The 57,671-nt window shown below is 57.4% G+C and carries 41 protein-coding genes and 1 pseudogene (1 of these 42 running past the window's edge); 27 read left to right on the forward strand and 15 right to left on the reverse strand.

Going from position 1 to position 57,671, the window contains the following annotated elements:
- Positions 1 to 71: 71 nt before the first annotated feature.
- The 9 genes and pseudogenes from AC1Q6I_RS06570 to AC1Q6I_RS06610 form a co-directional block, all read left to right on the forward strand.
- Positions 72 to 467: pseudogene (locus tag AC1Q6I_RS06570) on the forward strand (CopD family protein); the annotation flags it as partial.
- 74 nt (positions 468 to 541) lie between these two features.
- Positions 542 to 883, forward strand: coding sequence for a hypothetical protein (locus tag AC1Q6I_RS06575; RefSeq protein WP_019821287.1), 342 nt, complete (start codon positions 542 to 544; stop codon positions 881 to 883).
- A gap of 99 nt (positions 884 to 982) precedes the next feature.
- Positions 983 to 2,239: a TolC family protein gene (locus tag AC1Q6I_RS06580; RefSeq protein WP_019821285.1), complete on the forward strand. Its 1,257-nt coding sequence runs from the start codon at positions 983 to 985 to the stop codon at positions 2,237 to 2,239.
- Entirely contained in the window at positions 2,236 to 3,720 is a 1,485-nt protein-coding gene (locus tag AC1Q6I_RS06585) for an efflux RND transporter periplasmic adaptor subunit (protein WP_019821283.1), read from the forward strand. Before AC1Q6I_RS06580 ends, AC1Q6I_RS06585 begins: the two co-directional genes overlap by 4 nt.
- Positions 3,717 to 6,860, forward strand: coding sequence for an efflux RND transporter permease subunit (locus AC1Q6I_RS06590; protein WP_019821281.1), 3,144 nt, complete (start codon positions 3,717 to 3,719; stop codon positions 6,858 to 6,860). The genes AC1Q6I_RS06585 and AC1Q6I_RS06590 overlap by 4 nt, the downstream gene beginning before the upstream one ends.
- 355 nt (positions 6,861 to 7,215) lie before the next feature.
- Positions 7,216 to 8,382: an SAVED domain-containing protein gene (locus AC1Q6I_RS06595; protein ID WP_019821280.1), complete on the forward strand. Its 1,167-nt coding sequence runs from the start codon at positions 7,216 to 7,218 to the stop codon at positions 8,380 to 8,382.
- Entirely contained in the window at positions 8,382 to 9,632 is a 1,251-nt protein-coding gene (locus AC1Q6I_RS06600; RefSeq protein WP_019821279.1) for a nucleotidyltransferase domain-containing protein, read from the forward strand. The genes AC1Q6I_RS06595 and AC1Q6I_RS06600 overlap by 1 nt, the downstream gene beginning before the upstream one ends.
- Positions 9,616 to 11,400, forward strand: a complete 1,785-nt coding sequence (locus tag AC1Q6I_RS06605; protein WP_031319187.1) for a HesA/MoeB/ThiF family protein — start codon at positions 9,616 to 9,618, stop codon at positions 11,398 to 11,400. Before AC1Q6I_RS06600 ends, AC1Q6I_RS06605 begins: the two co-directional genes overlap by 17 nt.
- The gene (locus tag AC1Q6I_RS06610; protein ID WP_017341627.1) at positions 11,397 to 11,879 is read left to right on the forward strand and encodes a Mov34/MPN/PAD-1 family protein; all 483 of its coding nucleotides are present in this window, start codon (positions 11,397 to 11,399) and stop codon (positions 11,877 to 11,879) included. Before AC1Q6I_RS06605 ends, AC1Q6I_RS06610 begins: the two co-directional genes overlap by 4 nt.
- Before the next feature lie 28 nt (positions 11,880 to 11,907).
- Here AC1Q6I_RS06610 and AC1Q6I_RS06615 read toward each other — a convergent pair whose 3' ends face one another.
- On the reverse strand, positions 11,908 to 12,456 hold the full coding sequence (locus AC1Q6I_RS06615; RefSeq protein WP_017341626.1) for a 3'-5' exonuclease: 549 nt from the start codon (positions 12,454 to 12,456) through the stop codon (positions 11,908 to 11,910).
- Positions 12,457 to 12,683: 227 nt separating this feature from the next.
- Here AC1Q6I_RS06615 and AC1Q6I_RS06620 point away from each other — a divergent pair, with 227 nt between their 5' ends.
- The 3 genes from AC1Q6I_RS06620 to AC1Q6I_RS06630 all read left to right on the forward strand — a co-directional run bounded on the left by AC1Q6I_RS06620 (position 12,684) and on the right by AC1Q6I_RS06630 (position 15,325).
- Positions 12,684 to 13,322, forward strand: coding sequence for an antitoxin Xre/MbcA/ParS toxin-binding domain-containing protein (locus AC1Q6I_RS06620; protein ID WP_228758830.1), 639 nt, complete (start codon positions 12,684 to 12,686; stop codon positions 13,320 to 13,322).
- A 362-nt stretch (positions 13,323 to 13,684) separates the two neighbouring features.
- On the forward strand, positions 13,685 to 14,077 hold the full coding sequence (locus AC1Q6I_RS06625; RefSeq protein WP_074059250.1) for a DUF6957 family protein: 393 nt from the start codon (positions 13,685 to 13,687) through the stop codon (positions 14,075 to 14,077).
- 357 nt (positions 14,078 to 14,434) lie between these two features.
- The gene (locus AC1Q6I_RS06630; protein ID WP_146015731.1) at positions 14,435 to 15,325 is read left to right on the forward strand and encodes a TniQ family protein; all 891 of its coding nucleotides are present in this window, start codon (positions 14,435 to 14,437) and stop codon (positions 15,323 to 15,325) included.
- A 2-nt stretch (positions 15,326 to 15,327) separates the two neighbouring features.
- Here AC1Q6I_RS06630 and AC1Q6I_RS06635 read toward each other — a convergent pair whose 3' ends face one another.
- The 3 genes from AC1Q6I_RS06635 to AC1Q6I_RS06645 all read right to left on the reverse strand — a co-directional run bounded on the left by AC1Q6I_RS06635 (position 15,328) and on the right by AC1Q6I_RS06645 (position 19,594).
- Positions 15,328 to 16,530 (reverse strand): ATP-binding protein, encoded by a 1,203-nt coding sequence (locus tag AC1Q6I_RS06635; RefSeq protein WP_158244421.1) that lies wholly within the window; start codon positions 16,528 to 16,530, stop codon positions 15,328 to 15,330.
- A gap of 107 nt (positions 16,531 to 16,637) precedes the next feature.
- On the reverse strand, positions 16,638 to 18,635 hold the full coding sequence (locus tag AC1Q6I_RS06640; RefSeq protein WP_102623549.1) for a TnsB C-terminal domain-containing protein: 1,998 nt from the start codon (positions 18,633 to 18,635) through the stop codon (positions 16,638 to 16,640).
- A complete protein-coding gene (locus AC1Q6I_RS06645) occupies positions 18,632 to 19,594 on the reverse strand; it encodes a PDDEXK family nuclease (RefSeq protein ID WP_102623550.1) in 963 nt (320 codons plus the stop codon). The genes AC1Q6I_RS06640 and AC1Q6I_RS06645 overlap by 4 nt, the downstream gene beginning before the upstream one ends.
- Before the next feature lie 715 nt (positions 19,595 to 20,309).
- Between AC1Q6I_RS06645 and AC1Q6I_RS06650 the strand changes: the two genes are divergently transcribed.
- From AC1Q6I_RS06650 to AC1Q6I_RS06685, 8 genes are all read left to right on the forward strand, one after another.
- Positions 20,310 to 21,872, forward strand: a complete 1,563-nt coding sequence (locus AC1Q6I_RS06650) for a TnsD family Tn7-like transposition protein (protein ID WP_102623551.1) — start codon at positions 20,310 to 20,312, stop codon at positions 21,870 to 21,872.
- 158 nt (positions 21,873 to 22,030) lie between these two features.
- On the forward strand, positions 22,031 to 22,501 hold the full coding sequence (locus tag AC1Q6I_RS06655; RefSeq protein WP_102623552.1) for an antitoxin Xre/MbcA/ParS toxin-binding domain-containing protein: 471 nt from the start codon (positions 22,031 to 22,033) through the stop codon (positions 22,499 to 22,501).
- A 72-nt stretch (positions 22,502 to 22,573) separates the two neighbouring features.
- Positions 22,574 to 22,879, forward strand: a complete 306-nt coding sequence (locus AC1Q6I_RS06660; RefSeq protein ID WP_102623553.1) for a hypothetical protein — start codon at positions 22,574 to 22,576, stop codon at positions 22,877 to 22,879.
- A 563-nt stretch (positions 22,880 to 23,442) separates the two neighbouring features.
- Positions 23,443 to 24,078 carry a DUF6088 family protein gene (locus AC1Q6I_RS06665; protein ID WP_102623554.1) on the forward strand — a complete coding sequence of 212 codons (636 nt, stop codon included), beginning with the start codon at positions 23,443 to 23,445 and terminating at the stop codon, positions 24,076 to 24,078.
- A gap of 72 nt (positions 24,079 to 24,150) precedes the next feature.
- Positions 24,151 to 25,140 carry an AAA family ATPase gene (locus AC1Q6I_RS06670; RefSeq protein ID WP_102623555.1) on the forward strand — a complete coding sequence of 330 codons (990 nt, stop codon included), beginning with the start codon at positions 24,151 to 24,153 and terminating at the stop codon, positions 25,138 to 25,140.
- A 17-nt stretch (positions 25,141 to 25,157) separates the two neighbouring features.
- Complete coding sequence (locus AC1Q6I_RS06675) at positions 25,158 to 27,653, forward strand: S8 family peptidase (protein ID WP_492618396.1); 2,496 nt, start codon at positions 25,158 to 25,160, stop codon at positions 27,651 to 27,653.
- Between the two features lie 46 nt (positions 27,654 to 27,699).
- On the forward strand, positions 27,700 to 28,752 hold the full coding sequence (locus AC1Q6I_RS06680) for a hypothetical protein (RefSeq protein ID WP_102623557.1): 1,053 nt from the start codon (positions 27,700 to 27,702) through the stop codon (positions 28,750 to 28,752).
- 121 nt (positions 28,753 to 28,873) lie between these two features.
- Positions 28,874 to 29,257, forward strand: a complete 384-nt coding sequence (locus AC1Q6I_RS06685; protein ID WP_102623558.1) for a hypothetical protein — start codon at positions 28,874 to 28,876, stop codon at positions 29,255 to 29,257.
- A gap of 334 nt (positions 29,258 to 29,591) precedes the next feature.
- On the opposite strand, the gene AC1Q6I_RS06690 is transcribed toward AC1Q6I_RS06685, so the two are convergent.
- Positions 29,592 to 31,304, reverse strand: coding sequence for an ATP-dependent helicase (locus AC1Q6I_RS06690; protein ID WP_102623560.1), 1,713 nt, complete (start codon positions 31,302 to 31,304; stop codon positions 29,592 to 29,594).
- The gene (locus tag AC1Q6I_RS06695) at positions 31,301 to 33,193 is read right to left on the reverse strand and encodes an ATP-dependent nuclease (RefSeq protein ID WP_102623561.1); all 1,893 of its coding nucleotides are present in this window, start codon (positions 33,191 to 33,193) and stop codon (positions 31,301 to 31,303) included. The genes AC1Q6I_RS06690 and AC1Q6I_RS06695 overlap by 4 nt, the downstream gene beginning before the upstream one ends.
- Positions 33,194 to 33,514: 321 nt before the next feature.
- Between AC1Q6I_RS06695 and AC1Q6I_RS06700 the strand changes: the two genes are divergently transcribed.
- Both AC1Q6I_RS06700 and AC1Q6I_RS06705 read left to right on the forward strand, forming a co-directional pair.
- Positions 33,515 to 33,874, forward strand: coding sequence for a hypothetical protein (locus AC1Q6I_RS06700; protein ID WP_102623562.1), 360 nt, complete (start codon positions 33,515 to 33,517; stop codon positions 33,872 to 33,874).
- 366 nt (positions 33,875 to 34,240) lie between these two features.
- Positions 34,241 to 35,908: a hypothetical protein gene (locus tag AC1Q6I_RS06705; protein ID WP_102623564.1), complete on the forward strand. Its 1,668-nt coding sequence runs from the start codon at positions 34,241 to 34,243 to the stop codon at positions 35,906 to 35,908.
- A 320-nt stretch (positions 35,909 to 36,228) separates the two neighbouring features.
- Here the strand turns inward: AC1Q6I_RS06705 and AC1Q6I_RS06710 are convergent, their stop codons facing one another.
- Positions 36,229 to 37,104: a TIR domain-containing protein gene (locus tag AC1Q6I_RS06710; protein WP_102623565.1), complete on the reverse strand. Its 876-nt coding sequence runs from the start codon at positions 37,102 to 37,104 to the stop codon at positions 36,229 to 36,231.
- Between the two features lie 269 nt (positions 37,105 to 37,373).
- Between AC1Q6I_RS06710 and AC1Q6I_RS06715 the strand changes: the two genes are divergently transcribed.
- Positions 37,374 to 37,751: an avidin-fold protein gene (locus AC1Q6I_RS06715; RefSeq protein WP_102623566.1), complete on the forward strand. Its 378-nt coding sequence runs from the start codon at positions 37,374 to 37,376 to the stop codon at positions 37,749 to 37,751.
- Here the strand turns inward: AC1Q6I_RS06715 and pbpC are convergent.
- From pbpC to AC1Q6I_RS06755, 8 genes are all read right to left on the reverse strand, one after another.
- Positions 37,748 to 40,045, reverse strand: a complete 2,298-nt coding sequence (gene pbpC / locus AC1Q6I_RS06720; RefSeq protein WP_102623567.1) for a penicillin-binding protein 1C — start codon at positions 40,043 to 40,045, stop codon at positions 37,748 to 37,750. The genes AC1Q6I_RS06715 and pbpC overlap by 4 nt on opposite strands.
- Positions 40,026 to 45,833, reverse strand: a complete 5,808-nt coding sequence (locus AC1Q6I_RS06725; protein WP_102623568.1) for an alpha-2-macroglobulin — start codon at positions 45,831 to 45,833, stop codon at positions 40,026 to 40,028. The genes pbpC and AC1Q6I_RS06725 overlap by 20 nt, the downstream gene beginning before the upstream one ends.
- A gap of 149 nt (positions 45,834 to 45,982) precedes the next feature.
- Entirely contained in the window at positions 45,983 to 46,915 is a 933-nt protein-coding gene (locus AC1Q6I_RS06730) for a phosphatidate cytidylyltransferase (RefSeq protein WP_024078218.1), read from the reverse strand.
- Position 46,916: 1 nt separating this feature from the next.
- On the reverse strand, positions 46,917 to 47,537 hold the full coding sequence (locus AC1Q6I_RS06735; protein ID WP_024078217.1) for a lysophospholipid acyltransferase family protein: 621 nt from the start codon (positions 47,535 to 47,537) through the stop codon (positions 46,917 to 46,919).
- Between the two features lie 9 nt (positions 47,538 to 47,546).
- Positions 47,547 to 47,990, reverse strand: a complete 444-nt coding sequence (locus AC1Q6I_RS06740; protein ID WP_024078216.1) for a hypothetical protein — start codon at positions 47,988 to 47,990, stop codon at positions 47,547 to 47,549.
- On the reverse strand, positions 47,980 to 49,275 hold the full coding sequence (locus AC1Q6I_RS06745) for a phosphatase PAP2/dual specificity phosphatase family protein (RefSeq protein WP_024078215.1): 1,296 nt from the start codon (positions 49,273 to 49,275) through the stop codon (positions 47,980 to 47,982). The genes AC1Q6I_RS06740 and AC1Q6I_RS06745 overlap by 11 nt, the downstream gene beginning before the upstream one ends.
- A 2-nt stretch (positions 49,276 to 49,277) precedes the next feature.
- Complete coding sequence (locus tag AC1Q6I_RS06750; RefSeq protein WP_102623569.1) at positions 49,278 to 51,032, reverse strand: bifunctional alpha/beta hydrolase/class I SAM-dependent methyltransferase; 1,755 nt, start codon at positions 51,030 to 51,032, stop codon at positions 49,278 to 49,280.
- 10 nt (positions 51,033 to 51,042) lie between these two features.
- Positions 51,043 to 51,666, reverse strand: a complete 624-nt coding sequence (locus AC1Q6I_RS06755) for a CDP-alcohol phosphatidyltransferase family protein (RefSeq protein WP_102623570.1) — start codon at positions 51,664 to 51,666, stop codon at positions 51,043 to 51,045.
- A gap of 321 nt (positions 51,667 to 51,987) precedes the next feature.
- On the opposite strand from AC1Q6I_RS06755, the gene hflK (AC1Q6I_RS06760) reads away from it, so the two are divergent.
- The 4 genes in view from hflK (AC1Q6I_RS06760) to AC1Q6I_RS06775 are tightly spaced (at most 9 nt apart) and all read left to right on the forward strand, a layout consistent with a single transcriptional unit that may run on beyond the window.
- Positions 51,988 to 53,913: a protease modulator HflK gene (gene hflK, locus AC1Q6I_RS06760; RefSeq protein WP_102623571.1), complete on the forward strand. Its 1,926-nt coding sequence runs from the start codon at positions 51,988 to 51,990 to the stop codon at positions 53,911 to 53,913.
- 9 nt (positions 53,914 to 53,922) lie between these two features.
- Complete coding sequence (gene hflC, locus AC1Q6I_RS06765) at positions 53,923 to 54,912, forward strand: protease modulator HflC (protein WP_162163627.1); 990 nt, start codon at positions 53,923 to 53,925, stop codon at positions 54,910 to 54,912.
- Positions 54,909 to 55,943, forward strand: a complete 1,035-nt coding sequence (hflK, locus tag AC1Q6I_RS06770; RefSeq protein ID WP_024078210.1) for a protease modulator HflK — start codon at positions 54,909 to 54,911, stop codon at positions 55,941 to 55,943. The genes hflC and hflK (AC1Q6I_RS06770) overlap by 4 nt, the downstream gene beginning before the upstream one ends.
- Positions 55,940 to 57,671: the 5' portion of a cation-translocating P-type ATPase gene (locus tag AC1Q6I_RS06775; protein ID WP_102623572.1), read on the forward strand. 155 nt of this gene lie beyond the right edge of the window; the window shows 1,732 of its 1,887 coding nt (coding positions 1-1,732); its start codon is at positions 55,940 to 55,942; its stop codon lies off the right edge, out of view. The genes hflK (AC1Q6I_RS06770) and AC1Q6I_RS06775 overlap by 4 nt, the downstream gene beginning before the upstream one ends.

The following is a 57,671-nucleotide window of genomic DNA, read 5'->3' on the forward strand; positions in this document are numbered from 1 at the left end:
TTTGATCATTTGGCGAGTTTAAAAGTTGCGCTAGGTGGTATGCCGGGGAAATACATGGCTACTTCAGACCATCCCTAAAGGGCGAACAAGAAGCTCAAATTCTTGCACGGGTACTGACTGGTTTTGAGTCGGCCGGCGGAGTGATTGTTGCGATCATAAGCGTTACGGGCGTAGTAAATTACCTGTTTATCGTTGGCCCACACCTCGATGAAGTGATGCTCAGTACTTATGGCCAGCTGCTGTTTTTGAAAATATTGCTCTTTGCTGGGATGATCGTTTTAGCCACGCTGAACCGCTTTCACCTAAGTCCGGTATTGGAGCGGTCAGTTCGAAATGGAGAATACTCTGCCGCAGTCAATGCCTTGCGCCGCAGCATGACACTCGAGTTTTTAATGGCAGTCGTCATAATTTGTCTTGTCGCATGGTTAGGCACTTTAAGTCCGGAAATGGAAATGAGCGCGGAATAGAGGTTGGTGACAGCCGACTAAGGAGTCTAGAAGGTGAATTGTAAGGGCCATTTCCACCGGCTACACTCCAGCCCATGAAACGCTACCTACGGTTTTGCCTGATTTTCCTGATTAGCCTGGCGCTCCCCCTCAGCGGGATGGCGGGTGTTCAGGCGCCGACTGAGCCCTGCCCCATGAAAACCATGGGCATGGCGATGATGGACGGCATGGGTCAAGACTGCTGCCATGACATGAAAAGTCCCACCGAGCACGGCAAACCCTGTAAGCCAGGCCAGGAGTGCAAGACTGGTGGCATGCTGCAAGTCTCCATCATCAAGCCTCCTATCACCTTATCCAGCCCCCTCGTACTGTCCTTCTCCCTAGATTCCCATCCAGTACAAACCCCGTCAGGGGTATGGCGACCGCCCCGCACTTGATTCCTGTACCACACTCAGCCTCATTCCGCGTTAGCGGGATGGCATATCTGCGTGCATGTCTGATGAAGCGCGCAGTGGATCATCACAGGAATCGTGAACATGAACTCCAAGTGCTATTGCACAGGGTGGTCCCTCGTGGCCGGCCTGGCGGCAAGCGTACTGGCATTGCCGAGTCTCGCTGCCGCATTGACACTCGATGAAGCTTTGCAGCTGGCTGAAAACAATGCGCCGTCGCTGACTGCACAAGACGCGAAAATTCAGGCTGCCAGTAGTGCGGCCATCCCCGCTGGTGAACTACCCGATCCCAAGTTGCTGCTAGGCGTACAGAACTACCCCATTGGCGGTCCGGATCGCTGGAGCATCGATCAGGACTTCATGACTATGCAAATGGTCGGAGTCAGTCAGGAGATGCCCAACAGTGCCAAGCGCAAAGCCCGCATCGAGGTCGCTGATGCAGCCATTAACCGCGCCGCAGCTGAGCGCCGGGTCGAACGTCTAAAGGTTCGTCAGGCCACGGCGCTGGCCTGGATCAACAGCTTCTCCGTTGAGCGTAAAGACGCGCTGTTCCAGGATTTCTACAAAGAAAACCGTCTGCTGGCCGATACCGTCCGTGCACAAATTGCCGGCGGCCGCGCTCAACCTGCTGATGCAGTAACGCCCAAACAGGAAGCGGCACAACTGGAAGAGCAGCAGGACGATCTGATTCGCCAGAGAGCGCAGGCCCGAGCGGCTCTGAAGCGCTGGATTGGCCCGGCCGCCAACGACAAACCTGTGGGCAGCTTGCCTGAATGGCCTGTCGAAGCCTCTGGCTACTCTCATAAGCTGCAACATCACCCAGAATTGGCAGCGTTTGAGCCTATGACCCGCGAAGCGCAAGCCAAGGTCCGTGAAGCCGAGGCGGAAAAACAGTCGGATTGGAGCTGGGAAGTCGACTATCAGCATCGTGGTCGACAGTTCGGCGACATGGTCAGCGTGCAACTTTCCTGGGATCTACCACTGTTTCCTGATTCTCGGCAAAACCCCAAGATTGCGGCCAAACACGCTGAACTCAACCAGCTTGAGGCTGAGCGCGAAGCGCTGTCACGCGAGCATACCCAGCAACTGGAGGACGAGCTGGCCGACTATGAACGCCTGAATCGTGCCGTGCATCGAACCCAGGACAGCCTATTGCCCTTGGCCAAGGAAAAGGTCGAGCTCAGCATGGCCAGCTATCGGTCCGGCAAAGGCGATTTGAGCTCCGTTGTCGCCGCCCGCCGCGAGCTCATCGAAGCCCGTCTCAAGCAGATTGATGTGGAAGAGCAGCGAGCGCTGACCAGCGCGCGCCTGTATTTCGCCTACGGGGAGTCCAGCCAATGAACCTTAGAAAGTGGAACGGGGCATTGCTGGTAGGCCTCTCGCTGGTATTGGGTGTTGCCGGTGGTTACTGGTTCGCTCAGCAGGGCATGAGCGAAGTACCTGGTGCAGCCCCAGAGCAGAGCCTCCCCTCTCTGGACGAACGCAAAGTACTGTATTGGTACGACCCTATGTCCCCGCAGCAAAAGTTCGATAAGCCGGGTAAGTCGCCCTTCATGGACATGCAGTTGGTCCCTCAGTACGCCGACATCAAAGGGGACAGCGCATCCGTTCGCATTGATCCAAGCCTGACTCAGAATCTCGGTGTGCGACTGGCTACCGTCAGTCGAGGTGTGTTTGCTTCGAGTCTGGAGGTTGTCGGTGTGTTGGCTTTCAACGAGCGGGACGTCGCCGTCATTCAAGCCCGTACGGCGGGTTTCGTCGAGCGCGTGTATGCCCATGCTCCTGGCGACGTGATCAAAGCCAATGCCGCCATGGCGGATATCCTTGTACCTGAGTGGGCTGCGGCTCAGGAGGAGTTTCTCGCACTCAAGCGCAGTGGCGATGCGGGCTTGCTGGCAGCGGCTCGCCAGCGCTTGCGGCTCACCGGGATGCCGGCGGCATCAATTGCTCAAGTAGAGCGCAGTGGCAAAGTCCAACCAAACCTGACCCTCACCAGCCCTATTAGTGGTGTGCTGCAAGAGCTCAATGTGCGCGAGGGTATGACGGTGGCCGCCGGCGAGACACTGGCACGCGTTAATGGTTTGAGTAGCGTCTGGCTGGCCCTGGCCGTTCCGGAGACTGAATCTGGATCGATCCTCATGGGGCAAGCGGCAGAGGCGCGTTTGCCCGCGTTCCCTGGGGTTGTGCTCAAGGGCGTCGTCAGCGCGATTCTTCCGGAAACCAATCCGGATAGCCGCACCCTTCGCGTCCGCGTCGAGTTACCTAACCCAGAAGGCCGTCTCAGGCCGGGTATGACCGCACGAGTGAGCCTCAATCGTTCAACGGAGCAAAGTGTGTTGTGGGTGCCGAGCGAGGCCGTCATTCGCACCGGTCGACGTGCCCTGGTGATGCTCGCTGAAGACGCTGGCCGCTATCGTCCTGTTGAAGTGTTGATCGGGCAGGAAAACGATGGCAAGACGGCGATCTTGAAAGGTCTGGAAGAGGGCCAGAAGGTGGTTACCTCTGGCCAGTTCCTGCTCGACTCGGAGGCCAGTCTCAAGGGTATCGTTGCAAACTCAGAGGAACAGTCACCACCCAGCGCAGCAGCCTCCAGTTTTCATGAGGCGGATGGGCAGATCGTTGAGATCAACGACAAAGAAGTCACACTCGCCCATGGCCCCTTCAAAACGCTGGGCATGCCTGGCATGACGATGACGTTCCCGCTCGCCAATCCGGCGCTGATGCAGGGCCTCAAAACGGGCGACAAGGTCCGGATTGCAGTGAGTCAAACCGACGATGGCTTGCGTGTTGAGCGTCTAGGGAAATCAGGGGGCCAGCTATGATTGCTGCCCTGATTCGTTGGTCAGTGGCCAACCGATTCCTGGTGCTACTGGCGACACTGTTCGTCACGGCTTGGGGCATTTGGTCGGTGCAGAGCACGCCCATCGATGCGCTGCCGGATCTCTCCGATGTTCAGGTGATCATCCGCACCCCGTATCCGGGACAGGCACCGCAGATCGTCGAGAACCAGGTGACCTATCCGTTGGCCACCACCATGCTTTCGGTGCCTGGCGCCAAGACCGTGCGCGGCTACTCCTTCTTTGGTGACAGCTTTGTCTATGTGCTGTTCGAAGACGGTACTGACTTGTATTGGGCCCGCTCGCGGGTGTTGGAGTACCTGAGCCAAATACAAAGTCGCTTGCCGGCCAGCGCCAAACCGGCGTTGGGGCCGGATGCGACAGGAGTGGGCTGGATTTTCCAGTACGCGCTGGTAGATCGCAATGGCGGACACGATCTGGCGCAACTTCGTGCACTTCAGGACTGGTTCCTCAAGTTCGAACTCAAGACTCTGCCCAACGTTGCCGAGGTGGCCACCGTGGGTGGCATGGTCAAGCAGTACCAGGTGCAGCTTGATCCGCTCAAACTGGCCAGCTTCGGTATCACGCAGGCCGAGGTGGCCGACGCGATCGGCAAGGCCAATCAGGAAACCGGTGGTGCCGTCCTGGAGATGGCAGAGACCGAGTTCATTGTGCGGGCTTCCGGCTACTTGAAAACGCTCAATGATTTTCGGGCGATCCCACTCAAGCTGGGATCGGGCGGTGTGCCGGTGACCCTTGGCGATGTCGCCACCATTCAGTTGGGACCGGAAATGCGGCGTGGCATTACTGAACTCGACGGTGAAGGCGAGACCGTCGGTGGCGTGGTGATTTTGCGCAGCGGCAAGAATGCTCGGGAGACCATTGCGGCGGTCAAAGCCAAACTCGACGAACTGAAAAGCAGCTTGCCGGCGGGGGTGGAAATCGTCACCACCTACGACCGCAGCAAACTAATCGACCGCGCGGTGGAAAATCTCAGCCACAAACTGCTCGAAGAGTTCATCGTCGTCGCGTTGGTGTGTGGCATCTTCCTCTGGCACCTGCGTTCATCTCTGGTGGCAATCATCTCCCTGCCGGTGGGGGTGCTGATCGCCTTCATCGTGATGCGCTATCAAGGGATCAACGCCAACATCATGTCCCTAGGCGGAATTGCCATCGCCATCGGTGCCATGGTCGACGCTGCCGTGGTGATGATTGAAAACGCGCACAAGAAGGTTGAGGCCTGGCACGTGGCCAATCCGGGGGAGGAACTGAAGGGTGAACGTCATTGGCACGTGATGACCGAAGCGGCGGCTGAAGTTGGACCAGCACTGTTCTTCTGTTTGTTGATCATTACCCTATCGTTCATTCCGGTGTTCACCCTGCAAGCGCAAGAGGGGCGGCTATTCGGCCCGCTGGCTTTCACCAAGACCTACGCCATGGCCGCAGCGGCGGGATTGTCAGTGACCTTGGTGCCGGTGTTGATGGGCTACTGGATTCGGGGACGAATTCCCAGTGAACAACAGAACCCGTTGAACCGGTGGCTGATCCGGATCTACCAGCCGGCTCTGGATGCAGTCTTACGACGACCGAAGATCACGCTGCTGGTCGCGTTGCTGGTTTTTATCAGCGCACTATGGCCAATGTCGCGCTTGGGTGGCGAGTTTCTTCCGCCTTTGGACGAGGGCGACCTGCTCTATATGCCTTCGGCTCTGCCGGGATTGTCGGCGCAGAAAGCGGCGCAACTGCTGCAACAGACCGACCGCCTGATCAAGACCGTGCCGGAGGTCGAACATGTCTTTGGTAAAGCCGGTCGTGCTGAAACTGCCACCGACCCGGCGCCGTTGGAGATGTTCGAAACCACCATCCAGTTCAAGCCACAGGAGCAATGGCGCCCAGGTATGACTCAGGAAAAACTGGTGGAAGAGCTGGATCGAGTGGTGCGAGTTCCTGGGCTGACCAATATCTGGATACCACCGATACGCAACCGAATCGACATGCTGGCCACGGGGATCAAGAGTCCTATTGGGGTGAAAGTTGCCGGCACCAACCTGACCGAGATTGATGCCGCTACCCAGGCGGTCGAGCGGGTGGCCAAGGATGTGCCCGGCGTCAGTTCTGCGCTGGCCGAGCGACTGACGGGTGGTCGCTATATCGATGTGGATATCGACCGCAAAGCCGCCGCCCGCTACGGGCTGAATATCGACGATGTGCAGTCCATCGTGGCCGGCGCTATCGGCGGTGAAAATGTCGGCGAGACCATTGAAGGGCTCGCACGCTTCCCGATCAACGTGCGTTATCCACGGGAGTGGCGTGACTCGCTCGGTGCCTTGGAGCAATTGCCGATCTACACCCCGCTAGGGAGCCAGATCACCCTCGGCACGGTGGCGAAGGTCAAGGTCAGCGACGGCCCGCCGATGCTCAAGAGCGAGAATGCACGGCCCTCTGGTTGGGTATACATCGACGTGCGTGGCCGGGACATTGCCTCGGTAGTCGCCGATCTACGCCGGGTCGTCAGCGAGCAGGTCAAGTTGCAGCCCGGCATGAGCCTGAGTTACTCAGGACAGTTCGAATTTCTCGAAAGGGCCAACGCACGACTCAAACTGGTGGTGCCTGCCACGCTGTTGATCATCTTCGTGCTGCTTTACCTGACATTTGCACGCTTTGACGAGGCCCTGCTGATTATGGCCACTTTGCCATTCGCACTGTCTGGCGGGGCATGGTTTCTCTATCTGTTGGGATTCAACCTGTCGGTTGCCACCGGGGTCGGCTTCATCGCCCTGGCCGGCGTTTCTGCCGAATTTGGCGTGATCATGCTGCTCTACCTGAAAAATGCCTGGGCCGAGCGTGAAGACGTCGGCGACCGCACTGAGCGCGGTCTGGTTGCGGCGATTCGTGAAGGCGCTGTGCAGCGCGTTCGACCCAAGGCCATGACCGTTGCGGTGGTTATCGCTGGTTTGTTACCAATACTTTTGGGAAGCGGTACCGGCAGCGAGGTGATGAGCCGCATTGCCGCCCCGATGATTGGAGGTATGGTTACGGCGCCCTTGCTATCGCTGTTTGTGATCCCGGCGGCCTATCACCTCATGCGTCGTCGACACTTGTCCGTTGAGCCTGGCAAGCACTGACGCGTAAAAATGCATACAAAAGGGGCTGCGCTTGCAGCCTCGTTTGAGCTGCACAGCCCGTTCTCATCAGTCCTACGCGCGGTATGTATCGAAATTAGCAAGTTTATGTCTTTTGCATAAACTCGCTAATTTCGATACATACGCTGTGGTCAGTGCCATTACCCACCAGCACTTGCCAGAAAAACGAACGCTGCGAACACTCCGTTTCGATGAGCCACAAACAGCATCCTGCTTATAGCCGACTCAGCATTCGTCACCCTTAGATCTCTCTTGAAATCGAGGCAAATGACCCTAATATGATCTTATCTTGCCATCATCGTTTTCAATCATGGATGTTTCTCGGGGGTAGGTCGGAATGGCAGAACAAGAAGACGCTAAGCCCGCAAGCGGGCGCTTCAACACAAATGATGAGACGAAGCGGATCGTATGGACACAGACCGCTGGTCATTGTGAACTGTGCGGCACGGATCTGACGTTCGATTATCGTGCCGGCAAGCCAATGAAATGGGGCGAAGTGGCGCATATCCTGCCCGCCAGTCCCAAAGGCCCTCGGGGACGCGCGGATCATGATGCTGAGGCGCACACAAACGATACCGCTAATCTGATGCTCCTGTGCCCAGGTTGTCATGACAAAATTGATCGTGACGCAGATGGGTATCCTGAAAATGATTTGAGTGGTTTACACCAAGCGTACCTGGAACGCATCCGACTCGCCGCAACGACCCCCGATGGTGGCAGAGCTATTCCTCTCATCGTCCAGAGTCAGCATTTTCAGACGATCAACGATATCCCCGTTCGCGATCTGTTGACTGCGATGTCCGCCGAGGGATTAACCGCCTTCGATCAAGGCATCAAAATCGCCTTCGCTGCACCCGGACCACGTGGCAGGGACACTACCTATTGGCAGAACGTCAAAGACAGCGTCCAGTATGAGCTGGAGCAGCAACTCAAGCGTCGCGGCGGCACTTATGGCGATTCGCCCGCGCTAGCAGTAGTCGGCTTGGCCGACATTCCGGCCTTGATGATGTTGGGCCAGAGTATCGGCGACCGTTCCAAACGCTTGATCTTCTCTTTTCACCGCGAGCATCTTTTGCGCTGGCCCGATCAGTCTGCTGAGCCGCCTAGTTTTCTGTTTACGCCTCCACCCAACGGCGATGGCCCACTGGCGTTGGTGCTCTCCATTTCTGCGCAAGTTCCAGTTCGCGACGTGACCGACGCTCTACCCGGTGCACGTATTGCAGAGCTGTCGATCCCAGAACCAAGCTACGCGATGGTACAGAACCGTCGGGTGATTCATGCCTTTCGCGACGCACTTCAAATACGACTGAGCCAGCTTGAGGCTCTGACTCCTGACCCTATCCACGTCTTCGCCGCCATTCCTGCGGCATTAGCCATCGAGTTTGGCGCGTTGCTCACAACACAGCATCAACATACATACCTGATCTTCGATCGGGACAAAGAAAACCAAGATCGGTTTACGCAAACACTGCAATTGGGTCCAGTGGCCCAGGAGGCTATGTAATGCTTTTGAGCAACGAACAGACCAAGCGCAGCAGTTGGGAATATTTTCTGCTTCGCGCCGCGCGGGAAATCTCGCTGTCGGAAGCGCAGTACGAAAAAATCAATGACCGCTACTCCCAACTGGAAAAAATCCTCTCGGCTTCCGACAACCCGCTGCTCGCTGAGGCCCATATTTTCGTTCAAGGCTCGATGCGGCTGAAGACGACCATCAAGCCAATCCCCGGCGCGCCTGCGGATCTGGACACCATTGATGCGGACGCGATTATTTGGCTTCCTCACGCTCAGGGCGCTGGTGCAAAGGAAGTTCTAGAAGCGATTGAGCAGCGTTTTAGGGAAGGCTCCCGCGTTCAAGAAGAAGTTAAGCAATTACGTCGTGGCATCCGGATCGTTTATGCCGACGAAAATCCAGGTTTCCACATCGATGTCACGCCTGCCCGCGCGATCAACGGAAATGGCGAAGCAAACGGCGAAGGTAAGCTGGAGGTTCCGGATCGGGTCACAGGGTGGAAAGCAAGCAGCCCTATCCCTTACTCGAATTGGTTGCAGGTTGCTTCTGCCCAAGAAATCTCTCTGGAAAGCTTGGTAGTTGCCAAAAGCCAGCGGATGCTTGATGCCGCGACACAAGATCCTTTACCGCATTATCAGGATTACATCGATCAAGATCCCCTGCGTGCGACCATTAAGCTGCTCAAGCGGCATCGCGATGAATGGGCCATCAAGACAAGGAGCGCTGATACTCGCCCAATATCTGCGGTCATCACCACCCTGGCCACGCACGCATACCTGGATGTCGTAAAGGAGTCGCAGTCGAAGCCTCTGGCTCCGCTCGATGCAATTTTGGAAATCGTTCGCAGGATGCCGCAGCACATCGCGCAGAGAGGTAGCGACTGCTATGTCTACAATCCTGCCGATAACGGCGAAAACTTTGCAGAGAAGTGGAATCGACCGGGCGAGGGGCAAGGCTATCGCCAAGCATTTGCCAAATGGCATGCGGACGCCAGTGCATCTGTTTCATTGGGTTTGGAAAGTTTTGAATCCAACGATTCCTTTGCCGAGGCAGTGAAAAAGAATTTCGGTATTGCACCGGCATTCATTACGGCAGTGAACAATGAGATCCCTGCGAACTGGACGATGCCCGGCCGACCGGATGGCACTACTCGAAACTCTGCTTCGATGGGTTCGCTCTTCGGAGGGGCCAGCGGTGGCGGAACCTCTCAGTCGAGCGTAAAGCCAGTTGGACGCCTTGGCTGATCCTATTAAGACGCCATTGCAGCGCGGAATCGCCGCACTGCGAAACACCCTAGGTCAGGATGCTGCCGATGCATTGCTCCAGCCCGCACCCACGCGGGCTGACGAAGCGGCGTGCTTTCACTTCCCCTTGCCCACCGATTACACGGGGCAGGAGCGCCGACTGCGTATAGGTTTCCCCTCCAACTTTCCCCGTGGACTCTTGCGGCTGAACGTCGAACCCTCTCCATGGCTGGTTTGGCCGCATGCCACCAAGTCGGGGCTTTGCCTTCATGGCTTTCAGGAGCGCCCCATTATGGGCTCCCCGGAGGTCGTGGTAGAGGACAGCCTTGCTCGCTTGGCCCAGATCGTTTCGTTGTCCAAGATGGGATCAAACCAGGCAACGCGCGATATCGAATTTCAGAATGAGATCACTACCTACTGGTCTTTTCAGCACGGTCAGTCATTCCAGAACCTCTTACTGTTGGATCGCCCTCAGGCCGCCTCGCAGTTGTTTGCTCTCAGCGATCCGCGCCGGGTTATGCCATCCGGTCAGGAAACGGTTTGGTTAGCATCGAACGTAGCTGCACTCAAAGGGCATTACCGACGGGTTGTCGGGCGCTCCGCTGTCATTCGCGCGGCCGAAACTCCCGGTTTTTACGTCAAGCTTCAGACTTATCCGGATATCCGCACCCCGGATCCGGAAGATTTATTGCTGTGGCTCACGCCACACCTTCAACCAGACGATGCCGAGCAATTGCTGGCATGGTTTGAGCTGCATGGAACGTTGGCGAGTCGATGGATTGTTCTGGAGCTTCCAGGAGGGGCAGATGCTCCAACATATTGCCTCAATGTGCGCTCGCTCGGCGTACAGCAGGAGCGGGGGGCAAAGTTTGGCTTGCGTACAGCGCGCCGTCGGCCAGCTATCGCAAATGCACATCCTCCGGCGCTCGTCCGAGCAACTGCCCTGGACGTGCTTGATCGAGCGTCCATTCTGTCCCGCGATATAAGCGGTACTGCACAGCACCTTGAAAATGCTCGAGTCGTTTGTGTTGGCGTTGGCTCGTTAGGCAGTGCGGTGGCAATACAATTGGCACGATCCGGTGTCGGCCACCTTACCCTCATCGATCCTGACACTTTGGTGTCAGCCAATCTGGGGAGGCACGTTCTGGGAGCGGATAGCCTAGGTAGACTGAAAGCCTCCGCGTTGAGGGACAAGATTCTGTTAGATCTTCCGACGACAGAATGCACCGCTTATGCGACTTTTGCCGAAGTGGTGATGAGCAGCAAACCAGAAGTGTTTGATAACGCAGATCTGGTGGTGATCACGACAGCAGACTGGCAGTCGGAGGTCACTGTATGGCGAGCCAAATCAAGCGGCGCTCCTTGGGGGCTTTTACAAGCCTGGAGCGAACCGTATACCCAGGTAGGCCATGCGCTATTCGCACCAGCCGGCACCTTTGATGGCCGTCAGTTGTTCACGGACGTCGGCGATTTTCTGCATAGATTTACAGAGTGGCCGGGAGGCGGTGTTGTTCCACTGCCCGCGTGTGGCGAGAGCTTTATCCCAGGCGGCTCGCTGGGAATGACCAATATCGCCTCTATGGTGTCGCACACGGCCTTACGCGCATTGACCGGCAACATCGCCACTGCATCTTGGGTCAGCAGTATCTACAGGCCTGAAGATGTTCTGAGCCTAGGAGGCCAATACCATGGTCCCAAACTGCCAGAGGGAGCGCAGCAAATCTTACTCGAGCGCGGATGGCCGGAAGATAAGGACGAAACGGTATGACGGATATCGCATGGCGCTGGCGATGGCCGGAGGTGAATTCCGAGCTATTGGTGTCCCAAGCTGTCGCGGACATCTTGGATAGTCATCGGCAGGGCCTTTTTGGCGTGGAGCGAGGGGGACAGTTATTTGTCAACCCGGTTGATCCGAAAGGGTTGCTGCTGGCCTTGGCCACGTTGCCTCATCGCGCCGATCGGTCAGGCTGGTCTTGGCTAGAGTTGGATGCGGAGCGGTGCCGTCAGGAAATCCAGGCTGCCAACGAACAAGGGTTACGTCTGGTGGGCTATTGGCATACGCATCCCCAATCCGTTCCGGTGATCTCTCCGGCAGACATCGGAAGTTTCTCCAAATTTGCTGCACGTTACACGCAGGATCTGCCGCACCCAATAGCCGTTATTGTCGGCAAGTCCGAAAAACCAGAAGGTATCAAGGCGTGGTCGTTCAGGGACGGCAGATATGTTGAGGCAACCTGTATCAGATGAGCTTCGAGTCAGTGCGGTGGAAGGTAGGTCAGCGTTTACCTTTACCCGCTAGCATTAGTGCGAAGAGCTCTGCCTGAAAGCGGGCATCATCCAATGCGTTATGGTTCGGTTCGCTGAGTGGCTTCAGCGCAGCGGTCATTTTGGATGATTTTGTTTCCTGCCAGCTGCAACCTACAGCGCCCATAAAGTAGGCCTTCATGTCGATAGCGGTAAAACCAAAGGGGTTGGTTTCCAGGTATTTGTGGAAGTAGTAATTGACGAATGACCAGTCAAACGGTGCATTGAGTCCTACGAAAATGACCTTTTGCCCCGGTTGGCAGGACGATTTCAGCCATTGATCAAATGTCAGCATCGCCTGTTGCGGAGCGAGGCCCTCGCGCTCCAGCTTCTCCAGACTCAGCCCCGATACTGCCAGTGCTTCCGGGTCGTGTTTTGGACTGTCAGGTCGTAGTTCAAGATAGATGGACGTTACAGGTTGGGCTACAAGACAGGCTCCAATGGAAAGCAGACTGTATTCGCCTGGTATAGGCCCAGAAGTCTCGACGTCGACGGAAACATAAAGCTCATCAGGGTGCATGTCATATCCTTTCGTGTAGTTACCTGATCACGCTCAGGCTCTTAGCCATGTGAAGGTGGAAAGGCAGGTATAGCCATTGCCCCATTTTTTGCTGTTTCACTCGCTATCCGGCGTTCGAGCAGCGGCAGTGCCTGTCTACCAGCGGATTGCGCGTTCCTTTGGTCAGCTCTGGGCCCAAGCATAATGATGTGTGTCATTCTCTGATGGCGGATGAGGGCCGGACGATCATGAGTGAAACTGAGCGCTGGATAGTAAAATGCCAGAAAACTGAGGACGGTACTGGCGACATCATCATTGATCTGCCTCAAGAGTTGCTTGACCAAATGAGGTTAGGTGTTGGGGACGACCTGGAGCTAACGGTAGTGAATGGCACATTAGTCCTGACGCCCGTGTGCAACGCAACATCAGTGCGGCCCATGTTTGCTGGCGTCCTGCGTCAGGATGTCTATCATGCTTACCGCATGCGTCTGGAGACGCTTCTTCATATCTCTGTCAATGCTTCGGATCTGGACATTCACGACATGATAGTAGCTGGCTTCTCGGTCAGCCTGATCAAAATGCTTTGTGATGATGGAACCCTCAGCGACGAAGAACGCGACAGAATCATTCAACCCAAAACGCTCAAAACAAAACTGTCAGCCAATCAGCTTTTAACGTTGCATGAGAGCGATCGCCTGTTCCGGTTTGCACATATTACCGCCATGGCCGAGGTGATCTTCGGTGACAAAGGGAAGGCCAAACAATGGCTTTCCAAACCCAAAGCCCGTTTTTTGGGAGAAAGCCCATCGGCGATGGTCACTACAACCTTTGGCACACATCTAGTCGAAGAAATGCTGATTCAAGTGTCTGAGGGCATGTCATTTTGATTCAGCCGCAGCCAAACGGCTTCTACCGCTCCTTGAGTAACATGGATTTCATGCGCCTATACCGGCGTCGCCTTGCCGAATACGACATGCACGGGCATCCATGAAGCACTAGGTTTCACCCACATCGGCACCTACCGCTAGGTAGGGTTCACGCACGGCAATGGCATAGCTGGGTACTGGCGAAAACCCACTTTATCCGGTGACAGCTAGATAGAAATCATCCCGTTCAGTGGGATGAGGGGAGAAGACGGACCAGCTGTGAAATGGCCCAGTCTTCGGCATCGGAACCTCGTGTGTCGATGGGAGCTAAGCTGATTGATGCTTCTCGTTCGAATCGTTTTTTTGATCGGCCGGAGGTACAGATGAATCTGGCAGATTTTGTCTCAGTGCTTTCTGCGGGTGAGAAAATAGATGGGTGCCAACTCACCACCTCAGATGCTGTGGCCCTCGCCAGTCTGCATTTTCCTTCCCATGCCTATTGTCTTGTTGCTGATTGGGCAATATTGGATCTCGACATTCCAACACGTCAGCGAAAAGCCATTACGGATAGACAGCTAATTCCTGCTCTCGTTTACGCTTTGACCGTTATCCAAGACAGTAAAGGCCGCTTCCCGCCTGGTGATTGGGTCCGAACAACGCTGGGTGTTTCCTTCACCCATGACTGCTTATTTCGAACAAAAAACACAGTTTATGTGCTGATGGGGACTGGTCGAAGGTTGCACACGGATTTAGACATCGCACTGAGCCTGTGCTGAAAAAAGACTATTTCCGCACAGGTGAGTGACCGGTCGCGCTCACATAATATTTCGGCCTGAATGAACGCTCTCGCTGTTGTGTCAATCTATGTTGTTACCAATCGAGCCCCGTATTTGAAGTGCGACCCGTCTGTGTCAGTCTATGTTGCTGTCGTGTGGATCCCGGATCATCCTACAGGCCCCGATTTACGAGAGGGGCTGTGTCAAACTATGTTGTTGGTAACCACCCGTCTGATCGTAAATATTAAAGTCTGTCTCTGAGTATTAAAGTCTGTCTCGCTTGGAGCCTTTGGGGGCTCCGAGCAGAGATCCCCTCTACTGCCCCCTCTGGTGCCTCGAAATATTGGGTACTCCTCCTTGCTGCTCACCATCCAACCGCACGAATCTCTTCGCTCCTTCATCGAAAGGCATTTTTACCTGGCTCCTCGATCACCCGAGTCGATAAAGCTCAAAGAAATATCTAGGTACTACATGCGAGGATGGTCTATCGGGGTTATCGCTGACCTGCTAGGCAGATCTGATACATATGAATTCAATCGTCTGCTGCATGAACACACGAGTTATTCGCAGGTGGGGGTTTTTCCAGTTTCCGGCCAGGCCAGCTATACCAGAGGAAGTTATCAGGATTGCGGAACGAGGTTTGAAACCGAAAGTCAACTAGCTAAAATTTGCATTGACTGTGTAAAAGATGACATTGAGTCGCTTGGTTTCCCTTACTGGAGACGTGACCACAGATATGTGGAGGTATGTGCGAAGCACAATACAATCCTGCTCAGACACTGCCCTATATGTGGGTGGGATATCCGAAATCATCGCCAAGGATATGGTCATGATCTCCTTTGGGGCGGCTGTAAAGGGAGCTATGTCCATCAGTGCGAACCCACGAAAAATCCACACGAATATAAACTGACATTCGCAAGAATTTTCGCGGAAATCGGAGAATCAAAATTTGCCGTTGATTTGGAGTCTGCTATAGAACATCTTGCGGGTCAGGCAAATAAAATGGCACTGGAGGGAAGTATCAGTGAGGAGGAGTTAATGGCGATAAATTGGAGGCTTAAAAACTCTAAAGGAATTTCCGACACATGGTTGAAATATCGCCCTGACGATAGGTGTTCTCATAATATTATTGAAGTTATAGCAATGTTGTATGGCAGCTTTGCTGCTTTAGTAGACAGTCTGCGTGAAACAGATAAGCTGGTTCGCAACATAGATGACCTGATGCGTGTTGAGTACCAAGACAGGTAGGATTAATTATCCTCCTTGTCGCCGAAATAATCGTTGAATGCATTCCCCAAATCATCATTTGTAGGTTTTTTTAAAGGCGGTCGCTTAGGGCGCTTCGGGTTTTGAGCCTTCATGTCGGTATCCAGCTTCAAGCTTTTATGAGCTTCACGCTCTTCAGCCGTCAGCGCACCTTTGAAAGCAGCTTGAGCGACACGATGGTCGCGCTCCTTCCTAACGAACTGCACCACATTCGAGCGTATGGGAGAGCCAAATGGGCAATTGAGGTCATCACGTTTGGAGTTCTTTTGAATAGCAATCCGCTCCAGTTCCTCAACGTCCACCCGGTACGAATAATATGAGCTTGAGGCATAAGCCCTTTGCACATCCTCAATTTCAACCCATGCGCGATTTGAGGAACGAGCCTGGATATATGCTTGTACCATTAGGTGAATGGCTGCACGCTTTAGCCCATAGCTCCCGCGATAGATTTCGTAAGAAAAATCTTTGGGATTGGCCCGAATTCGACCATCACTCACGGTAATACATTCATCTATGAATTCAGCCCAGATTTTTGACTCTAGGGCGTCTGGCCACATGATTCTCGGCTCTGCGACTAGGCGTTGGGTGTCTTCCTGATTACGTTTAAGCAGCTTATGTCCCAAACTGAAATTAGATACGTACACCATGGGTAAGCCAAGGCCGGACATAGTAAGCAGTATGTCGGTTGTAAGGGCTGCCCCTTTCCCAGGTGTTAAATGCTGCATTTCCTCAAGAATTGCCAGCGAGATACCGCGTTGATGTGCTTGCTGCTGCGCTCTTAATCTGAGGATTGCAGTGTTCTCTCGTGTAGTCGCTTCAATGCCAAGAAAATCCGTGAGCAGCTGCTTACCAGACGCTTTACCTTTAGCGCTGGCGTACCAGTAAGACTCGGCTGTTTGAGGTTTCATGTAATGATTTAGCTTGAACTCAGTAGGGCCTGGCATAGCGCGAAGTAGCGCTTCGATGGTTGCCGATTTACCCACACCCGCTAAGCCAGTAAGGCAGATTGGGAAAGTTTCGGCTGTTATAGGGTAGTACATGCCTTTGACAAACGTTTGTTCTGTTTCGGAACGTATTGCCGAATGGACTGCTGCTTTGCCCACTAACTCTGCAATAAGCTCTAAACTGAATTGATTTGGCAGGTAAATTTGTCTTAGTGACATATCAAGGATGTGTGCAGCTAACATAGGTGGTAGTCGATCTATGTCGCCGACGGGTTTTGGTCGGACTGTTACCTTTTTCCGTATGTGCTCGATGTCAATCAAACCATCGAATCTGGTTCGCAGTCTTTCAATCATGGCTTATTACCCACCAGTCGTCTTTGATCATCTAAGTCTCGCTGTGTTTCAAGACTCTTAGCCGGACGCCCTGACTTTCTCACTCCAGCATGCCAAGGCTTGCCCGTCTCGTTTTCAAACTCTTGATAGTGATGCTGATCAATGGCAATTTTTTCGTTTCTGCGTTTTGCTTGAGCCCGGAGACGTGATTCGTTGATGTACTGAAGGTCTTCGAGCGAGATATCCGCGCTGCCACGTCTTGTGCTTGCGGTGAAAATGCAGTTGAGTTCGTAAAGCCTTCCCTCAACCTCTATCCATATGTGCCGAACGCACATTGTCATGGTATATGCTGTTGCATGAATCACGCGACCACGAGCAACTCGGTCAAATATACCTGTATCGGTCAATTCTTTTGAGTTGTACTTTCTCCCGAATAAATAGACACCTTTTTCCCTGATCACCGCAGGCATAGGCGTCAAAAATTCCCTTACAGCTTCTTCTAGCGACATCTTGATGCCATGATTGCGGCCAAGCGCATCGTGATAGTTCCATACGTTCAGAGGGGTCGGCGAGAAGCCTTCCAGCCACATATCCTCATCCATACGGTCGCTAGCGTCGGATGTTTCATTGTCCTTGATAACCCGACGTATCTCTCGGCGTGACATTTCAACAAGATTGAGGCCGCTATGAACATGCGCCGGCTGATCTTTGAACTTTTTATCTCTAGGATGAGAGGATTCAACTGTGGCTTTAGATTGCCCAGAATGCGTAGGGGTAATTTCCAAGCGGCCTAACCATTCTTTTGCACCAGAGACATCTATATGCACTCCTGGGCCTCTATCGAATATCATCTGGCTTGAGAGTCCTTCGCAGGGCCATTCCTCAGGTTTGATATTCATACCAAATAGCTTGCAGTATTTGACCTTGCCGATTGCAATGCAAAATAGGGCCATCCGGTATGCCTCCAAGCTTTCCCTGCCTCTGGCAAAGCCTATACCTACAACGGCTCCTGAAAGTGCACACACTGCTCTCACCACACAAAATGAATCCAGTGGCGATCCTTCGATTAACCCAGATAACTTTTCCTCTGGGTAATAACCATCAAATTCTAATCGCTGATTGAGGTTACCTATCATCTGCGCAAAGCTCCCAATGTCACCAGATTTTGCACGCGCAGCGCTTGGCCCTTTCATCGCTTGCGCAAGGGCAGAGGGGTTTGTTAGCCGTTTTACCCAATTCCAGAACTGATTGAAGCTTGGATAAGGCTCACCGTCGGGATGGTAGAATTCTTTCCCCGCTGAGCCTTGGCGAGTACGGCAACCAAATGTCTTTCGCAGTGAATCCCCGTAGATGTCGTCCTTGGTCTTGTCTACCCGTGAGTGCTTCGAGAAGGCAGTTAGGATTTTCTCCTTCATGTCAGGAGTTATGGGATACCCATGATTCTGGCCTTGGCCGGAGGGGCGACCCAGTTTCTTATCGGTTTTCTCACTTCTGTCCCACTTTCCACATGCATCCAAGCGGGGCATCAATGCCCATTTTGTTTGCCCAAATACAAGATAAGTGAAGAACCATAGCCGGATACGTGCGGGGTGCTGCCTCGGCTTTGAAGTCCTAGCGTGAGCATTAATAACTGCCTCCGGGTCGTCCGAGGCCAGTATCTCTGCTCTCTTGGGAATAAGTTCTACGATCCTCAGTAGGCGGCCGTCAACTATCTCCTCGTACGACCGTTTCGAGCTAACGCGGCGGCTTTCGCGCCATTTGGTTTCGATGCCTGCTGCCGCTGTCAGCCATGGCGGATAATCATGGCTCCCTGTCTCTACGATCTCACCAGCCTCCAGCGCCGCTTCGAAGCGCAGCCGGGTCATCGTGTGCAGCTTCGCAGATGACCCTTTGTCATCGAATTCGACCAAGCGGACACGGTTACACCCGCCATCACTGATGAGAAAGTGGTATTCCTTTCCTTTGACGAGTTCACCGCAGCCTTGTGGTGCAATCAGTCGAGATCCCGCCATCATAGAGCGGCTTCCGAGAAAAAATGGCGATAGTGCTCAATCACTTCGCACCTGGCCTGCCCAAGTGGTTGGTCGATCTGTATGTATTGAAATAAGTCTACTGGTAGCGATCTATTCCAAATATCTTGATATATGCGGGCGATGAACTGGTCGCGATGCCCCCACTTGTTGCCATAGGTGATGGCCGCCAGTGCCGGAGGGCGGCCAATATTAAAATCTTCTTGTAATTGGTGGCTGAAGTCCTCCAGTAAATTTTGGTCAAGGCTGAGAGGACGGTCATGTAAACCAAAAATCTGATCTAGATTGGCTACAACAATAGGGTCAATATCCTCGAGCGAGAGATTTACTGTTCTGATGCCGGCGCTTGCATAATAAGTTTCTTCAAGGTGAAGGCGTAACTCTGCGCGTTCACGATCTTTTCTTCGCGCTTCTAATGATTTAACCGCTGAACGCCGTTTCTCCATAAAATCAAACTTGGAAAGTTTGATGTTCCAGTTTAGAGCATAGGGCGCCGTGCCCGGCTCGCGGAGGTAGATCAGTAGGTCACCCACGTATGGGTAGGCGGACCACTGGCGTTCGCCGCACGGCGTTTCTATCACCACCTTGGCATGGTCCATCCCTATATCTTTTGCTGCGGCGAGAGTTCCGACTAGAGGACTGAGACTCAAGCCAAGGGCGAAAGGGTGGCCATGCAGGGGATGTACATGCGGCACCGGGTGCAGCATTTTTTGCTCATGAATTTCAAACACTGCTGGATTGAACAACGCTAGTTGTGTGAACACTCGTTCAGGAATGGATAGCAGGTGAAGTGTGCGGCCGAGCTTTCGGCTGTTAAGGCGGCAGATCCTCGAAGTCTTCGGGGCTTCACCTGGTACAGCACAAATGGCGGGAACGTAATCGTCCCCCCACCGGAAATTGCCCTGGCGGTCTCTAATCCGCTTCAGCGTTTTTTCAGAAATCATTATTGTCCATACCCATACCACTTGTTCTGCCAGCGGTGGCCAAGTGGAGTACATGCGTACGAAAGGCGTACGCACACGACCCGGTGCTGTTGGGGCACCCGGATTTACGTTTCAAAGGACGAAGGGGGACCGCAGGACTTGACGCCCCGCGCATGCGGATAGACAATGGCTGTGTCAGGGCACTAATCTTGACACAGGGGCTTGGGGTAAAACTCAGGCCTTTGTCTATTCTGGCTCCCCGAAAAGCTAACCAGAATTCTTCATACCGCTTACCTCTTTATATTCTATAACTTGGCTATTTAATTGGCAGCGAACTTTTTGCTCTTGGCGCAGAGCGAAGTTTGGAGACTTAGCATACGCTGCTATGTATGCTTTTTTAGATCGGTTTGCAGTTAAGCCTATAGCGATTACTGCGCATGGTAACGCTATGAAAGCTGTGTTGACAACCTTAAAAGATTTTTGCACAGCGCACACAAGATTCCGGTCCCTTCCCTAGCTGCTTGATATAGCGTAAGTTTGTATAGTTAATGTGTGCAAAAGGTTTCAATTGCTCTTCTTTGGATAACTTAAAAGTTATCCACATTGCTAAGGCGTAGCTGAATATCTACGCTATCTGATAGTTCCAAACAAACTATCCACATCTGCCATCCGGCTACAATAAGTTATCCACAGCACGTTTGCGTGCCCGAGAAACCTCTCGCATGGAGAGGTGCCTATGGCTACCTCTTGTTTTGGACTTTCCCTCGCTTGGCTACCGGGAGAGACGTTCTTCAGTCTTTGCAGTCGTCTGCATTTCCTGTCTGGTCACCTCCGCCCAGCTGCGACTACCGAGCAGCTGTTCAGCCTCTCAGAGCGGTGCATCAAGCACGATGTGCCTTGTGGTCTGGATGCTTTCGAGCGGAACACCTCGGGCCTTTGGGGAGAAGCCATCTCCATCATCGAACAGCGCACCATTTTCCCGTTCTTCTCCCCTTTTCAGTCGGATAGCTCAGTCGCCGGCGCCCTTGTTCAAATCAGAGGCCCATCGCTTGGACCGCTGAAGTACCAACTCGGCCTCGTTTGTGGAGGATTCGGTGCTGATCATCCTTTGCGAGCATGCCGGTCCTGCATGGCTCGGGATCTGGACTCGTGTGGGGTCTCATATTGGCATCTATCCCATCAGTACCCAGGCGTGGTGGTATGCCCTGAGCACAGTGAAGTGCTTTGCGAATGCAGCCAAAATCGCCGTTGGTGTGGGCGCTTCACTTGGACGATGCCCTGCGCTGGCACATTACGCGATTCGGATTATGGCGCGATCACCTCCCTGGAACGGGAGCGCCTCGCTCAACTGGCCTCGGTGTGCCGCGAGTTGGGGTCTCTAGGCTTGGCAAAGCACTTTGATCCAGTAGTGGTCGCCCAGCTCTACCGCAAGTGGCTACCAACAAAAAGCGCGGCACAGAGCCTGTTGACGCATATCAGCCCTTTGCGAAGGTTTCGTCCATATGGTGGGCTACCATCCACTGAGACCGCCGCCACCAGCTTCATCAGTCAAATGGTGCGGTCACCACGGCGGCACATTCATCCACTCAAACACCTGATGATGATTACTTGGCTATTCGGCGAGGTTTCGTCCTTTGCGGTATGCCACGATGTCGCTTGTGCTCAGCGGAAAGCACTTTCGGCACTGCCGACGTCACCCCCAGTACTTGAGGTTTCAGTATCACCGGCAAACAGAAAGGGCCACCCTCGGCCGAAGCGGCTCAAGCCTGAATTCAGAGCACATTTACTGAGCCGACTTGCTGAAGGAACGGCAAAGAATGAAATTTGCCGGGAGTTTCAACTCACCATATCCACGGTAAACAAGCTGCTCCGCGCGGAGCGTGGCGTTCAAGCGTCATGGGAGGCTCGACGAATGGCTCTCGATCAGGCTGATCATCGCTTACGATGGGCTGAGCTTCAGTCGCGGTTTCCATTGCATTCTCTCACTGAGCTTCGCCGCGAATGCCAATCGCTTTACACCTGGCTGCATCGTCACGACAGAGAGTGGTTGTATGCGCAGGCTAGTCAAGTGCCCAAACCTGCTAGAAACCCTAATCCGCGAGTCGATTGGGAGAGCAGGGACGATGGACTGCAACGTGAGTTGGAAGCTGAGATTATTCGGCGGTTCGGATCGGATCAGAATCTGTGTCTCAAGCAGTCACAGATCTTCTCCCTGCTCCCACGCCTTGCACAGCGTCTGGAACGTCGAGATCGATATCCGCGAACTCGGGCCTACATGAAGCTGCTGTTCAAACGATAGGGCCATACTGATCGCCCAGGTGTGCATCAGAGTGAAGTAGTGATCTTTAGCGATCCTGCGAGCCGAGGTGGGATTAACTCACTTTCGAAGCGGCTGATCACTACAATGAGAGAGAAACGGATTAAATCTGGCATCCAGAGCATTGGGAGGTCAGTCCAATGAGTTCTTCAATCTTGAGACCTCAAACAGGAGCCGCAGCTCAACCACCGACGTTCCAGTTGACCCATGCTGAGACGGGAAGCTTGAGTCATCTGGACATCCTGCGCCTCGTCCAAGCTGGTTTTGCCCTCAGTGATGTTCAGGCTATGGTCCGCTCATCACGCCTATTCAAATCTTACAAGCTCCTGGAGCGAATCATGGGGAAGTCCGCTCGGACCATCCAACGGCTGAGTAACCCCCAGAACGAAGTCCGATTGAATCCCCAGCAGAGCGCTGTAGCGCTCCAATACGCCCAGGGACTTGAGCTTGCAGTGATGGTCTTCGGCTCTCAAACGCTCGCCGAGAATTGGCTCGGACGGTCGTGTAAGCACCTGTCAGGGATTGTCCCTTTCGAGATGCTCAATACCTCGGTGGGTTTCAAGGTTGTGGTGGACTACCTAGAGCGCGCTCGCTTGGGTGTTTACCAATAGCGGTGTGCCCCTCCACGCGATACGGTCACTCGGGGCTGCTTTCATATGCTCGCTGGCGTGAGGAGATAGGAGATGAAAGTTATCGGTAAGGTCGAAGTTGATGGTGTCGAAGACGTTGTTTGCGATGTCTGTCGGCTCACCACCAAGGTACACAACGGTGGGCTTCAATTTGCAACGTTGCAGGCACATTGGGGCTATGGAACGAAGCATGACGGTGAACGGTACGAGATACACCTGTGTGAAGGCTGTTTTTTCCAAGCTGTTGCCGGCCTTAAGGAAGAGCGGCGTACTCAAGGGCTCTTCGACGATGATGGCGGAATGCCGGATGACGATTTCGGTTTGATTACGAAGGATGATTTCTTCAAGGACAGAGGTTGATACAGCGTGGCCGCAACGGCTGTTTCCGCAGAAGAAAATAGCAGTTCAAGTCGATTACAGATTCTTGTGGGTAATTACACTGACTTGACCAGCACGCTTCGTAGTCTTGACTGTCAGAGAACGACCCAGGTTTTGTGAAAACGCATGCCCCGTTTTGATGCCTGCGTTGCTACGATCATGGTTACGAAGCGTGCTGGTCAAGTCCAATGCAATCGTGGGTCAGGTCGGATGCAAATGACTGGTCATGCAGGCTTTATCAAGCAGGGCTCGGCCAAGCTGCGAAGCCGAAATCTTTGAGTCTCCGCGCCCGTGTTCAGCCCGACTCCAAACAATCTGCCATTCTCAGGCGATGATGTAGCAACGGCCAGTTCACTGGCCGTTGGCGTTTCTGGCTTCAAGAAATTGATGCCATTTTCGCGTTACTGTCCTGATTCCGCTTGCATTGCGTAGCACATTCCCAACCTCCCCCGACCGTCGTGAAAATCGCCTGCCACACAAAGCGGTTTGAGTAAATGTCAGATATCATATTCAATATCTGACATTGCCCTTAAGTGACTTTGCCGATGCCATCTCTACCAGCAGCGATTCTGGAAAAAAGCCTGACCGTTCCAAAAGGCCACGTTCTAAGCCCAAAGGAGTTTCTGCATCTGGGTAGCCGTGCCGCTGTGGATCAAGCTTTTTCGCGATTAGCCAAAGCTGGAAGTCTCCTGCGCGTCGCTCGCGGTATCTACGTTGCTTGCGCACAGGGGGAAACCGGAACGCCCGTTGTCAGGACAGAGGTCATAGCACTTTCGATTGCAGCCAAGGGCAAGGCAGCAATCACCAGCAGTGGCGCTGAGGCTGCAAAATCATTTGGGCTTATCGCGCAAACGCCGGATGAGGTGGTGTTCCTAACCTCGGGTCGCAGTAAGCAGCTGACAGTCGGTGCGACAAAAGCCTCACTGCAACATGCGCCTTACTGGATGGTGGCTCTGGGGAATTCTTTGGCTGGCGATGCGATTCGAGCACTGGCCTGGATGGGAGCAGAGTGCGCCGAAGGTGCGGCATCCCAGCTTCACAACCAACTTTCAGTCTCTCAATGGGAAGCTCTTTCGTCTGTTCGGGCTAGTCTACCCAGCTGGATGGCCGCTGCTATCGGTAAAGCCGGCTTCTACGGTGGATTAAGCAAAGGAAGCGGCGCTACTGACCAACGGCCGTGAAATTAATGGCGCACTGAAAGGTATCAGCAGGTCTTAGCGATTAAACTAACGGGATGAAAAAGGTAGAAAAACATGGCTAGCGGCGAGCACTTGAAGGCGTTATTGCGATCACACATTAAAGGTGATGACAGTCATTTCCTTGCCGTTGCCATGCAAATGGCTGCACACGAGGCCAAGCAAGGGCATGGAAAGCTTGCTGAGGATTTGCGCACGCTGATCGATTCTGCGCAGTCCAAGCGCAAGCAAATGCCCTCCGCCCAACCTGTTCCCATCGGCCAGCCGCGAGGCGAGCTGAGCAATCTGTTGTCTGTTGCCCTTCCACAGACTCGCTTCTCTGAGATGATCCTGGACGATGCCACTCATGGCCGGCTTGCTCGCATCATCAATGAGCAGCGCAACTTCGAAAAAATACGTGCACACGGTCTGTCTCCTCGCCGCAAATTGCTTTTGGTCGGCCCGCCGGGCACGGGCAAGACAATGACGGCATCGGCTCTCGCCGGCGAATTGGGAATTCCGCTGTACATCGTTCGCCTCGATAGCCTGATCACCAAGTTCATGGGTGAGACAGCGGCCAAGCTTCGGCAAGTGTTCGACGCCATCCGAGATACTCGTGGGATCTACTTTTTCGACGAGTTTGACGCCATCGGATCGCAGCGTGGGCTGGCCAATGATGTTGGCGAAATCCGTCGAGTGCTCAACAGCTTCTTGCAGATGATTGAGCAGGATCAGTCAAACAGCCTGATCATTGCCGCCACGAACCATCCGGAAATTCTCGACTACGCCTTGTTCCGGCGCTTTGATGATGTTATCGAGTATGGGTTGCCCAACCCGGAGCAAATTCACGCAGTGTTGAAAAATCGGCTCGTGAACTTTTCGAAGTCGATTAAATGCTGGGACGACCTCATGGAGGCCGCCCAAGGCCTCAGCTATGCTGAACTGGCGCGAGCGGCAGATGACTCGATTAAAGATGCGATCATTCATGATCGCGGCGATGTAGACGCTAGGGACGTGGCAAAGCATCTCGCAGAACGTAAGGCTTTCCACGGAAGACAACGACAATAAGCCAGTAGAGCTTTTCGATGACGGAACCGAACGCAGGGCAGCGACGACACTTTCACTTACAGCGTACAGGGCGGCCGGAACGGTATCAGTCAACAGCCTCCCCGACCCGTGAGCCCGTCTACCCCCGACGTGATCGTGTAGGCCATGGGGAAAGGTTGCTCAGACAGCTGGAGCACTTCGGAACACGGATGGCACAAGCCGTCCAACTGCAACGCTCCGAAGGCCAGCAAGATGGCTTTGGCTTGCAGCTTGAGTTTGTAAGTGAGCCAGGCTTTGAACTGGCATTCGAGGGATTGGCCAGAGGCCAGCAGCAAATCGAGTTGTTGAATCTGCGATACGACGGAGCGACCCAAACACATTTCGCGACCGTCTTCGTTCCTGATGGAAAGCTGAGCGCATTCGAAGCCTTGGTAACTCAGTACCTGCGCGCCACAACCAGCAAAGGCATTCCGCGCAATACCCCTCTTTTGAATCCTATTCTTGAAATCCGGACTGCAACATTCAGTGCACTTTGGACTGACAGTTCAGACGCTCTACCAAGCTCTCCCGATGAGCCGATCTGGTGGGAGTTTTGGTTGCCCGCTCGCGATAACCAGGCCGCTGTTCTTCAGCGATTCCGCACGATTGCGGAGGTGCTTGAGTTCCAGATTTCAAGTGAAGCGCTGATCTTCCCGGAGCGGACGGTCGTCAACGTCTATGGCACACAAGAGGCCATTAGCGCATCGATGGCATTGCTCAATGAGGTCGCTGAAATTCGACGGGCCAAGGAAACGGCAGAGTTCTTCGATGCATTGAGTCCAGGCGAACAGCGTGAATGGATTGATGAACTGCTAGGGCGCACCTCAGGTGGCGACGACGACAGCGTCCGTATCTGCCTGATTGATACCGGCGTTAACCCCGGCCACCCGCTATTGAGCAACTATATCGGGATGGCAGATCTGCACACGGTCGATGTCGACTGGGGGGTTCAGGATGATGTTGGCCATGGTACCGGTCTCGCCGGTGTTGCTCTCTACGGTGACCTAGTCGACCCGCTATCGGCGCATGGTCCGGTATCCATTTCCCATCGTATCGAGTCCGTGAAGCTGTTACCTGCCGCCCGTGGCGACCAACGTGAGTCTTACGGTGCGTTGACCATGAATGCAGTGGCACGACCCGAGATTACTCAACCCGACAAACAGCGCGTGTTCAGCATGGCCATCACCAGCCTTGATGATCGTGACCGAGGCCGCCCTTCAGCGTGGTCGTCTGCTGTGGATCTACTGACCTCCGATGCGCTGGGTGGACGATCCCAACCACGTTTGATGATCGTCTCCGCCGGCAATGCCAACACCGAACATTACGTCCGTTACCCCTTCAGCAACCAAACCGACGGCATTCATGACCCTGGCCAATCATGGAACGCCATATGCGTGGGTGCGTACACCCAGAAGGTCACGCTGGATCCGGTGGTCGCAGGAGAATCAGTCCTTGCGGCCAATGGTAGCCTTAGCCCCTACAGCACCACGTCCTGTACCTGGACGAGAACCCCTTGGCCTCTGAAACCGGATGTCGTGTTCGAAGGCGGCAATCTGGTTTGCGATGCTTATGGCATTTTCAGCCATACCTCTCTTTCGCTCCTGACAACGTCACATCTCCCAGAGAGCCGCCTGTTCTCAACCACTTGGGCCACCAGCGCTGCTTCCGCGCTGGCCTCGCGCATGGCTGCGCAAATTGCTTCCGCTTATCCTGAGCTTTGGCCAGAGACCGTTCGTGCTTTGGTTGTGCACTCCGCCGAGTGGACGGAGCGAATGAAAGCCGAGTTTCTGGAAGGCGAAGCGAAGTCAGACTACGAAAAACTGGTTCGTACCTGTGGTTTTGGCGTCCCGGATATCGGTCGAGCATTGTGGAGTGCGTCCAATTCGTTGACTTTGGTGGTGGAAGACTCACTACGGCCTTTCACGCGACAGGGCTCTAAACCGGCAACGGCTCGTGACATGCACCTTCACCTACTTCCTTGGCCTCAGCAGGAGCTACTCCACTTGGGCAACGAGGAGGTCGAGATGCGTGTAACCCTGTCCTACTTTGTGGAACCCAATCCGGGTGTTGCACAGCGCGGTCTTAAAGGGCGCTATCGATACGAATCTCATGGATTGCGCTTTGAGGTCAGTCGATCTGGCGAGGATGCGACACTGTTCCGTCAGCGCATCAACAAACGCGCCCGAGAAGAAGATGATGACGCCCCATACCTGAGCAGTGCTTCAGATTCTCGGTGGCTGGTGGGTACACGGGGTCGCCATAAGGGGTCGTTACACTCTGACATCTGGCGAGGGCCTGCCTCCGATTTGGCAGGATTGGGGATGATCGGCATTTATCCTGCGCCGGGATGGTGGAAGACATTGGTTAAGCAGAAACGCTACAACGACGACGTGAGGTACAGCCTAGTCGTATCGATCAAGACACAGCAGACGGAAGTCGATCTGTACAACGCTGTGGGTGTTGCGATTACCAACGCTACGGCGATCGTTATCTGAGGAAGACGGCGCCATATGATTGGTTGGGCCTTCGGAAGGGTGTCTCATGCAGCTATGCGAATTGCCAGGCTACGGAAAAGTGACATTGGCATTGTTCCCGTTCCGCTGGTACGAGACGGGGCGGTGGATAATCCACGCGCTGAAGTACGTTTCACCGGGCGATGTCAAATGGATGCCTCATTACATCGAAGCGAATGGCCATGCTAAAGCACAAACGTTCGTCACCTATGAGGAGGCCCGAGCGTTTTCCACGCGGTTCAATGCGAATATCGCGGATAGAGCGGCCTCACTCGATATCGATGAGGTTCTGCGCGCGTCTCTAACGCTGAAGGCAGAAAAAGAAATCACCGTGCAGGAACGCCTAGCGGATGAAGAATGCATGATGTTCGCAGAGGCCCTACGCCGAAACGCCTTTGCCGAACGTCCTCAACGATCCGATCTGATCTTGCCACCCGACCTTGAAATCTTAGGTGACGCGCTATTTGAGCAGTTGCAGGAAGCGCCCTATCTTCAGATCGCGTTTTTTCCCAGATACAAGGTTGCATTGGCCAGAAGTGGCGAATATGACTGGTCGCATCGATTAAACCCGACTAAAAAATGCGCGATGCACTGTGCGCGCGAAAAAATTGCTCGAGGCTTTGGCCTGTGCGGTACCGCGCATTGGGGAAAAACCAAAGTTGAAATCCGCTCCGAGCTGCTCCCCAGAGCTAACAAGCTTTTACAGTTGGCCAGCGTTCAGAAATTGCTGATCGAAGCCAAAGCCCGTGGTCAACGGGTGGTAGTCGTTGCGGGCTTTGTGTTCTGGTATGAGGAAACTGGTACACCTGGCTGGACTGTCAAAACTGTCAGTGGTGATTCAGCCAGCAAGAGCGGTGAAACGCTATGGCACGAAGGTACGATCATCTCCAAGAACCACGGCCGCATCGTGGTGCTGCCGTACATCAAGGAGAACGGGCAGAAAGTACAAGGTCATACCAAGAATTCGAGCCATGAGAAAAAAGCATTGCCCCGGCATCCGGATGAGTATGTCGAAGTACCGTTCGAGGTACTGCGAGGCGATCTGATGATTGAGCTGTTCGGCGGGCTTCCTTACGAGTGAAATGCTGCAGCCGAATCAGCCCAGGGCCCTTCATATCCAACGCAAATTGACGTCAGTCACCCACCATGGGAATGTCGGTGCGCAGCCTCTATAGGCAGACCAATCACGGAGGAATAAGACAATGGACGAAACGTACGACATACCCGCCGAAAGTTCGCTGCGAGGTTGGAGCTACAAAGGTGCGCTGGAAGCGGGTTTTGAGCTTAAGTCCTATTCTTGGGAAGATGTTCCCACAGGCACATGGCTTGCTCGGTTGGACTTCAAGGTCTGGTCAAATAAGACAGCTGCTGGAAGTCTTGGGTGTTATTTCACATCACTGGTCGATGGCCGACAGTATCTGCTTTCCGCATTCCGTCCGTACCGGTCGACAGCAAGAATCTACACACCGACAGATGGCTCTATCGACTTCTCATCGCGTGGACTCGATGGTCAGATCTTTTTGTTGGAGATCGGCAAAGGTGCAAACGGGAAGACGAAATGGCTCTCGGCAAAGCTCAACGAGTAACACTGGTCGGTTCGGATGAGTAACGGCCAAGTTATCACGTCAGTTTCCCCGGCGTTCATCATCTCCAATCGTCTGTTCTGGCCACGGCCATGAGCTCTTCTGACGACTGCTTTGTTCAACACAAGGAAACAAGCTGTCTGTAAAGGATTTGCCCACTGCGTTCCGCAATTTCACTTAAATATCGGTGGTTTGGGTCAAGCCTAACCAATATTGGCGAATGCGGGTGCAGGAAGACGAGGCGGGACGGGATGCCAGAGGCTTCCTGTCGGATAGAAGGCTCTGGTCGCTCCGCCAGCTGCATGATGGGATGAGCCTGGTTGGCTCATCGTCACCATTACGAGGCCTCTGTGAAGCCAGCCTTGATCAATTCGGCGCGCATTGCGCCCAGGCAACTGTTTGGGACGGCCAGCCAAAATAGGTTTTTCGCTCTCGTCAGTGCCACATAGCCGATGCGGCCTTCCTCCGTAGCGGTACCGGCCAGCAGCGCGCTGATGTTGGCCTTGGTCGCGATGTAGAGCACCGCGTCGATGGATTCGCCTTTAACCTGGTGAACAGTTTCAACTCGTAGGCCAGGTCCTTCTTTATCATTGGCGTTGGCACCGCTAAGCGCGATATCGTCCAAGCGCCTCTTGGCCATTTTATTTCCGAACGTAGCGACTGTGGTCAGTCCGAACTGTTGGTCGATTTGGGCAAGCAAAGTGCGCAGATTTGTGACGAGCTTCGGATGCCATTCTGCTTTGGCTTGCAGCGAAGAAGACGGTAGCCCGGCCTCCGCATTGCGAGTAAATGCCCACAGCAATCTCCTGAGTCTCAGCATCCAGCCATCATGAGGCGAACCCAGCAGCGCCGAACTGAGCCCAGGCGGGGCATCTTCGAGGAGACTCACAACCGCGTTGCAAACCAGACGGAAAGCATCCTGATAACGATGCAACTGATCGCGGGCCAATGACGCTTCTGCAAAAAGGTTCACAACCCCCTGTCCTGGGGCCACTGACTTACCCGCAAGCTTGGCGGCGCGATCAGTGTTCCTGCTGAGAATGACTGCATCTGCTGCCTTTATGCCCAGTTCACCGAGGCGAACTCTGAAAGAGCTGAACAGCTTAGGGAGTTCGGCGTCTTTGTACCCTACGAAAAATGCTCCACCTTGCTCGGGTTGCCTGTCTGGCTCATCGTTACGGCCGCAGAGGCGGTTGGCAATATCAATGATGGGAGGGAGGGAGCGGTAGTTGCGGGTAAGCTTGTAGCCTTTGACTTCCTCGCGGTCGGCATAGGTTTTCAAAAACATGCCATCGGCGCCGGCGAAGGCGAATATGCCTTGGTTAACGTCACCGATCAGTGAAACCTGCACGCCCGCCTTGATGAGTAATTCCAAGGTCACTTTGTGCATCGTGCCCAGATCCTGGGACTCATCGACCAGGATCTGCGGATATCGAGTGGCCAACGCCCGCAGAATGGCGGGTTGATTAAGCAGTGTTCGAACTACCCAGTAGCGTCCTAGGTCATGGGTATATGCACCAGTGCGTCCCAGCTTTTCGATGAGCGTCTTGGCCTTTGCGCGATCAAGATGTTCTGGAGCCCCATGGATGTCGATGAAAAATATCGACTTCCCATTTTCTACGCCTACCTGCACATCTTTGATCGGGATTGGGCGCTCGGTTTCGCTCTTCCAGTACTGGAAGCTACTTAAGAAGGGCTCTGAACCCGATACAAGATAGGGGGTTTGCATGGCGCCCATGGTGCGGTAGGCATGAGGACGCAGAACATGCTGGGTGAAGAAACCATCGAGCGTGTCCACCTCTACACGCTTACGATTGGCGTCATCTGGCAGAGCCGAGGCCAGCTCTGCATACCCCTTGTTGAATGTATTGACGGCGACATTGGAAAACGACAACAGCACGACCCGGCCTCGGGGGTGGGCCAGCTTTTGCCGAATGGAGATCAGTCGCCGAATAGCTGTGGCTGTTTTACCACTGCCGGCGCAAGCCGTAACCGACATCGGTTCTAAGGGGGCTTCGATTACAGCTTTCTGTTCATCGGATAGCTTCATGGCTTGTCCGTGCCTCGGCAAACGTGTCGGATCGCTTGCTCGAGGTACTCTGGAACCTTGCATCCGGGCGTTATAGTAATCTGTTCAGCAAGCGCTTGGCCGAAACGGCCCTTCTGCACATTGCTACTGGTGTCTTTGCGCTCGAACATCCCGCAGAACAGCGCCTTGGCTTTGGCAGTGTTGTCCGGCGCGCCGTCCACGATTTTGCGCAGCGCCACAGAGATCCTGGGATGAAGTTCGGCCAATGCTTTCAGCATGGCTTCTCGATTTTCCGCCAGTAGCGCCAAGTCGTATTCAAGGGTCTTTACCCCGTGGTGCACCTTAACAAACAGATCTTCGGATTCCTTCATTTTCAGCGTGTTGCTCGATATTCGGACAGCATCGCCTAGGCCCGGATATGCAGCTTTTAGCTTCTTCTTTTTCTTTGGCTCGTCACCTATGTCAGCCAACTGTTCAGCTTCATCTCCGTCTTCCGCATCTGCTTCGTCGAGGTAGGCTGCCTCCGCGAGCAGATCCTCCTGAATCTCCTCGTCAGGTCGCTCAGCCCCAGCGGGTTCAGATAACTCTTCTTCGTCGAACGGGTCAGCATCGGTTATGACCGAGACCGGGATGCGCAGCCCGTTCTCTCCAAACAGCGGCAGGAACGAGTCGAAATTCAGCCCCTCTACACTGATCAAACTGACCCCATATTCCCTCAAATCGAATCCCAAAATCTTTGCGAGCGCATCGACCAGCATGAGTTCTGCGGCGCCCTCTACGAAAATCACGCGGCGGGCGAAAAACAGCTCAGCTCGGGTCACGTCCAAGTAGCGCTCCAGTTTCTCCCGTTTGCCTTTCGCGAACTGGACATCACGTGGAAAGAAGGTCTCCACGCCGGCTTCGTTCTCAATTAAGCACACCAAGGACTCGAGCTTTGAATTGCTGGCGAAATTCGGCGAGTGGCTGGTGACGAACAACTGCACCGGTTTTTCACCTTCTTTGGTGGGGATGCCAGCTAGGTAGCTCAAGAGTACGCGCTGCAGTTGGGGGTGAAGGTGAGCCTCCGGCTCTTCCACAATCAAGCTTCGGTACGCTGCATCAGGATTTTTGGCCAGTTCGCTTAGCACCACTGCCATGAAAATCAGGTTGTTGAAGCCAAGACCGTTTTGCTCAATCTCCATAGATTGAGCAGTCAGGGAGAGGCGGGCGGAAAGGCGTTGGAAATCGGTTGCGCTGAGTCCGACGGCCAGTACCTGCGCCAATTGCTCACCCATCATGGAGCCGTGCCGGGTTGAGATCGCCGCATGGGTACTTTTGATCGCCTCGTTCTGCTGCAACTGATCATCTAATTCTTTCAACGCAGCGTTGATCGCCTCACGACCCTCATCATCGGTCAGAAGGTGAAGTAGGCGAGCCAGCTGGCTGTTTCGGCTGGGACGCAGCCCTTGGGCAGCATCACGCAGAGGTTGTAGGTAGACGCCACGCAGGTTTTCCATCATGTCCGAGGTGAGCGGGATGTCCTGGTGATCTCCACACCACCGTTTCACCCGGAAGCGGCCAGACTTATCGGCATCGGTGTACTTGAGGTGGATGTGCGCTTCCATGGTGTTGTCAACCCTGGGCTGCAGAGCCGCGATGAAGTCGGCTTCGTCGTCGTGACTGAGATCCTTGAAGACAAAGTGGAAGCTAATATCTCCCTCTGGTTCCCCGTTTTTGGGCCGATGACGGTCGGCGATATCGAGACGAGGGTATGGCTCCTCATGCCCGGCCAAGAGGGTCCGGAGCGCATCTACAACGGCACTCTTGCCCACATTATTGGGGCCGACGAGAACATTTAGTCCGGGCTGGAATTTCAGCCTAGCGTCACGCAGCTTGCGGAAGTTTTTTATGGTGAGTTCAGCCAGGTACATAGGGGGCTCCATCCTTGATCTGGGGATGGAATCCTATTCCGGTGACATACACAATAGCGGCGGATGATCGCATAGCGTCTTGTAGAGCAGCGTGGTTGGGATGGGTTGAACGGTTGGCCTCGGATGGAGCCTTTGAAAAAGCGGAAGCGCTAAAAGCTTAGGGGCAGGCGCTATCTACAACGACGCGTAGCTGAGCTAGATTCGCTGTACCACCAACCGCTTTTGCGGGTTCCGCATGCGACCTTCGGACCTATCCGAAAGCGATATTTTCAAGATCGAAGTGGCCTGCATCGAGCACCACACCATTTAAGGAGAATGATCATGATCGAACCGTGGGAAAAAAGCCGAACCCCTGAACTGAAGAAGCTGTTGAAGGAGTTCACAAAACACTCACCTTCGAATCCGGACGACGACCGTGATCTGACCGGTGAAGAGTTCCTCTCCGCAACAGATGAAAAATCTCGTGAGCTGATTGGAAAAATCGTTGAAGTCAGTCGTGTCGTCCTGTTCGATCATGCGGGCCGAAAACAGGGACAATCCCGTGCTGCAATCGGTCGTGCAGGAAACCGTGTTTCAGTGGTTGGCGACCCTTACGACGAGGACGATAAATACAAAACCACTCTTCAGATCGAAACTGAACATGGTGTACTGACGGTTGATGCGCCGCTGGTTGGCCGTTAAGGAGCAGCGAAAAGTCTACAGCTCAACGGAAAACTTATTCCTCGTCGAAGGTTCCAGGACCGACAACCTGCCGGTATCAATGAACGTACCGGTGCCGACATTGCGGCAAGGCCCATGGCTCAAGATCGGTTCGCGTCCATCTTGATGAGGCCATGGAGGTCACTACGGTTCTGGCCAGCGCGGTACCCCACGCCATGGCGATACAGGGGCGAAAAAAGCCCTTTGTGACATTTTTACCAAAAAATGAAGCAATACCCTCTGAGAGCCCCATATTCTCTATGTCCAACAACAGGCGCCGCAACGAAGCGTTGACCCTTGTTTACAAGGAGTATAAATAGCGCTGTGTGACATCCCTCGAGAACGAACATGGCTGACAATGCGCTCATCGATCTGTTGAAGCAAACTGGACCCTTGCTGAGCAGTGACTTGTCCAAGCTCCTTGAGACCAAGTACGGCATTAACCCCGAAGCGGCGAGAAAGCGGGTGGAGCGTGGGTGTGCTGGTATGACCCGACTCAATCACATCATCTTTCCCCATCGGGCACGCTTCTGCTATCTCCAAGAGGACTACGGCTCTCCGTTTTTCTTCGATAATTTGATGGAGGCCCTGAAGAAAACACGGAGCGCCTATTTTGCGGCACTCCAGGCTCTCTCACTTCGAGACAACGTGATGCCCCGCCGGCATTTTCTTATTGCCTGCGGTGCGCCTGTTGCTCAAAAGAAACACATTTCAGCAGAAACCCTGCTGGAGCGACTGGTGAAAGCGACTCTTGTAAAGGAGGTGGTGCTCCCAGGGGGCGAACCCTGTGTGGTGCGATGCGATCACCACCAGATGCTCGAAGTGACCTCCGCGTGGGCAAAGATGAAAGGGCGTCTCATCGCAGAAAAGGTAACCCTGTTGGCGGTGAAGGATTGGGCGCGCAACTTGGGAATGGTGAGCTACGATTCCGTTGAAACCCGCGAGGATGAGGGCTTAGAGGCATTACCCAAGGTAGGGACGTTCAATTGGGACCTGGCCGGACCCTCCTACTTATTTCCCATGCGAGAGTACGTCAACACAGGTCTCAAACCAGGTTTCTTCGTTTGCGACCTTGCCCTAAATGGGTGGGTGACCGCTGCCCATCTGGCAGGGTTCGTCAACAAATGCGTCACGCTGCGCAGTCTCAGGAAGGTGAGCAAATGCCTTCAGATTTTTGTCGCCGAAAGTTACCACACTGAGGCTTTCGCGCTTCTCAAGGAACAGGGCATCATTCCGGCGACAACCGAGAGCCTTTTTGGCCGCGATGTGGCATTAGCATTGAAGAATCTTTGTGCGGTTTTGACCGACACAGCGAAGCTCACACAAAACCCTGAAGCGCTGGACAAAATTTTCAACGATTTGTCCCGAATCGAAGGCGCAGCTTCGACGCTACGCGGCAGCCTTTTCGAATTCGCGGTAGCCCAGATCGCGCGATCCACCTTTTTGGGATATCCCCAGGAGATGAACCGGATCGTCAAGGACAGTATCGGAGCGGAAGCGGAGATCGACGTGCTGGCCTACCGTCCCAGCCATGAAGTCGTTTTCATCGAATGCAAAGGGATACACCCCATCAGCATTTTGGATGATGCCGAAGTGGAGAAATGGCTTGATAAACGTATCCCCGTGATCAGGGGATTTGTTAAAGCGCACTCCGAGTGGGCTAGCATTCGCCAAAGGTTCGAACTGTGGACGAGCGGCAAGTTTTCCGATAACGCGATTGCGATGGTGAACGCTGCACAGGCGAAACACCCAAAATTGGACATCCAGCTGCGTGACGCCGACTACGTGCTTGGCCAGGCTATGAGCAGCAATGATCAAGGACTGCTCAAAACATATCGCCAGCATTTCGTGACGCATCCGATGCAGGAATTTGAAGAGTCCCGGAAACGCGAGCAGCGTAAAGCCGACAAAGCCAAGGCAAGGTTGAAAGCGCCATCAATAGAGGCATCGGCCCCTCCACCCATGAGCCCGCCAGCACCCAGTGCCGTGGCCTTGACCCCCCAATCAAACCTGTAGCTTATTTGGCTAAGAGTCATCGATCCAAAGAATCGACCCAAAGCTGCCCTTCGTGGAGGGCAGCAGACGGCCAAAAGTGGACTGATATGCCCGATTGCACAGGCCTCACAACCTAGATCTATTGCAATAGAAGGGCTATGGCGCGCTCAGATCGACCTGATCGGTGCTACCGCTGGCTGATACGAAAAAGCCCGCTTTCGGGGCGGGCTCTCACGCGTCTCCAAGGGGAGGCAATTTGCCAACGAAGTCTCGGAGCCAACCACCATAGGCTACACGCCACGGCCACCTTTGTCAGCAAGGCTCAGACCAAGGCGTCCTGCCTAGCTGCGCATCACCTTATTCCAATCAATTTCGTACCCAGCGTCCTGGAGCTCCCGGCTCAGGGCTTGCTTCCAGCCCTCATCGTTCATCGAAGTCCAAACTACGCCTGCGAAGTCGCTTGGAATTTCGACTTGACCACGCTTCAGTGCACAGACCCTGTCACGACCTAGGTAGCCTAGGAAATAGCCAAGCTCCAACAGGACGTTCTGCCTGGCACGAGGCTCCAATTGTCCACCCTCCACGCAGCCTTGGTCGTCAGGTGTGAGCAGCACCACTGCAAATCCTACGTCTCGATGCCCTTCAATTTTCTCGATTACGGTCCGACCACGATTCGCCTGTTCGTGGAGAATGATGGGCTCAAGACCAAGCTTCTCAAGGAATCGAGCCACCGACTCTCTAGCTCCCTCATCATGGCCGTGAACCACAAATACTCGGTCCGAATGAACAGCTTTATTTTCCAGGGCCGAGGTGGTCTCAATACCCTCCAAGGCTGGGAGATCTGCCAAGTCCTCTTTCAAGCTTTTCTGTGCTTGTTCAAGCAGAGCAATAGAATGCAGCACCCTCCGTTGAATCGGCGTGTGGTAATCGATTACTTGCCCTGTGGTGAACACCATCGGGGAATACGTGAGGTCTGTGGCGGCAGCGTAGGTGCGATACGCACTGGTGTCCTCCCCGAAGCATCTGGTCAGACTGTCCTTGATGGCAACCTCCATGGCCTTTAGCTCCGGTGTATTCCCACTGCGGACGGTACCGAGATCAAAAGCGCGAAGTTCTGCAATTCGTTCAGATAGCCGAGCTAGACCACGCTCGATCTCTTGAGGTGTCAGTTTCAGCTTCGGCTGTGGAGGTACAACTGAGGAGGTTTTTCGAGCCATGGTCTACACATTCCTTGGTAGCGGTAGGCGATTATTGCTGATTTTGAAGTGTCTGTTCAGCCTCTGGTCCCACGGACGCCTTTTCTTCAAGCGAGACTGACTTAATTATTTTTGCGAGGCGCACACCTAGGTTGGCGGCCTCTCGAGACTGACTTTAAAAACCCAAAGTGGCAGCCTACAGACGCCAATTTACGCTAGCCGACGAGACTGACTTAATTGTTTAAGATCACGTCCGGGTCTCCAGGCTCCCGCGAAAGGACGCGCCCTCGATGCAAACCCCCTCCCAGATCCACCAACGTTTGAACAACCGCCGCTTCACCGTCGCCAACAACGCCCAGGGGCTTTCCGGCTCGGGTACGGTGTTTCATTACCTTGTCGAGGGGGATGCCATCTCCGGCACATACCAGGGCGGGCGCATTCGCCTGGGTACGCAAGTGGGGCGAGTGACAGGCCCGGACACTATCGAATTGCTGTTTCAGTGCCTGACCTTGGACGGTGAGCTGCTGTCCGGCTGGTCGCGCGGCACGGTCGGTTTGGATGTTGTCGGGGTTACCACGCTGAGCTTTGTCTGGGGTTGGTTGTCGGGGGCGGCGGGAGGCGGTGAGTCAAGCTACGTTGAGCTTGCTGAGCGCGACAACCACTCCTAAGGCACAAACTCCACCCTCAACCCCCGGCTCACACTCCGTCCCTGATCATCACTGACCCGCAACCGATACTCGCCCGACTTGCCCGGCCGCCAGTTCAAGGTGGCTTGTGGCGGGCCCTGGCCGATCAGGCTTTGGTCGGCGAACCAGTAAAGCGTCGTCGCATCGCTGGCCGCATTCGCGTTCAGCGGAATGCTTTCCTGGGGTTGGGACAGGCGCAACTGATAACTCACTTGCGTCAGGGGCGAGCGGATCTGTGGGGCTTCGCTCTGGTCGCTGATGCGGTTGGGCTGGCAGTTTTTCATCACGCTGGGCGGCGTGCGGCGGGGCAGGCCGGCGGCGCGGTACAGGCGCTGTACGTCGCTGGGCCAGAATTCGAAGACTTCTTCGCGGGTGTACTGCGGATCGAACGGCGGGCAGGCGGCCTTGCCGGTGCGGGTGTCGATCAGCACCGGGCGATGCAGGTTGGACACGCGAATCGGCGAGACGCCGGGGATGTACCAGGTCTTGCGGGTTTGCGGGCACCAGCGGTTGGGCAACTCGCCGGATGCGGCGCAAACGTCGATGCGCACCAGCCCGGCGGGCGGCTTGTCGGGCTTGATGATGGTGTTGGGCAAGGCCAGGGGCAGGGCGTCGGCGATGCGGAAAAACAGCGGCGCGGCGGTCTTGGCGCCGATAAACGCCGGGTTCGGGCGACCGTCGAAGTTGCCCACCCACACCACCAGCACATAGGGGCCCACCAGGCCGGCGCTCCAGGCATCGTGAAACCCCCACGAGGTACCGGTCTTCCAGGCAGTGCGCCAGTGGCGGCCGGGCAGGCCATCCGGGCGCGGGTTGCGTCGCAGCATGTCGCGCACCATAAAGGCGGCCTGGGGCGTGAGCAGCGCCGCTCCGGTGGTTTGCGGCTGTTCCTGTAAATAGCGCAAGGGCCGCAAATGACCGTCACCGGCCAGCATCACGTACAGCCGCGCCAGTTCCTCCGGGGTCATCTCACCCCCACCCAGCGCCAGCGCCAGGCCGTAATGGCTCTCGTTGCGCAGGCCCTTGATGCCCGCCTGTTGCAGTAATCCGTAGAGCGAGGGCGATTTCACCTGGCTGGCCAGCCACACGGCCGGGATATTACGGCTACGGATCAACGCATCGCGCGCCGTCAGTGGCCCGACAAAACTGCCGTCGAAATTTTCCGGTTGGAAGTAGCCGAAACTACTGGGCAGGTCCTTGAGGATGCTCATGGGGTGGATCACCCCTTGGTCCAGCGCCAGCCCATACAGAAACGGCTTCAGGGTCGACCCAGGCGAGCGGCGCGACAACACGCCGTTAACTTGGCCGTGGATGCCTGTGGATAAATAATCCGCCGAACCCACCAGCGCCTTGACGCTCTGGTCGCGACTGTCGATCAGGATGGCGGTGGCGTTTTCCACACCGGTGCTGCGCCGCTCGGCGATAAACCCGCTGATCAGGCGCTCGAGCAATTGCTGCAAGGGCAGGTTGAGGGTGCTGTTGAGTTCGTTACCCGGTTGGGACGCGAGCAGTTGTTCGCTCAGGTGCGGTGCCAGGAACGGAATCTGCTGGCGGTTGCGTGCTTCCAGGGGCAAGTCCAGCAAACTGTCGTTACGCACGTCCTGTGGATAAGTACTCCGCCAGTCATTCATCAAGCGCAGCCGTGCGTTTTGCAGCGAGGGGCCGAAGCGCGCACGCCTTCCCGGCTGTTGCGGGATCACTGCCAGCGCCAGGGCCTCGGATAACGAAAGCTGCGCCGCTGACTTGCCAAAATAGATGCGACTGGCCGCCTCCGCGCCTTCGATATTGCCGCCCATGGGGGCCAGGTTCAGGTAGGCCTCCAGGATGTCGTGCTTGCTGTAGCGCGCTTCCAGCCACAACGCCAAGGCCATCTGCTGCAATTTGCCCGGCACCTGGCGCGTATTGAGGTCCCATAGGCGCCGCGCCAGTTGCATGCTCAAGGTCGAGCCACCCTGGCGCTGCCCGCCGCTGTAGGTGGCCATGGCCGCACGCAGCAGCGCCGGGGGATTGATCCCCGGGTGCCAATAGAAATTGCGGTCTTCCTTGAGCAGCAAGGCTTCGACCAATGACGGCGAGATCCGCTCCAGCGGCAGCCAGAGGCGGTATTGCCCATCATCCGCCAGGGTCATGCGCAGCAGCGAGCCATCATCCGCCAGCACGACCCTGGAGGACGTTACCGCCTGTTCCAGCGGGGCATGGGGCCAAAGCCGCAACCCCGCCAGTACCACCGCCGCTGCGAGCAGCGGCGTCAGGCGCTTAAGGCTTGGTAATTTCAAGCTGGCCTACTTTGCCACGCCCTTGCAGGGTGGTTTCGTACATACCTTCGGCGTAGGCCGGTGGTGTATTGAAGGTGCCGGCGTTGGTGGCGCGCACGCGGTAGACGAAGGTGCCGGCATCGCGCAACGCGGTACCGTACAACACCACCCGATCATCGCGTACATCCACATAATCCGGCTGCCAGTTGCTCAACTCGGTCTCGCCGATCGGCGCTTGCCAGGTGTCGGCTTCCTGGTTGTCTTCGACGTATTCAGACTCTTCGCCTTCACCTTCGCTGTCCCCGCCGCTGGCGGTTTCCGGCTCCGGCGGCAAGTTATACACAGGCTCGACGCCACCGGGCAGCAGGTCAACCACGGCCACTTGCTGCACCTGATCGCGATCCGTTGCACGCAGGCGCAGGCGTACGAGGAATTCGTCGCCCACCGCGACCTTGCTCACCGGCTCGCCTTTGAGGTCAAGGTACTCGTGGATGATTTCCAGGCCGTTGTTGATGGGCTTGAGCTTGGCGCCCTTATCGAAACCGGCTTCGCTGAGCATGTAGAACGCTGCCGGGCCTTCGGTTTTTTCCATCAGCAGTTTTTGCGTACCCACGGGCACGGCGGCACGCGGTGGCTGGCCGGCCATCTCCAGCAATTGTTGCTGTTTGTCACCCAGCCACGCGGTGGCCTTGAGGGTCATATCGCTTTGCGCGCGCTGGCCATAGTTGTCCAAGGCCCGCAGGAGCAGGGCGGCCGACAGTGAGTTGTAGCGCTGTTCGTTCAGGCGCTTGCCGAGTTTATCCAGCAACGCCGTGGGTACCTCGTCAAGCAGCTCGGGGAAGTGCCGAGCCAGCAGGTGCAAGTGTTCGGCATCGTGCACCAGCGGGTCGTAATAAAGGCCGTCGCTGTCCCACTTATCCACAAGCGAACGCCATGGGATTTTGCGCAACAACGTATCGGCCTGGCGATCCTGCTTGAGCAGCTTGTAGCTGGCGGCCAGGTAGGCGGCACCGAGGTCGTTCTGCCAGCTGTCCTTGAAGGTGCTTTCGTAGCGTTCGCGGATATCGCTCAAGGCGCCACTGACGAGAATCCCCTGACGGCTCAGCAGGTAACTGGCGTAGGCACGGTTGCGCAATTCCGACAGGCCTTCGCTCGGGCCGTTGGCCAGGTCCGTCAGATAGGCGTTGGCCCGCACCAACAGGTCTTCCGGTACTGGCAGCCCACGTTCCTTGGCTTCGATCAGGAAGTCGGTGGCGTACAGGCTGGCGTAGGGCGCTACATCCGGGTTGGCCGCCCATAAACCAAAGCCGCCGGCCTGGTTCTGGCGTTGGCGCAGCATGCGCACCGCGCTGCCGAAGGCTTGCTCGGCCTCTGGCGCCGTACCGCCCCAGATCAACGCTGGCATGGCCTTGGACACCAGTTGTTCGGTGCAGGCATAGCCATAATCATCCAGGTAGTGCTTGAGGCCATTGGCCCACACTAACGGGGAGGCCGCCACACCCACCTGTACATCGCGCAGTTGGTTGAACAGTTCGCGGGTGGGCTTGAGCTCTTTGCTGGCGCTGTCGAAACGTCCTAGGCTCAGGGCCACGCGATGCTCACTCAGGGGGCGGATCGACGTGGTTTCCGCCACTTGGATACGCTTGCCGTCCGGCAGCACCGCGACAAAGCGCAGATCCGCCGAGCCGAGGTGCTCGCCGACCTTGATCTTGAACTCGGCGGTACCCTCCTTGCGCGGTTGCAGTGACAAGGTTGTGCCCTTGCCGCCCTGGACTACCAGTCCGTCGCTGGTCTGCACTTCAAACTTCACATCCGCCGCGGCATCCAGGTTGCTGAACACCCCGGCACTCACGTTGAACACATCCCCCGGCGCGACAAAGGCCGGTACGTTGGGGGTAATGACGATCGGCCCGCGTACTTCGGTGTTGGCCTCGCTGACACCGACGCTGTCAGCATCCACGGCCACCGCAAACAGGTGCAGCTTGCCATTGAAGCTGTCTGGCACCTGGTAATGCAGCACGCTTTCACCGGCGGGCAGGTCCACCAGCCCGGACCACCAGGCCACAGGCGGCTGATGTTTGCGCTTGAACGGGTTGAGGTGATTGGCCAGGGCGCCTTCGGTATCGCCACCGGGCGCGGCCCCACTGAGCAGGCGGCTGAATTCCGGCAGGATCAGGTCAAGGATCTGACTGGTGCCGACCTCCAGTGCACGCTTCTGGAAGAAGAAGCCCAACGGGTCCGGCGTCTGGTAGCGCGCTACTTGCAGGATCCCTTCGTCCACCGCGTAGACCACCGCCCGGCCCGGGCGGTCGGCGGTGACCTTGATATCCAGGGTCTGCCCCGGCTCGATCTTCGCCGGGCCTTCCACCTTCAGCGCCATGCGCCGTGCGTCGAGGTTGATGCTGAACGGCACCACGCCATAGGACAGCGGGCTCATGTACACCTCGGCCGAACCCAAGTCGCGTACAAACTGCACGTTGACGTAGGCATTGCCCTCAAGCCCTGCGGGAACGCGGATATGTTGCACGCTGTTGGTGCTGTCGGCCTTGAACCATTGCTGGGTATAGACCTTGTCGCGTTCGATGGTGATCAGGCCCGCACCGGTATACGGCGCACGAATGCTGATCGCGATCTCATCCCCGGTGGCGTAGCTGCGTTTATCCAGGCGCAGTTGCAGCTCGGCGTTGCGTTCCAGGGAGCGCGAAGTGTTGCCACGCCCGGCCACGCTGTAGTCGATCTGGTTGAGCAGGTTGCCGTTGGCATCCTTGAGTTGCAGGGTGAAATCGCCCGGCGTGGCGGTGTTCAGTGTCTGCTTGGCGCCTTCCTGGGTCATGACCACCGGCGAGGCCGGCTGGCTGATGTTCTTGATGCGCGACTCGTATTTGTAGGTGCCGTTGGACTGCTTGACCAGTACCGAGACGTAGCGGTGCTCGACCACTTCGCTGGTCAGGCCATCCACCGCCAGCGGCGTGAGGTCCGGCGCCACGGCCAGCCAGTGCACCTGGCGGGGAGCGTCCTTGGCGACATACGACAGTGAGTCCTGACTTTTCACACCGACCAGATAGGGCGCGGACGACACCAGCAACGCACTTTGCGCCGCCACGTTACGTCCACCTTCGGCTTCAAATACCTGGGTCATCACTTGCAGGCGGTAGGTGCTGTTGGCAAAGCGTTGCAGGTTGAGGTCCAGCAGCGCCTGGCCGTTATCGTCGACGGTGGTCTCGGCCAGGTCTTCGGTGCTGGCCTCGTCCAGCGAGTTGTTGAGGCGGAAGCGATAATCGGGGTAGCGATCGAAGGCTGCCAGCGTCGGGCTCAGGGACATTTTCGCGGTGACGCGACGGCCGGACGCCGGGGCCCCGAACAGGTGCATCGCGGTGACTTTGGCCACCACCTGGTCCGGTGGAATCCAGCCCAGCACCGGGGTGTCATGCAGGCTGAGGCTGACCTTCATACGGTCCGGCTCGAAATCGCGAACCTTGAAGCTGACGCTGCCCAGGTCTGTGCGGGTCTGCTTCTGGCCGATCAACTGCAAGGTGGCGGTGTAATCCCCGGCGGGGGCGGTCTCGCTGCTGGGGAAATCAAAGGCTTCAAAGCCGCTGGTGGACAGCTTCAGCGGTTGGCGAATCACTTCCAGGCCGCGTGGGTCGGTGATCTGCAGTTCCACCGGCAGGCCCTGCAGGGCGCCTTTCCAGTTGCCGCTGCGTACGATCATGCCCAGGTGCGCGGTTTCACCGGGCCGGTACAGGCCACGGTCGGTGAACAAGTAGGCGCTGAGACGATCGATCGCACCGTCCTCTTCCAGGCCGCCGACATCGAAGCGCGATAGATCCAGCTGCTGGGACTGACGGGCAATCGGCAGGAAGGATTGGTCATTGCCACGGCTGACCACATACATCAGCGGCGTTTTCTCACGGCGCAGTTCATCGAGCTTGGCGAAATGCGCGTGGCCTTCGTTATCGGTGTGGCCGCTGGCGACCGGCAAACCGTTACGCCCGATGATATCGACCTGGGCGTCGGCGACCGGCGAGCCATTGCCGATGGACTGTACATACACATCATGGCTGCCGTCGCTGGAGCGTTTGGCGATGATCCCCAGGTCCGTGACCACGATAAAGCGCAGGTCGCTGGTACTGCTGCGCGAATAATCGAAGGTGCGTTCGGCCGGTTCATCCTGCGGGCTGAGCTTGAGCACGAAGATGCCGCGACGACCGCCGTTGGCGGTGAGGTAATGGCTGAGGTCGACGTTGTCATAGACGGTTTTCGCCGGGTCATTGGACGACAGCGGAATATCCAGCGCCTGACGCTCGACCATGCGATCGAAATACTCGTTGCCGAAGTTAGGCCGGGCGAAGCTGCCGCTGCTTTGGTCGACCAGATGCTGCAATTGGTTGGGCAGCAGGCGCGCGATTTCCACATGGGCACCCGGCACGCCACGGGCCATGAAACCCAGGCGTTTTTCGCCGTTGAGGCTGAGCAGGGCGCCGTCGGAGAGGAACTGCAAGGTGCGCGGATACGCCGGCATGCTGATCAGGGACGCTGTGGGGTTTTTCGCCAGGTAGCCGCCGATGGCTTCCAGGTTGGCGGGCACTCGCACATACAGCGCTCGACCGGCCGGGGCCTTGAACTTGAAGGCGTGCAGGGTGTTGAGCGGCTCGACGCTGGGCACGTGGGTCAGGTTGACCTTGGTGCTGCGGGCGAGCAGGGCATCGTCGATATCGTTGCTGTTATAGGGGCGGGTGTCGTCCTGGGCTTTTTCCGGCAACAGCCAGGCCTGGACCTTATTGGCGATGGTGTCATCGGCTACGGCACTGGAACTGCTGAACATCAGCACCGGCTCCGGTTCGCCGCGTTCGTTGTCCACAAAGCTGACTTCGGCGCCGGTAAAGGTCAGGCGATAACGACCCGGTACGGTGACTTCCGCCACCAGCGGTGCGGTGCTGGCGTTACCGCCGTCGCGGGCCTTGATGCCTTCATCGAGCTTGGCGCTGACAGGCGTGCTTTCCAGCGGGGTAGCCAAGGCGGCAGAGCGCACGAAGGCGTTGAGCTTGGTGTCGTCGAAGGTTATTTCCGGGCGGTTGGGCAGCTGTGCATCGCGGTAGGCCAAGCCTTTTCCTAGGGCGACCGATACGCGCTTGCGCACGCTTTCTTCATCAACCGGGTGGGAAAAACGGAAGGTCGCTACCAGTTGTTTCAGGGTTGGGTTGGATGGGTCCTGGTACAGCTCGTTTTGCGCCAGGCTGGCGCGGAACGGCTGGGTGGAGAATTGGCTACTGTACTGGCTGAGCAACACGCCGTCGGCCAGCAGGCTTTTCTTCGCCAGGTCGAGGGTGTAGTGGGCGTCAACGGGCCAGTCTTTTTCCGGCACAAACACCAGGCTGCGATCATCCGACCAACGCCACGTGCCTGCTATCGCAGGTTTGAGGCTGATGCCCTCGTTCACGGGTTTGCCGATGGCGGCCAACGGTGCCACGGATTCGGCAAAGCGCACCTGCAGGTTATCCACAACCGGTGGCTGCTGGGTGTAGTCGGTCAGGTTGGGTTTATGCAGCGAATAGCCCACGGTGTGGGGCTGCGGCAGGTGGGTGTACCAGTGCCAGCCATAGAAAGCCGCGGCGGCCAGCAGCACCAGGCCCAATACGCCGGCACCGGCCTGGCGCGGATAAGCGCGGGCTTTGTTGCCCAGGTTCGCCAGGCCGCGGCCAATGGCACGCAGCCATAGCGGCGGATGCCATTGACCGAAAACGGCCCCCACCACAGTCAGAAACACACCGACAACACGACGGCTGATGGCTTTGAGCGAATCGAACATGGTGAGCATCCCTGGCTAAGTGCGGCGTATCTTACACGCGTCTTTGATACAAAAGATGACACCGATACGCCGCACGGCGGGGATGTTTACCGGGTCAGCGGGGCCCCTCCCACATTTTGATCGTCATTGGGCTTGAGAGGGGTGTGGGGTCAGGTCCACCAGTAGCGTACGAGGTGAAAGAAGATGGGGGCGGCGAAACACACCGAATCCAGCCGATCCAGCATGCCGCCGTGCCCTTCGATCATATGGCCCCAGTCCTTGACCCCGCGGTCGCGCTTGATTGCCGACATGACGATGCCGCCGGCGAAGCCGAGCAGGTTGATCAGCAGGGCGATCAAAAACGACTGCCATGGGTTGAACGGCGTGGTCCACCACAGTGCCGCGCCGATCAGGGAGGACAGCAAGATCCCGCCGACAAAGCCTTCCACGGTTTTCGACGGTGACAGGTTGGGCGCTATCTTGTGTTTGCCGAACAGCTTCCCGCACACGTACTGCAGCACGTCCGACAGTTGCACCACGATCACCAGGTACGCGATCAGCAGCAGGTTACGGCCTTCGTAGCCGGGGATATCGAGGGTCAGCAGGGCGGGCACGAAGGACACGCAGAACACCGCGATCATCAGGCCCCATTGCACCTTCGACGCGCGTTCCAGGAAGTGCGTGCTGTCGCCGCCGAGGGAGGCGAGGATCGGCAGCAGCAGGAACACGTATACCGGGATGAAAATGGAGAACAGGCCGTACCAGTCGGCATAGATCAGCAGGTATTGCAGCGGCAGGGCCAGGTAGAACGCGGCCACCAGGGCCGGGTAGTCGCTGCGCCGGGTGGGGGTGAGGGTCAGGAATTCGCGCAGTGCATAGAACGACACCGCGTAGAACAGCAGGATCACCGCGCCGGTACCCAGCCAGAAGGCAATGCCGATCACGACCACCATCACCCACCAGGCGTTGATGCGCGCGTTGAGGTTGTCGATCACCGCATTCGGCGCGCCACGGCTGCGCAGCTTGAGGATCAGGCCGATCAGCGAGGCGAGTACCAGGATCGCGCCGATCCCGCCGAACAACATCAGGGTTTGGCTAGCCATGTCAGGAGTGCTCCGGGGCGAGGGCGAGCAGGGCGTCGCGGGTACGGGCCAGGAACAGCGCCTTGTCTTCGCCTTCCTCCAGTTGCAGCGGTGCACCGAAGCTGGTGGTGCATAGCAGCGGCAGTGGCAGCACACGACCCTTGGGCATGACCCGGTTGAGGTTGGCGATCCACACCGGGATCAACTCAGCCTGTGGGTAACTTTTTGCCAGGTGGTACAAGCCGCTTTTGAACGGCAGCAGGCCGTCTTCCAGGTTGCGCGTGCCTTCGGGAAAGATGATCAGCGAGTCCCCGCCTTCCAGCGCGGTGAGCATGGGTTGCAAGGGGTTATCCACAGGGTCCTTGCGTTCGCGGTCGATCAACACGCCGTTGAATACGCGGTTGATGATGTAGCGGCGCAGTGCGCTTTTGTTCCAATAGTCGCTGCCGGCCACTGGGCGCGTGAATTTGCGCAGGTTCTGCGGCAACGACGCCCATAGCAACACGAAATCGCCGTGGCTGCTGTGGTTGGCGAAGTAGATGCGTTGCACCGGCACCGGTGCGCAGCCCAGCCACAGGCTACGAGCCCCGGTGACGGTGCGGGCCATCGAGGTAATCAGCGTGGCAACCACGGGTTCGAACATGGGGATTCCTTATCCTGCGAAAGGTAGCCAAGGGCTGGCGAGGATCACGGCCAGGGTCAGCAGCACTTGCGCGCCCAGTAGCCAGGCTTGTTTGCGCAACAGTTTGAGAGCACCGCGACGGCGTTCGGTCCAGGGTCGACCGGCGCGTTTGGGCGATTGCAGGCCGAGGGTTTGCAACGCCTGGTCGAGGTCCGGGGTGCGCTCGGTGTCGCGGGCCAGCAGGGCGAACAGGTCGGCGTCGAAGGCTACCCGCAGCGACCAGTACTTTTGCAGCAGGCCGAGGATAATCATCCACAGGCTGAGCAACAGGCAGATGGACGAAATGCTGGCGAGCAGCAGTTGCGCCAGGCCGAACAATACCCCCAGTAATGTCAGGCCTGTGGATAACTGATCCAGCGAACGGCCGCGGCGCAGCAGGCTGGCGACGACTTGGAGTTCCATATCAGCGGGCATGGAGCAGACCCTCCAACGCTTCACGGTGAGCAGGATGCAGGACCACTTGGTCCCGCGCTGTACGAATAATAGCCAGTGCTTCATCCACCGTGGCGGCGCGCCCGCTGTGCAGCAGCCAGGCGGCCATGGCGGTGGCGCTGCGCGAGTAACCGAGGGCGCAACACACCAGCAGCGGGCCGCTGGAGCGCAGGCGTTCGATGGCGTGTGCCGCTTGCAGGCATTCGGCGGCGGTTGGGGCGATCAAGTCCAGCACCGGAACGCATTGATAAGCGCCCTGTGGATTAATCGGCAGTTCGGCACACAGATCGACGATTGCCTTGAATGAAGCCTGCTCGTTCGTGGCAGGAATCCTTCCAAGCCACACGTTATCCACAATCCGGTCGGGCTGTGGATGCTGACGTGTCCACAGGCGTGAATTGATCCACGCGGCCGCCAGGTAGGGCGCATACAGCCAGCGAGCCGCCGGCGTGAGACGGCCATCGGCACGTTTCTGAAAGCCCGCCGCGCCGAGCACACAGTAATTGGCGTTGACCAGGGCCAGGGACACCGCCGGCCACAGCAGCCATAGCCACCACCCGCGCAGCACCCAGGCGAGGATCACCAGCGTCAGGGCGCCCAGGCCATAGCGCAGACCCAACCGCCAGCGCTTGGGGTCGCGGCTAAGCCGCGCATTCAGCAACGGGCTGGGATGTTCCAGCGGCCACAGCCACACACACAGCCAGCCGGCGAGGGCGCCTGTGGGTAAGTCAATAAAGTGGTGTTGATAAGTGGTCAGCACCGAAATACCGATCAACCCGAACCAAGCATGCACCACCCAGCGCCACACGCCCTGGGCATGGCGCTGGTACATGATCCACAGGATCACCAGCAGCGCGATATGCAGCGAGGGTGCCTGGTTGAACGGTTTGTCGAAACCCGCCAGCACGGCAAACAGCCAGCCGAACACGCCGTCCAGTTCCGGCCGCTCGAAGGTGAAGCGCAGTGGCCAGATCAAGAAGCAGCTCACGGCGATGACCTGGGCACTGAGCAGGCGCAGCGCATGTTGCTTCAGTTCATGGCGGGTACTGGGCAGCAGCAGTGAGAAGCCGTAGAGCAGGTCGATGGACCAGTAGGGCACGATGGTCCACGCCCAGAATGGCATATGGGTTTCCCAGCCGAACACCAGCGTGCCGACGTCGCTGCGCTGGCTGGTGACCCAGGTGGCGAAACCATAGGTGCTGAAAAACAGCGGCGCCAAGAGCAGCAGCCACAGGACAGCTGGCTTTAACAGGCCGGGTTCGCGCATGTTCAGATCTTCTGTGCCAGGGACACGGTAAAGATGCCCCACTCATCCACACGCTGGGTGATTTTGCGGAAACCGGCGGCCTCCACCAGTTGGTCCATTTCCGCCTGGCTGCGGCGACGCATCACCCAGGCCTGGCCTTGGCGATGGCTGGTCAGCGCGCGGGCAATCAACTCCAACTGCGGGTGCCATGGCTGGCCGGTGTAGACCAGGTAACCGCCGGGTTCCACCGCGTCAGCCAGGCCGGCCAGCGAACCGCCGACCATGGCGTTATCGGCGAACAATTCATACAGCCCGGAGACCACGGCCAGCGTCGGCTTGGGCGCCAGCGCGGCCAGGTCAGCGCGGTCGAACGCATCGCCTTTGACGAACTGCGCAATCTCCCCCAGGCCTTTCTCACGAATCAGCGCGCTACCGTCGCGCACGTTGATGTCGCTGTAGTCGCGCAGCAGGATCGATTCCGGCAGCGGCGACACGCCTTGCAACGCTTCAAGGATGTAGCGGCCGTGGCCGGCGGCGATGTCGACAATGCGTACTTCACGCTGTTCATCCCGCAGCTTGGCCATGGCCAGGCGCAGCAGTTCTTCGACGTTCAGCTTGCGCTGGCGAATACCGCGCCAGCCGATGGAGTTGAGGTAATTGGTGTCGATCATCCGACCCAGCGCGCCTTTGCCGGTGGGCGTGTTGCGGTACACGTAGTCCAGGGTGCTGCCGGAGTCGAACCCGGTGTCGAAGCCCAGCTTTACGCCATCCGACAGGTTCTTGCCCAGGCCCATGCTGGCGCGGGTCATGCGCCAGTACAGGTCGCGCAGGGAGTTGCGCGGCAGTGGCGCGGCAAGGGCTTCGGACTCGGCGCAGGTGGCACCCAGCTTGTCGGCGTCCAGCAGAGAAGCGCGGTCCAGCGGCTGGGTGAAGTTTTGCAGGATAAAGCGCCTGGCGCTGCTTACGGCCACGGCACGGTTACGTTCGCCGAGGGTGTCGTGGAAAAAGCCGGGGAGGATATGCAGCTCTTTTTTCAGGCTGCCCAGGCGATCGAAAAACTGCTGCTGGGGTTTGCGGTGCACCACGAAGTCGGAGCCGGAGATCAGCAACTGGGTGGGGACCTGGATCGCCTGGGCATCGGCTACAATCCGGTCGGCGGCTTCGTACAGGCCCAGCAGCACATTCACCGAAATCGCCTTGGTGATCAGCGGGTCGCTGTCGTAGGACGCCACGCGCTCCGGATCATGGCTGAGGAACTTGGCCTTGACGTAGCTGTTGACGAAAAAGTTGCCGCGAAACTTGCGCATCAGTGCCAGGCCGGGGCGGGCGAAAGGCACGTACAGCTTGACCTTGAACGCCGGGGAGGCCAGCACCAGGGCACGGATTTTAGGGGCGTAGTCGTGGACCCAGGTGGCGGCGATCACGGCGCCGACGCTTTGGGCGATCACGGCGACATTTTCTTCCTCGATACCGTGGGTGGCGCCGACATGGTCGCAGAAGGTCTGCACGTCGCGGGCGCTGGTGGCGAAGCTGGGGCTGTCGCCGCGTGCGCCAGGCGATTGGCCGTGGCCACGGGCGTCCCAGGCAAAGAAGTCGAACTGCGGCAGGTTCAGTTCATCGACCAGGTGGGCGATGCGCCCCGAATGCTCGTGACCGCGATGGAACAGCAGGATCGCTTTGCGTGGCTCGCCGTTCGCGGGGGCGGTGGCCGGCCAGTGCCGGTAGAAAAGCTCGACGCCATCATGGGTAGCGAAGGTGTGTTCTTGCTGTTCGCGCATCGCAAAATCCTTATGCAGAAGGGGAGATGGAGTGTTCTTCTTTGAGACCCTGGCGCACCCGGTTGACCAAGGTGTAGGCGAGCAGGGCGGCGACCAGCCACATCACCGCATCGACCCAACCGGCGCCAAGCCAGCCCAGCGCCACACCCATGGCCAGTACGCCAAGGACGAACGCCCGATCACTCTTGCCCATTGGCCCGTCGTAACGCCGTGATGCGCCAATCATCGGTCCCAGCACACCCGCGTATTCGCTGAACACCGCAAGCAAGGTCACCAGCAGTACGGGCACCAGGCTGACGCCGGGGATCAGCGCAAAGGGCAGGATCAGCGCGCTGTCGGCGATCACGTCGCACAGTTCATTGAGGTAGGCACCCAGGCGCGACTGCTGGCCGAATTCCCGCGCGAGCATGCCGTCGATGGCGTTGAGGGCCATGCGCAGGATCATCCACAGCGGGATCAGTGCAAACAGCCAAAGGTGCTGGGCGAAGCCAGCGATCAGCAGACCGACCAGCAGGGAAACGACGCCGGCCAGTACGGTGATCTGGTTGGCGGTGGTGCCGTTGTCGTAGAGGCGCTGCACGAGGGGGCGCAGCAGGTTTTGAAAACGCGGTTTGAGCTGATAGATCGAAATCATGGGAGGTGACGCTTCCTTGTCCGTGAGCCCGCGAAAAACTGGTTTGGAGTGTGCCGATTATTCGTGGCCTGTACCAGTGATGGCTTGTGTTTATGGGGGGTTAGTCACGATCTGGAAAGCACGCAAGAGCAAATGTGCGAGGGGCTTGCTCCCGATAGCGGTCTGTCAGTTGATGCAGGTGTTGGCTGATCCATTGTCATCGGGGGCAAGCACCCTCCCACATGGGATCTGTGGGCGGCTTGAAAAGGGGTGTTTATCGAACAAAAATTTCACTATCCGTGTTATATCGTAACGAATTGTGTACGAGCGGGCGTTGAGTGGATGCAACTGGATCTAGAAGCTGAAGGCGCCTCGGTAGAAGGCTTGCCGCGTTTTCAGCAAGGGCTGTTCCATGCCCGTCGATTGAGACAAGCCGGTATCAGCCTGACCCTGCTGGCTATCAGTGGCTGGGTATTGGCGCTGTTTGTCGCGCTGTTTGCGCCGCTGTCGATCTGGCCGGTGGTGTTGATCAACTGCGCGTCGGCCCTGCTGGTGCTGGTGGCCGGCTTGCAGTCGGCGTGGTGGGTGGCCGATTGGCGCGCCCAGGCGCTGGAAGGGACCATCGTCGAGCTGATCGAGCCACCTGTTGAGCCCGCCGCCTGGCACCGCGACCTGATCAATCGATTCGGCAGCGGGCTGCTTGCCCAGATCGGCGCGCCCGTGTTGTGGCTCGTCGGTTGGTCGCTGCTGGCGCTGGTCAGCGTCCTCGAGTTCTGGAACCTGGCCTTGCCTGCGGCGGCGGTTAGTCAGTCTGCCAGCATCGGCGCGGCGCTGGCGCTGGCATTGGCCTTCGGCTTGCTGGTGTTCGAGCGCCGCCTGGCTCAGGAAACCGCTGCGCAGTGGCCGGAAGCCGCGCAGTTGGTGCAGCTCAGTCGAGTCGCGATCATCTGCCTGGTGGTCAGTGCGATTTGCCTGTTGTTCGCGGGTGCCGAAGCGGTCTGGCCATTGCGCTTGGCCACGCTGATCGGGCTGTTGCCGGCGCTGGTGGCGCTGGAGTTTCTGTTACGCGGCGTACTCTCGTTGTTCAGCCCACGGCAGCCGCGCCTGGAACCGCGCCTGACGGCGCAGAGCTTTATCGCCGGGTTGCTGCGCTGGCCGCCACAACCCTTGCAGGCGCTGCAGCACGAATTGCACAACCGCTTCGGCATCGACCTGCGCCAGATCTGGGCGTTTACCTACATGCGCCGGGCGTTCCTGCCGGTATTGCTGGTGGTGCTGGCCGTAGGCTGGGCACTGACCGGCGTACACGAAGTGCCCCTGCAAGGCCGTGGGATTTATGAGCGCTTCGGCAAACCCGTGGAGGTCTTTGGCCCTGGCCTGCATGCCGGCTTGCCCTGGCCGCTGGGCCGCGTGTTGAGTGTGGAGAACGGCGTGGTGCATGAGCTGGCGACCAGCGTCAGCGAGGCTGCCACGCCGGAGCTTGCCGCCGCCGAAGGCCCCGCGCCGTTGATTGCCAACCGCTTGTGGGACGCCAGCCATGTCAATGACAAATCCCAGGTGATTGCCAGCAGCAGCGGTGACAAGCAGAGCTTCCAGATCGTCAATATGGACGTGCGTTTCGTCTACCGTATCGGCCTGACCGACCAGGCCGCGCTGGCCGCCACCTATAACAGCGCCGATGTGCCGACCCTGATCCGCAGCACCGCCAGCCGCATCCTCGTGCATGACTTCGCTTCACGCACCCTCGATGAATTGCTTGGCGAACAACGCACCCGCTTGGCCGACGAAATCGGCCATGCCGTACAAGCCGACCTGCAAACGCTCGACAGCGGGGTGGAAATCTTGGCGACCGTGGTGGAGGCGATCCACCCGCCGGCCGGTGCCGCCAATGCCTACCACGGCGTGCAAGCGGCACAGATCGGCGCCCAGGCCCTGATTTCCCGTGAGCGCGGCGCTGCCAGCGAACAAACCAACCAGGCGTTGTTGCAAGCCAGCACCGCCCGCGACCAGGCATTGGCCATCGCCCGTGAAGTGAGTGCCGGCGCCCAGGCGGCAGACCTGCGTTTTAGCGCCGAACAGAAGGCCTACGCCACGGCCGGCCGGGCCTTTGTGCTGGAACAGTACCTCGGCCAACTCAGCCAGGGCCTGGCCCACGCCAAACTGTTGATTCTGGATCATCGCCTGGGCGCCAACAGTGCGCCGACGATCGATCTGCGTTCTTTTACCTTGCCGGCCGATCCCTCGGTACCGCGTAAAGCCGTTCAATAAGGAGTCTGTCTGTTGAGCGCTCATTCTCACGATCATGGTCACCACCACGGCCACCATCATCACCATCATGGTGATGAACAACCCGCCGGCCCATTCCCTTGGCGCCGAATGGCCTGGGCCGTATTGCTGGTGCTGTTTGCAGTCGCTGCCGCCAGCCTGGTGCAGGTGCGGTCGGGCGAGGCCACGGTGATTACCCGTTTCGGCAACCCATCGAGAGTGCTGCTGGAGCCGGGCCTGGGCTGGCGCTGGCCGGCACCGTTCGAAGCGGCGATCCCGGTGGACCTGCGCTTGCGCACCACTTCCAGCGGTTTGCAGGACGTGGGCACCCGCGACGGCCTGCGCATTATCGTGCAGGCCTATGTGGCATGGCAGGTACAGGGCGATGCCGACAATGTGCAGCGCTTTATGCGTGCAGTGCAGAACCAACCGGATGAAGCGGCGCGGCAGATTCGCACCTTTGTCGGTTCGGCACTGGAAACCACGGCGGCCAGCTTCGACCTGTCCAGCCTGATCAATACGGATGCCAGCCAGGTGCGCATCGCCGAATTCGAGGCGCAGTTGCGCCAGCAGATCGATCAACAATTGCTCACCACCTATGGCGTACGCGTGGCGCAGGTGGGTATTGAGCGGCTGACCTTGCCGTCGGTGACCCTCACTGCCACCGTCGACCGCATGCGCGCCGAGCGTGAAACCATCGCCACTGAACGCACCGCCGTGGGCAAGCGTGAAGCGGCGCAGATTCGCTCCGCTGCCGAGCGCGATGCGCGGATCGTGCAGGCTGACGCCACGGTAAAAGCTGCCGATATCGAAGCCCAATCGCGGGTCGAAGCCGCGCAGATTTATGGTCGTGCCTACGCCGGCAACCCGCAGTTGTATAACTTGCTGCGCTCGCTGGATACCTTGGGCACCGTGGTCACCCCGGGTACCAAGATCATCCTGCGCACTGACGCCGCGCCATTTCGCGTCTTGGTGGACGGGCCGAAGGACGTTCAACCATGACTGAGCGTGACAGCCCGGACAGCCCCTGGATCCAGGCCGGCCGCCTGACGTTCCTGGCGCTGTACGCGGTGACTGTGTTGGCGGCGCTGGCCTGGGCATTTTCCAATGTGCGCCAGATCGACCCCCAGAACCGCGCCGTGGTCTTGCACTTCGGCGCACTGGATCGAATCCAGAACGCGGGGCTATTGCTGGCGTGGCCGCAACCCTTCGAGCAAGTGGTGCTGTTGCCGGCGGCAGACCGTGTGATCGAACGCCGCGTCGAGAACCTGCTGCGCTCCGATGCGGCGGTACAGGCCGACCGCGTGGCCAGTTTCGCCACACCGTTGAGCGATGCGCTGGCCGGCTCCGGCTACCTGCTGACCGGCGATGCCGGCGTGGTGCAGCTGGATGTGCGGGTGTTCTATAAGGTCACCGAACCCTACGCGTTTGTGTTGCAGGGCGAGCATGTACTGCCGGCCCTGGATCGCCTGGTGACCCGCAGTGCCGTGGCACTGACCGCCGCCCGTGACCTCGACACGATCCTGGTGGCGCGCCCCGAACTGATCGGTACCGACAACGGCGCCGCCGAGCGCCGTGAACGGCTGCGCGGGGACCTGGTGCAGGGCATCAATAAACGCTTGGCCGAGTTGGCCGCCAGCGGTCTGGGCCTGGGTATCGAAGTGACCCGTGTCGATGTGCAATCGAGCCTGCCGAGCCCGGCGGTGAATGCGTTCAATGCGGTACTCACTGCCAGCCAGCAGGCTGACAAAGCGGTGGCCAATGCGCGTACCGACGCGGAAAAGCTCACCCAGACCGCCAACCAGCAAGCCGACCGCATGGTGCAAGTCGCCCATGCCCAGGCCAGTGAGCGCCTGGCCAATGCCCAGGCGCAAACCGCCACTGTCGCAAGCCTGGCCCAGGTCAAAGACCCCGGCCTGCTGCTGCGACTGTACCGCGAGCGCTTGCCGAAAATCCTCGGCCAGGCCGGCTCAGTGACCACGGTCGATCCCAAAGACGACTCCCGCTTGATCATCCAGGGAGCCGACCAATGAGCGCACCTATGCTGACTTCCGCCGAGCAGCGCAGCGCCGCCCGGCAATTGACCCTGGCCATGCTCGCCTTGGGTTTGCTGGTGCTGGGCCTGGTGTGGCGCTGGCTGGCGCCGGACCAGCAGGGGGTGAGCCAGTTGTTGCTGGGTGTCGCTTCGCTGCTGGTGGCCGTGCCGGTGATGCGTTCGGCCTGGTATAGCCTGCGGTTTCCCAGCCTGCATGGCATCACCGACCAACTGATCGCCCTGGCCATGCTCGGCGCCTGGGCGACGGGCGATCTGCTGACCGCCGCGCTGCTGCCGATCATCATGATCTTTGGCCATGTGCTGGAAGAGCGCAGCGTGATCGGCTCCCAGGAAGCGATCCATGCCTTGGGCAAGCTGACCCGCAGCCATGCGCGCCGGGTGCAGGCTGACGGGAGCATCATTGAAGTGGACAACGGCACGCTGAACACCGGCGATATCGTCGAAGTGCGTGCGGGCGACCGGGTGCCGGCGGATGGGGTGGTGTTATCTGGCCAGGCGAGCCTGGACACGGCGCCGATCACCGGTGAGTCGGTGCCGCTGGAGGCCAGTGTCGGCATGCAGGTGTTTGGTGGGGCGATCAACCTCGACGGCTTGCTGCGCCTGCAAGTGACCCGCACCGGTAATGAATCGACCCTGGGCAAGGTCATCGCCCTGATGCAGAACGCCGAGCGTTCCAAGCCACCGATCACGCGGCTGCTGGAGCGCTATGCCGGCAGCTATATGGTGTTGGTGCTGTTGCTGGCGGCGGTCACCTGGTTTGTCACCAACGACGCCCAGGCGATGCTCGCGGTGCTGGTGGCGGCATGCCCGTGTGCGCTGGTGCTGTCGGCACCGGCCACGGCAATTGCCGGGATTGCCGTGGCGGCACGGCATGGGATTCTGATTCGCAGTTCAGCCTTCCTGGAAGAGTTGGCGGACCTGACTTCGTTGGTGGTCGACAAGACCGGCACCCTGACCTTTGGCACCCTGCGTTTGCAGTCGATCGAAACCAGCGTGTCGGACCGCCAGGGGTTGCTGAACCTTGCAGCCAGCCTCGGCTCGGCCAGCAGTCACCCGGTCAGTCGGGCGTTGGCGGGGTTGGCGATCCAGGCGCAATTGTTGGTGCTGACTGATATCCGCGAACGCCAGGGCCTGGGCGTCGTGGCACAGACCGAGCAGGGTGAAGCCGCGTTGGGGCGCCCGGAGTTGTTCGAACAATTGGGTATTGCCACCACGACCGTGCCGAACCACGACGGCCCGATTGCCGGGCTGGCGCTGAACGGGCGATTCCTCGCCTGGTTGCTGCTGGCTGACAGCGTCAAGCCGGAAGCCCGCCAGGCCCTGCAAGAGCTGCGGGAGCTGGGCCTGGGCCGGCAATTGCTGCTCACCGGCGACCGCCAGAGCGTGGCCGACAGCCTGGCCCTGGACGTCGGCATCAGTGATGTCGAAGCCCAGGCATTGCCGGAAGACAAGCTCAATCGCGTGTTGGGGGAGATCAGCAGCGGCTTCCGGCCGATGGTGGTGGGTGATGGGATCAACGACTCCCTGGCACTCAAGGCCGGCGTGGTCGGCGTCGCCATGGGCGCGGGTGGGGCGGATATCGCACTCGCGTCGGCGGATGTGGTGTTGATCGGCAGCGACCTGCGCCGGTTGGGCACCTGTGTGCGCTTGAGTCGCCAGTGCCGCAAGACATTGCAGGTCAATGTGATCATCGGGCTGGGTTGGA

The sequence above is a fragment of the Pseudomonas sp. MPR-R2A5 genome (assembly GCF_058793055.1).

Bases quoted from the DNA above. Each gene is read 5' to 3' on its own strand.
- AC1Q6I_RS06575 (WP_019821287.1), top strand. From the start codon at position 542: ATGAAACGCTACCTACGGTTTTGCCTGATTTTCCTGATTAGCCTGGCG.
- AC1Q6I_RS06580 (WP_019821285.1), top strand. From the start codon at position 983: ATGAACTCCAAGTGCTATTGCACAGGGTGGTCCCTCGTGGCCGGCCTG.
- AC1Q6I_RS06585 (WP_019821283.1), top strand. From the start codon at position 2,236: ATGAACCTTAGAAAGTGGAACGGGGCATTGCTGGTAGGCCTCTCGCTG.
- AC1Q6I_RS06590 (WP_019821281.1), top strand. From the start codon at position 3,717: ATGATTGCTGCCCTGATTCGTTGGTCAGTGGCCAACCGATTCCTGGTG.
- AC1Q6I_RS06595 (WP_019821280.1), top strand. From the start codon at position 7,216: ATGGCAGAACAAGAAGACGCTAAGCCCGCAAGCGGGCGCTTCAACACA.
- AC1Q6I_RS06600 (WP_019821279.1), top strand. From the start codon at position 8,382: ATGCTTTTGAGCAACGAACAGACCAAGCGCAGCAGTTGGGAATATTTT.
- AC1Q6I_RS06610 (WP_017341627.1), top strand. From the start codon at position 11,397: ATGACGGATATCGCATGGCGCTGGCGATGGCCGGAGGTGAATTCCGAG.
- AC1Q6I_RS06615 (WP_017341626.1), bottom strand. From the start codon at position 12,456: ATGCACCCTGATGAGCTTTATGTTTCCGTCGACGTCGAGACTTCTGGG.
- AC1Q6I_RS06620 (WP_228758830.1), top strand. From the start codon at position 12,684: ATGAGTGAAACTGAGCGCTGGATAGTAAAATGCCAGAAAACTGAGGAC.
- AC1Q6I_RS06625 (WP_074059250.1), top strand. From the start codon at position 13,685: ATGAATCTGGCAGATTTTGTCTCAGTGCTTTCTGCGGGTGAGAAAATA.
- AC1Q6I_RS06635 (WP_158244421.1), bottom strand. From the start codon at position 16,530: ATGTTAGCTGCACACATCCTTGATATGTCACTAAGACAAATTTACCTG.
- AC1Q6I_RS06640 (WP_102623549.1), bottom strand. From the start codon at position 18,635: ATGATGGCGGGATCTCGACTGATTGCACCACAAGGCTGCGGTGAACTC.
- AC1Q6I_RS06645 (WP_102623550.1), bottom strand. From the start codon at position 19,594: ATGATTTCTGAAAAAACGCTGAAGCGGATTAGAGACCGCCAGGGCAAT.
- AC1Q6I_RS06650 (WP_102623551.1), top strand. From the start codon at position 20,310: ATGGCTACCTCTTGTTTTGGACTTTCCCTCGCTTGGCTACCGGGAGAG.
- AC1Q6I_RS06655 (WP_102623552.1), top strand. From the start codon at position 22,031: ATGAGTTCTTCAATCTTGAGACCTCAAACAGGAGCCGCAGCTCAACCA.
- AC1Q6I_RS06660 (WP_102623553.1), top strand. From the start codon at position 22,574: ATGAAAGTTATCGGTAAGGTCGAAGTTGATGGTGTCGAAGACGTTGTT.
- AC1Q6I_RS06665 (WP_102623554.1), top strand. From the start codon at position 23,443: ATGCCATCTCTACCAGCAGCGATTCTGGAAAAAAGCCTGACCGTTCCA.
- AC1Q6I_RS06670 (WP_102623555.1), top strand. From the start codon at position 24,151: ATGGCTAGCGGCGAGCACTTGAAGGCGTTATTGCGATCACACATTAAA.
- AC1Q6I_RS06675 (WP_492618396.1), top strand. From the start codon at position 25,158: ATGACGGAACCGAACGCAGGGCAGCGACGACACTTTCACTTACAGCGT.
- AC1Q6I_RS06680 (WP_102623557.1), top strand. From the start codon at position 27,700: ATGCAGCTATGCGAATTGCCAGGCTACGGAAAAGTGACATTGGCATTG.
- AC1Q6I_RS06685 (WP_102623558.1), top strand. From the start codon at position 28,874: ATGGACGAAACGTACGACATACCCGCCGAAAGTTCGCTGCGAGGTTGG.
- AC1Q6I_RS06690 (WP_102623560.1), bottom strand. From the start codon at position 31,304: ATGAAGCTATCCGATGAACAGAAAGCTGTAATCGAAGCCCCCTTAGAA.
- AC1Q6I_RS06695 (WP_102623561.1), bottom strand. From the start codon at position 33,193: ATGTACCTGGCTGAACTCACCATAAAAAACTTCCGCAAGCTGCGTGAC.
- AC1Q6I_RS06700 (WP_102623562.1), top strand. From the start codon at position 33,515: ATGATCGAACCGTGGGAAAAAAGCCGAACCCCTGAACTGAAGAAGCTG.
- AC1Q6I_RS06705 (WP_102623564.1), top strand. From the start codon at position 34,241: ATGGCTGACAATGCGCTCATCGATCTGTTGAAGCAAACTGGACCCTTG.
- AC1Q6I_RS06710 (WP_102623565.1), bottom strand. From the start codon at position 37,104: ATGGCTCGAAAAACCTCCTCAGTTGTACCTCCACAGCCGAAGCTGAAA.
- AC1Q6I_RS06715 (WP_102623566.1), top strand. From the start codon at position 37,374: ATGCAAACCCCCTCCCAGATCCACCAACGTTTGAACAACCGCCGCTTC.
- AC1Q6I_RS06725 (WP_102623568.1), bottom strand. From the start codon at position 45,833: ATGTTCGATTCGCTCAAAGCCATCAGCCGTCGTGTTGTCGGTGTGTTT.
- AC1Q6I_RS06730 (WP_024078218.1), bottom strand. From the start codon at position 46,915: ATGGCTAGCCAAACCCTGATGTTGTTCGGCGGGATCGGCGCGATCCTG.
- AC1Q6I_RS06735 (WP_024078217.1), bottom strand. From the start codon at position 47,537: ATGTTCGAACCCGTGGTTGCCACGCTGATTACCTCGATGGCCCGCACC.
- AC1Q6I_RS06740 (WP_024078216.1), bottom strand. From the start codon at position 47,990: ATGCCCGCTGATATGGAACTCCAAGTCGTCGCCAGCCTGCTGCGCCGC.
- AC1Q6I_RS06745 (WP_024078215.1), bottom strand. From the start codon at position 49,275: ATGCGCGAACCCGGCCTGTTAAAGCCAGCTGTCCTGTGGCTGCTGCTC.
- AC1Q6I_RS06750 (WP_102623569.1), bottom strand. From the start codon at position 51,032: ATGCGCGAACAGCAAGAACACACCTTCGCTACCCATGATGGCGTCGAG.
- AC1Q6I_RS06755 (WP_102623570.1), bottom strand. From the start codon at position 51,666: ATGATTTCGATCTATCAGCTCAAACCGCGTTTTCAAAACCTGCTGCGC.
- hflK (WP_102623571.1), top strand. From the start codon at position 51,988: ATGCAACTGGATCTAGAAGCTGAAGGCGCCTCGGTAGAAGGCTTGCCG.
- hflK (WP_024078210.1), top strand. From the start codon at position 54,909: ATGACTGAGCGTGACAGCCCGGACAGCCCCTGGATCCAGGCCGGCCGC.